Origin of the sequence: Microbacterium awajiense, from assembly GCF_039536545.1 — a bacterium.
Classification (GTDB): Bacteria; Actinomycetota; Actinomycetes; order Actinomycetales; family Microbacteriaceae; genus Microbacterium; species Microbacterium awajiense.
Genome location: NZ_BAAAYU010000005.1, coordinates 404,714 through 462,384 on the forward strand (window position 1 = coordinate 404,714; position 57,671 = coordinate 462,384).

General features: G+C 68.1%; 45 protein-coding genes (2 of these 45 running past the window's edge). 15 read left to right on the forward strand and 30 right to left on the reverse strand.

Translation table 11 applies throughout. The annotated features are described in order from the left end of the window. The 4 genes in view from ABD663_RS08650 to gad (ABD663_RS08665) are tightly spaced (at most 26 nt apart) and all read right to left on the reverse strand, a layout consistent with a single transcriptional unit that may run on beyond the window. A protein-coding gene (locus tag ABD663_RS08650; protein WP_344737579.1) for a hypothetical protein crosses the window boundary here: on the reverse strand, positions 1-260 show its 5' portion. 2,908 nt of this gene lie to the left of the window's left edge; the window shows 260 of its 3,168 coding nt (coding positions 1-260); it begins with the start codon at positions 258-260; the stop codon falls past the left edge of the window. 3 nt (positions 261-263) lie between these two features. Next, positions 264-1,592 (reverse strand): hypothetical protein, encoded by a 1,329-nt coding sequence (locus tag ABD663_RS08655; RefSeq protein WP_344737580.1) that lies wholly within the window; start codon positions 1,590-1,592, stop codon positions 264-266. Then, on the reverse strand, positions 1,585-3,132 hold the full coding sequence (gadC, locus tag ABD663_RS08660) for a glutamine/gamma-aminobutyrate antiporter GadC (RefSeq protein ID WP_344737581.1): 1,548 nt from the start codon (positions 3,130-3,132) through the stop codon (positions 1,585-1,587). The genes ABD663_RS08655 and gadC overlap by 8 nt, the downstream gene beginning before the upstream one ends. A gap of 26 nt (positions 3,133-3,158) precedes the next feature. Then, positions 3,159-4,529: a glutamate decarboxylase gene (gene gad / locus ABD663_RS08665; protein WP_344737582.1), complete on the reverse strand. Its 1,371-nt coding sequence runs from the start codon at positions 4,527-4,529 to the stop codon at positions 3,159-3,161. A 144-nt stretch (positions 4,530-4,673) separates the two neighbouring features. Between gad (ABD663_RS08665) and ABD663_RS08670 the strand changes: the two genes are divergently transcribed. Then, complete coding sequence (locus ABD663_RS08670) at positions 4,674-5,399, forward strand: potassium channel family protein (RefSeq protein ID WP_344737583.1); 726 nt, start codon at positions 4,674-4,676, stop codon at positions 5,397-5,399. Here the strand turns inward: ABD663_RS08670 and ABD663_RS08675 are convergent. Continuing rightward, on the reverse strand, positions 5,372-7,285 hold the full coding sequence (locus ABD663_RS08675; protein ID WP_344737584.1) for an FUSC family protein: 1,914 nt from the start codon (positions 7,283-7,285) through the stop codon (positions 5,372-5,374). The two genes, ABD663_RS08670 and ABD663_RS08675, sit on opposite strands and share 28 nt — an antisense overlap. Before the next feature lie 234 nt (positions 7,286-7,519). On the opposite strand from ABD663_RS08675, the gene ABD663_RS08680 reads away from it, so the two are divergent. Both ABD663_RS08680 and ABD663_RS08685 read left to right on the forward strand, forming a co-directional pair. Further along, positions 7,520-8,386, forward strand: coding sequence for an AraC family transcriptional regulator (locus ABD663_RS08680; protein ID WP_344737585.1), 867 nt, complete (start codon positions 7,520-7,522; stop codon positions 8,384-8,386). Positions 8,387-8,398: 12 nt separating this feature from the next. After that, on the forward strand, positions 8,399-9,472 hold the full coding sequence (locus ABD663_RS08685) for a thiamine pyrophosphate-binding protein (RefSeq protein ID WP_344737586.1): 1,074 nt from the start codon (positions 8,399-8,401) through the stop codon (positions 9,470-9,472). Here the strand turns inward: ABD663_RS08685 and ABD663_RS08690 are convergent. Together ABD663_RS08690 and ABD663_RS08695 are read right to left on the reverse strand one after the other, a co-directional pair. Next, on the reverse strand, positions 9,464-11,068 hold the full coding sequence (locus tag ABD663_RS08690; protein ID WP_344737587.1) for a helix-turn-helix transcriptional regulator: 1,605 nt from the start codon (positions 11,066-11,068) through the stop codon (positions 9,464-9,466). The two genes, ABD663_RS08685 and ABD663_RS08690, sit on opposite strands and share 9 nt — an antisense overlap. A gap of 97 nt (positions 11,069-11,165) precedes the next feature. Continuing rightward, entirely contained in the window at positions 11,166-12,143 is a 978-nt protein-coding gene (locus ABD663_RS08695; protein WP_344737588.1) for a helix-turn-helix domain-containing protein, read from the reverse strand. Between the two features lie 168 nt (positions 12,144-12,311). Between ABD663_RS08695 and ABD663_RS08700 the strand changes: the two genes are divergently transcribed. From ABD663_RS08700 to ABD663_RS08715, 4 genes are all read left to right on the forward strand, one after another. Then, a complete protein-coding gene (locus ABD663_RS08700) occupies positions 12,312-14,087 on the forward strand; it encodes an oleate hydratase (protein ID WP_344737589.1) in 1,776 nt (591 codons plus the stop codon). A gap of 181 nt (positions 14,088-14,268) precedes the next feature. Continuing rightward, complete coding sequence (locus ABD663_RS08705) at positions 14,269-15,429, forward strand: cupin domain-containing protein (protein ID WP_344737590.1); 1,161 nt, start codon at positions 14,269-14,271, stop codon at positions 15,427-15,429. A gap of 7 nt (positions 15,430-15,436) precedes the next feature. Next, positions 15,437-16,261 carry a DUF1275 family protein gene (locus tag ABD663_RS08710; RefSeq protein WP_344737591.1) on the forward strand — a complete coding sequence of 275 codons (825 nt, stop codon included), beginning with the start codon at positions 15,437-15,439 and terminating at the stop codon, positions 16,259-16,261. Beyond that, entirely contained in the window at positions 16,258-16,701 is a 444-nt protein-coding gene (locus tag ABD663_RS08715) for a hypothetical protein (RefSeq protein ID WP_344737592.1), read from the forward strand. Before ABD663_RS08710 ends, ABD663_RS08715 begins: the two co-directional genes overlap by 4 nt. Positions 16,702-16,753: 52 nt before the next feature. Here the strand turns inward: ABD663_RS08715 and ABD663_RS08720 are convergent, their stop codons facing one another. Then, positions 16,754-18,016 carry a hypothetical protein gene (locus tag ABD663_RS08720; RefSeq protein WP_344737593.1) on the reverse strand — a complete coding sequence of 421 codons (1,263 nt, stop codon included), beginning with the start codon at positions 18,014-18,016 and terminating at the stop codon, positions 16,754-16,756. Between the two features lie 25 nt (positions 18,017-18,041). Between ABD663_RS08720 and ABD663_RS08725 the strand changes: the two genes are divergently transcribed. Continuing rightward, on the forward strand, positions 18,042-19,115 hold the full coding sequence (locus tag ABD663_RS08725) for an NADH:flavin oxidoreductase/NADH oxidase (RefSeq protein ID WP_344737594.1): 1,074 nt from the start codon (positions 18,042-18,044) through the stop codon (positions 19,113-19,115). A gap of 12 nt (positions 19,116-19,127) precedes the next feature. Here the strand turns inward: ABD663_RS08725 and mgtE are convergent, their stop codons facing one another. Next, entirely contained in the window at positions 19,128-20,477 is a 1,350-nt protein-coding gene (gene mgtE, locus ABD663_RS08730; RefSeq protein ID WP_344737595.1) for a magnesium transporter, read from the reverse strand. Between the two features lie 130 nt (positions 20,478-20,607). Here mgtE and ABD663_RS08735 point away from each other — a divergent pair, with 130 nt between their 5' ends. Then, positions 20,608-21,393, forward strand: coding sequence for a tyrosine-protein phosphatase (locus ABD663_RS08735; protein ID WP_344737596.1), 786 nt, complete (start codon positions 20,608-20,610; stop codon positions 21,391-21,393). A gap of 15 nt (positions 21,394-21,408) precedes the next feature. On the opposite strand, the gene ABD663_RS08740 is transcribed toward ABD663_RS08735, so the two are convergent. From ABD663_RS08740 to ABD663_RS08750, 3 genes are read right to left on the reverse strand one after another with little or no spacing between them, the layout of a single operon-like run. Then, complete coding sequence (locus ABD663_RS08740) at positions 21,409-21,744, reverse strand: SHOCT domain-containing protein (RefSeq protein WP_344737597.1); 336 nt, start codon at positions 21,742-21,744, stop codon at positions 21,409-21,411. Positions 21,745-21,766: 22 nt separating this feature from the next. Beyond that, complete coding sequence (locus tag ABD663_RS08745; protein WP_344737598.1) at positions 21,767-22,201, reverse strand: DUF6325 family protein; 435 nt, start codon at positions 22,199-22,201, stop codon at positions 21,767-21,769. A 12-nt stretch (positions 22,202-22,213) separates the two neighbouring features. Then, positions 22,214-22,594 carry an SHOCT domain-containing protein gene (locus ABD663_RS08750; protein ID WP_344737599.1) on the reverse strand — a complete coding sequence of 127 codons (381 nt, stop codon included), beginning with the start codon at positions 22,592-22,594 and terminating at the stop codon, positions 22,214-22,216. A 200-nt stretch (positions 22,595-22,794) separates the two neighbouring features. Between ABD663_RS08750 and ABD663_RS08755 the strand changes: the two genes are divergently transcribed. Beyond that, on the forward strand, positions 22,795-23,121 hold the full coding sequence (locus ABD663_RS08755; protein ID WP_344737600.1) for a carboxymuconolactone decarboxylase family protein: 327 nt from the start codon (positions 22,795-22,797) through the stop codon (positions 23,119-23,121). A gap of 7 nt (positions 23,122-23,128) precedes the next feature. Here the strand turns inward: ABD663_RS08755 and ABD663_RS08760 are convergent, their stop codons facing one another. The 3 genes from ABD663_RS08760 to gad (ABD663_RS08770) are packed head-to-tail and all read right to left on the reverse strand — an operon-like array spanning position 23,129 to position 27,681. Next, positions 23,129-25,372: a winged helix-turn-helix domain-containing protein gene (locus ABD663_RS08760; protein ID WP_344737601.1), complete on the reverse strand. Its 2,244-nt coding sequence runs from the start codon at positions 25,370-25,372 to the stop codon at positions 23,129-23,131. A 10-nt stretch (positions 25,373-25,382) separates the two neighbouring features. Further along, complete coding sequence (locus ABD663_RS08765) at positions 25,383-26,219, reverse strand: hypothetical protein (RefSeq protein WP_344737602.1); 837 nt, start codon at positions 26,217-26,219, stop codon at positions 25,383-25,385. 49 nt (positions 26,220-26,268) lie between these two features. Then, positions 26,269-27,681, reverse strand: coding sequence for a glutamate decarboxylase (gad, locus tag ABD663_RS08770; RefSeq protein WP_344737603.1), 1,413 nt, complete (start codon positions 27,679-27,681; stop codon positions 26,269-26,271). 147 nt (positions 27,682-27,828) lie between these two features. Between gad (ABD663_RS08770) and ABD663_RS08775 the strand changes: the two genes are divergently transcribed. Next, on the forward strand, positions 27,829-30,195 hold the full coding sequence (locus ABD663_RS08775) for an arylsulfatase (protein ID WP_344737604.1): 2,367 nt from the start codon (positions 27,829-27,831) through the stop codon (positions 30,193-30,195). A 22-nt stretch (positions 30,196-30,217) separates the two neighbouring features. Here ABD663_RS08775 and ABD663_RS08780 read toward each other — a convergent pair whose 3' ends face one another. The 9 genes from ABD663_RS08780 to ABD663_RS08820 all read right to left on the reverse strand — a co-directional run bounded on the left by ABD663_RS08780 (position 30,218) and on the right by ABD663_RS08820 (position 47,843). Next, on the reverse strand, positions 30,218-31,048 hold the full coding sequence (locus tag ABD663_RS08780) for an amidohydrolase family protein (RefSeq protein WP_344737605.1): 831 nt from the start codon (positions 31,046-31,048) through the stop codon (positions 30,218-30,220). Positions 31,049-31,061: 13 nt separating this feature from the next. Continuing rightward, complete coding sequence (locus ABD663_RS08785) at positions 31,062-31,391, reverse strand: L-rhamnose mutarotase (RefSeq protein ID WP_344737606.1); 330 nt, start codon at positions 31,389-31,391, stop codon at positions 31,062-31,064. Next, positions 31,388-32,134, reverse strand: a complete 747-nt coding sequence (locus ABD663_RS08790) for a FadR/GntR family transcriptional regulator (protein WP_344737607.1) — start codon at positions 32,132-32,134, stop codon at positions 31,388-31,390. Before ABD663_RS08790 ends, ABD663_RS08785 begins: the two co-directional genes overlap by 4 nt. A 145-nt stretch (positions 32,135-32,279) precedes the next feature. After that, on the reverse strand, positions 32,280-33,272 hold the full coding sequence (locus tag ABD663_RS08795; RefSeq protein WP_344737608.1) for an ABC transporter substrate-binding protein: 993 nt from the start codon (positions 33,270-33,272) through the stop codon (positions 32,280-32,282). Positions 33,273-33,316: 44 nt separating this feature from the next. After that, complete coding sequence (locus ABD663_RS08800; RefSeq protein ID WP_344737609.1) at positions 33,317-34,342, reverse strand: ABC transporter permease; 1,026 nt, start codon at positions 34,340-34,342, stop codon at positions 33,317-33,319. Continuing rightward, positions 34,339-35,880 (reverse strand): sugar ABC transporter ATP-binding protein, encoded by a 1,542-nt coding sequence (locus ABD663_RS08805; protein ID WP_344737610.1) that lies wholly within the window; start codon positions 35,878-35,880, stop codon positions 34,339-34,341. The genes ABD663_RS08800 and ABD663_RS08805 overlap by 4 nt, the downstream gene beginning before the upstream one ends. Positions 35,881-36,138: 258 nt before the next feature. Further along, positions 36,139-39,906, reverse strand: a complete 3,768-nt coding sequence (locus ABD663_RS08810) for a glycosyl hydrolase family 95 catalytic domain-containing protein (RefSeq protein WP_344737611.1) — start codon at positions 39,904-39,906, stop codon at positions 36,139-36,141. Between the two features lie 459 nt (positions 39,907-40,365). Next, positions 40,366-43,941, reverse strand: coding sequence for a PDZ domain-containing protein (locus ABD663_RS08815; protein WP_344737612.1), 3,576 nt, complete (start codon positions 43,939-43,941; stop codon positions 40,366-40,368). 131 nt (positions 43,942-44,072) lie between these two features. Then, complete coding sequence (locus tag ABD663_RS08820) at positions 44,073-47,843, reverse strand: glycosyl hydrolase family 95 catalytic domain-containing protein (protein WP_344737613.1); 3,771 nt, start codon at positions 47,841-47,843, stop codon at positions 44,073-44,075. Between the two features lie 244 nt (positions 47,844-48,087). On the opposite strand from ABD663_RS08820, the gene ABD663_RS08825 reads away from it, so the two are divergent. Further along, positions 48,088-48,744: a ThuA domain-containing protein gene (locus ABD663_RS08825; RefSeq protein ID WP_344737614.1), complete on the forward strand. Its 657-nt coding sequence runs from the start codon at positions 48,088-48,090 to the stop codon at positions 48,742-48,744. Positions 48,745-48,829: 85 nt separating this feature from the next. Further along, positions 48,830-49,852 (forward strand): LacI family DNA-binding transcriptional regulator, encoded by a 1,023-nt coding sequence (locus tag ABD663_RS08830; RefSeq protein ID WP_344737615.1) that lies wholly within the window; start codon positions 48,830-48,832, stop codon positions 49,850-49,852. A gap of 1 nt (position 49,853) precedes the next feature. On the opposite strand, the gene ABD663_RS08835 is transcribed toward ABD663_RS08830, so the two are convergent. The 4 genes from ABD663_RS08835 to ABD663_RS08850 all read right to left on the reverse strand — a co-directional run bounded on the left by ABD663_RS08835 (position 49,854) and on the right by ABD663_RS08850 (position 54,129). After that, positions 49,854-50,906: a hydroxyacid dehydrogenase gene (locus ABD663_RS08835; protein ID WP_344737616.1), complete on the reverse strand. Its 1,053-nt coding sequence runs from the start codon at positions 50,904-50,906 to the stop codon at positions 49,854-49,856. Further along, positions 50,903-51,808 (reverse strand): carbohydrate ABC transporter permease, encoded by a 906-nt coding sequence (locus ABD663_RS08840; RefSeq protein WP_344737617.1) that lies wholly within the window; start codon positions 51,806-51,808, stop codon positions 50,903-50,905. Before ABD663_RS08840 ends, ABD663_RS08835 begins: the two co-directional genes overlap by 4 nt. Continuing rightward, complete coding sequence (locus ABD663_RS08845; RefSeq protein ID WP_344737618.1) at positions 51,798-52,667, reverse strand: carbohydrate ABC transporter permease; 870 nt, start codon at positions 52,665-52,667, stop codon at positions 51,798-51,800. The genes ABD663_RS08840 and ABD663_RS08845 overlap by 11 nt, the downstream gene beginning before the upstream one ends. Before the next feature lie 181 nt (positions 52,668-52,848). Then, positions 52,849-54,129 (reverse strand): extracellular solute-binding protein, encoded by a 1,281-nt coding sequence (locus ABD663_RS08850; RefSeq protein WP_344737619.1) that lies wholly within the window; start codon positions 54,127-54,129, stop codon positions 52,849-52,851. Between the two features lie 125 nt (positions 54,130-54,254). Between ABD663_RS08850 and ABD663_RS08855 the strand changes: the two genes are divergently transcribed. Together ABD663_RS08855 and ABD663_RS08860 are read left to right on the forward strand one after the other, a co-directional pair. Beyond that, complete coding sequence (locus tag ABD663_RS08855; protein ID WP_344737620.1) at positions 54,255-54,866, forward strand: hypothetical protein; 612 nt, start codon at positions 54,255-54,257, stop codon at positions 54,864-54,866. Between the two features lie 112 nt (positions 54,867-54,978). After that, the gene (locus ABD663_RS08860) at positions 54,979-56,346 is read left to right on the forward strand and encodes a sulfatase-like hydrolase/transferase (RefSeq protein ID WP_344737621.1); all 1,368 of its coding nucleotides are present in this window, start codon (positions 54,979-54,981) and stop codon (positions 56,344-56,346) included. Positions 56,347-56,354: 8 nt separating this feature from the next. On the opposite strand, the gene ABD663_RS08865 is transcribed toward ABD663_RS08860, so the two are convergent. Both ABD663_RS08865 and ABD663_RS08870 read right to left on the reverse strand, forming a co-directional pair. Continuing rightward, on the reverse strand, positions 56,355-57,104 hold the full coding sequence (locus ABD663_RS08865) for an SDR family NAD(P)-dependent oxidoreductase (protein ID WP_344737623.1): 750 nt from the start codon (positions 57,102-57,104) through the stop codon (positions 56,355-56,357). Next, positions 57,101-57,671 carry the 3' portion of a fumarylacetoacetate hydrolase family protein gene (locus ABD663_RS08870; protein WP_344737624.1) on the reverse strand. 272 nt of this gene lie beyond the right edge of the window, so the window shows 571 of its 843 coding nt (coding positions 273-843); its start codon lies beyond the right edge, outside the window; the stop codon is at positions 57,101-57,103. The genes ABD663_RS08865 and ABD663_RS08870 overlap by 4 nt, the downstream gene beginning before the upstream one ends.

The following is a 57,671-nucleotide window of genomic DNA, read 5'->3' on the forward strand; positions in this document are numbered from 1 at the left end:
GAGAACCCGAAGATGATGCCCGCGAGCCAGGTGAGGATGATCGTGATCGTGATGATGCCGGTGACCTGACGCAGTGCGAGGGGCCGGAATCTCCGCGGCAGCGAGCGGGTGATCGCGCGCATCGCCAGCCACTGGACCCGCGCGACACGATTGACGACGAGGCCGACCTCGTTGTAGTTGATGACGGCGAGGAACGTGTCGAGTGCCGTGATCGCGAGGATGACGACGCCGAGCGTGATCCAGAGGGCTTCGACACCCACAGCTCAGCCGGACAGGACGATCGGCGAGCGCAGTCCGTAGATGTGGAGCGCGCCCGGACCGCCCGCGAAGACGGCGTCGAAGTCGTCGGCCTGCGCGACGGGGAACACGCCGACGTCGACGTCGGTGGGCGCCTCGAGCACCGCGTCGTGGGCACCCGGGGCCGCGTCGTCGCCGCGGACCGCCGCCCGCTCGACTCGGGTCAGCTGGCTGTGGGCGCCGAACGACGCTCCCGCCGGATCGCGGTAGTCGACGAAGGCGCACGGCACGCCGGCGATCACCGCGTGCTGCGCGGTGCCGGCGTCGCTCTCGCTTCCGAGCCGGTACTGCCCGTCGCAGTTGAAGACCCAGCCCCCGGCACGGGCGCCGATCGACGCCTGGTGCAGCTGCATGCCGGAGGACGGGATGAGCTGAAGATCCAGACCGTCCGCACGCTCGGGCCACGGGTTCCGGTCGATCCCCTTGCGCAGGCGGCGGTCGGAGTGATCGAGACAGATCTCCACGCCCACCGAGCGCGGGTGCTCGCCCCCGATCCGGAAGACGGACAACGGATCCCGCGCGTCGGCCTTGAAGTCGCCGCCCGTGAGGTCCAGGACGGGGTACGCCGTCATCTGCTCGGTGACGACGTCCTTCCCGGTGACGTCCCACAGCAGGAAGTCCTCGTTCGAGTCGAAGTTCTTCTCGGTCGTCACCGCATGCGCGCCGATCGGTTCGAGGATGCCGTCGATCGGGTGGGCGCTGAGGATCAACGAACGGTTCCGCACCTCGACATCGGGGTAGGCGTGGCAGTTCTTGATGAAGTTGATGAGCGCGTCGGCGACGACCGTCTGCATCGGACCGGTGACCGAATTCCAGGCCTCGCCCAGCGCCCGCACGACGTCGTTGCGCACCCTGGTGGACTGGGAGGCGAAGACCGAGTCGATGTCGGCGACCTTCGTGGTGATGACGGTGCCCAGCACCATCAGGAATCCGGGGTACTCATCGGGGGGAAGTGCCGCGGTGAGGCGATCCAGAATGACGTCCGCGGGATCCGGATCCGCCGGCCCGTGCACATACGGCCCGTGCACGCCGTGCCAGAAGAACTCGGGAGCGACGAACACGTTCAGAACGTCGGGCTCGTCCGCGGGAAGCACCTCGCGTGCGCGATCGACCGCCGCCTTGATCACCGCCACCCGGGCGTCGATGTCGGCGTCGCGATCACCCAGCGCCCGGTAGGTGCCTGCGAGGGAGCCCGTGTCGTCGGGGTCTCCGACCGCAACCACGTCGGCGGGGGTGGTGGGCACCGCGTAGCCGATGAACCGGACGCGCTTGACGACCGGCGCGACCTTACGCATGTCCCGTGCCTTCTCCGGTCCCGGTGCCCTCCGGCGCCGCCTTCGCGACCGCGGGCGCCTCGGCCTTCTGCTCCCAGGTGAAGGGCGCATAGTCGGGATCCTGCGACTTCCAGCTCGGCTTGCGGAAGTGGTAGATCACATTGGGGATCGCGTAGACCACGAGCACCGACACGATGAGCAGCAGGGTGTACACCACCGGGCTGCCGACGTCGATCTGCGCCGGCGGGATGAACTCGATGACGAACACGAAGGCCGAGACCACGAAGCCGCATCCGGCGACGATCCACATCAGACCGTTGCCCTTCTTGCCCAGGCGGAAGGGGCGCGGCCGATCGGGCTGGGAGTAGCGCAGCCGGATCGCCGCCGAGAACATCAGGAGGTACACCGTGATGTAGAGGATCGTCGCCAGCTGCTCGAGGATCTGGTAGGCCGCCTGCACGGAGGGAAGGACGACGAACAGGATCGCGAGGATGATGATCAGCCCCGCCTGGATGAGCAGGATCGTCGTCGGTGCGCCGTGTTTGTTGGTCTTCTGCCATGACGGAGGCAGGAAGCCCGACTTGGCGCCCGCCAGCAGCCCGGTCGACGGGCCGGCCACCCATGTCGTCACCGTCACGAGCACTCCGACGGCGAGCATGATGGCCGCCACCGAACCGCCCCACGGGATGCCCATCCACTCGAAGATGTCGTAGTAGGTCACGAGGATCGCCTGGGTGAGGTTGATGTCCTTGGCCGGCACGACCCATGCGATCGCGAGCGCGCCGAAGACGAAGATCGCCACCGTCACTCCCGCCGAGAGGAAGATCGCGAGCGGGTAGCTGCGGGTCGGGTTCTTGACCTCCTTGACGTGGACCGCGTTCATCTCCATCCCCGCGTACATCTGCGTGATGCCCGCGGCGAGGACGATCGTGCCGAAGCCCGCGAAGTCGGGGAGGACCTCTCCCCAGCCGACGTCCATCTGGGGAGCGTTCCCGCCGATGGCGTAGGCGGTCGCACCGACGATCAGGACGGCCATCGGGATGAACACGCCGATGACGCCGCCCCACTTCGCCATGGTCGCGAAGCCCTTGGAGCCGAGGAAGGTGATGATGGTCGCGATCAGGTAGACCGCCAGGACGACGACGATCACGAACCAGTTGTCGCCGCTGATCGCGAGCGCTTCCTTCTCGTTCGGGTCGATGAACGCGAGCGAGACCGCACCGAACGTGAGGGCGGTCGGGATGAACACGCAGACCTCGATCCAGGCGATGAACATCACCATGAACCCGATCCGGCCGCGGAAAGCCTCGCCGACCCAGCGGAACATGCCGCCCTTCTCCGACCATCCGGTCGCGAGCTCCGCGGCGACCAGCGCGATCGGGATCAGGTAGAACACGGCGGCGAACACGAAGTAGAACGCCGAGCTCAGACCGTACTCGGCCTCAGCGGGGAGGTTGTTCAGCGCGACGACGGCTGTGATGTTCAGCAGCGCGAGGCCGAAGATGCTGATCTTGCCGGCGTTGCCGGTCGTGCTTCCGGTCTTGGTGGTGGACGTGGTCACGTCGATCCTTTCGCGGCGGGCCGGGCTCAGTGGTGGAATCCGGCGTGCTGACCCTCGACGGGCATGGGGGATTCGAGTTGGTCGAGGAATGCCGTCTCGGTGCGGATGTCGTCGAGCAGTTCGGCCGCGATGTCCATGCTGAGTCCGTTGCGCACCACGATCCGCTGAACGGTGAGGTCGGTCAGGTCGTCGGGCATCGGGTAGGCGGGAACCAGCCAGCCCTTCATACGAAGGCGGTCCGACAGGTGATACAGCGTCCAATTGGCCGTGTGTCCGGGCTTGAGCTGCCACGCGAACACGGGGATGTCGGAGCCGTCGTTCCACAGGTCGAAGGCACCGATCTCGGCGATGCCCTTGGAGAGGAAGAGCGCGACGTCCTGCGCCTCCTGCTGCATCTGCGTGTAACCCTCGGAACCGAGGCGGAGGAACAGGTAGTACTGCAGCAGGATCTGCGCGCCCGGTCGCGAGAAGTTCAACGCGAACGTGGGCATCTCGCCGCCGAGGTAGCTGACCTTGAAGACGAGATCGTCCGGCAGCCACTTCGCCTCACGCCAGACGACCCAGCCCACGCCGGGGTACACCCCGCCGTACTTGTGACCCGACGTCGAGATCGAGTGCACCCGCTCGAGCCGGAAGTCCCAGACGAGATCCTTCTGCAGGAACGGCGCGATCATCGCACCGGAGGCGCCGTCGACGTGGATCGGCACGTCGAGCCCGGTCGACTCCTGGATCGCATCGAGCGCTCTCGCGATCTCGGCGACCGGCTCGTACATCCCCGTGTAGGTCACACCCATGATCGCCACGACGCCGATGGTGTTCTCGTCGATGTACGAGGCGAGATCGTGCCCGTCGAGCACCTTGTGATCGTCGCTGATGGGCACGTAGCGCGGCTCGACGTCCCAGTAGTTGCAGAACTTCTCCCAGCACACCTGGACCGCCGAGCTCATGACGAGGTTCGGCTTGTCAATCGACTTGCCCGCCGCCTTGCGCGCGTTCTGCCAATTGCGCTTGAGGGCGAGACCGCCGAGCATGCACGCCTCAGACGAGCCCGTCGTCGATGTGCCGACCGCGTCGGCCACGCTCGGCGCGTGCCACAGGTCCGCGAGCATGCGCCAGCAGTTGTCTTCGATCGCGGCCGTGCGCGGGTACTCGTCCTTGTCGATCATGTTCTTGTCGTACGACTCGGCGTAGAGCCGGTCGGCGTGATCGTCCATCCACGTGCCGACGAAGGTCGCGAGGTTGAGCCGGGCGTTGCCGTCGAGCATCGTCTCGTCGTGAACGATCTGGTACGCCGTCTCGGGAAGCATCTCGTGCACCGGGAAGGCGTCGTGGCGGGTCACGCTCGCCTCTCCCGCGCGCTCGAACACCGGGGCGAGTTCGTCGTTCTCTTCGGTCATGACACTCCTCGAATCACGGGTCGACGGGCCCGTGGAGGCGCGGGCCGTCAGCGACGCTAGTGAGCGCCGGCGCGTCATCGTGAGAGCCATCCGTGCCCAGACGGGGCGGGAATCGTGACAACGCGGGGCGCCTATGGTGTGGGCATGGAAAACGACAGCACTGCACACCCCCGGGACGACCGAGCCGCCGACCTCGACGCGGTGACCGTCTGGGAGGACCGCTGGGCGTGGCCGCTGTTCGCCGGAGCGATCCTCATGTTCGCCTGCACCACCTGGCTCCTCGTCGAGGAGACGCCCGGCGCCGTCGGGTTGACGATCGCGTCGCTTGCGATCGTCGTGCTGTGGGCGCTGTTCATCGTCGACTACCTGATCCGACTGCGGCTCGCGGGGCCCGCTCGTCGACGGTTCGTACGGACGAGGGCGTTCGACGCGGCGACCCTCGTTCTGCCTTTCCTGCGCCCGTTCCTGATCATCGTCTACGTCTGGCGGCTGCCGTACTTCCGGTACGGCTCATCGGCCGTGCAGCGCGGGCTGTTCCTCGCCACGACGGTCGTCTTCGTGATCCTCTTCGTGTACACGGCCGCGTGGGGCGTCTGGCTGGTCGAGCGGACCGCGAGCGGCTCCAGCATCCGCTCGTTCGGCGATGCGCTGTTCTGGGGCTTCACGACGATCACGACCGTCGGCTATGGCGACATGGTGCCCGTGACGCTGCTCGGGCGCGTCCTCGCTGTCGGACTCATGCTGGGCGGGGTCGCCGTGATCGGCGTCACCAGCGCCACGATCGTCTCAGCGCTGAACGACCGGATCCACCGCGTCGCCGAGGCTGCGCGAGCCCGCGCCACTCAGGGGGAGCCACCCGAAGAACGCTGATCGAGCAGGGGCGCGAGGCTCGCGACATCGTCGGCGAGCGCGGCGAGCAGCGGGTCCGTCGTCTCGGCTCCGGCGGGGATCGCGGCGGGCGGACGCCCCTGGGAACGATCGGCCGAGGGAGCGAAGTGCGCGATCCGGTCGGCGATCGCCGCGAGCTGGGCGGATTCCGAAGGCCCGCGCGGGCTGCGCCGGCCCGACACGTCGGTCAATCGGTCGGCGATGCGCTCGGCAGTGCTCACGGCGGGGAACCACGCCCATGCCTCAGGGCCGGCGGGCGGGGGTTCGGCGAGCGTGCGCTGCAGACGCACCCTCACGTCGGACAGCCGACGGTACGCAGCCCGTCGATCGTCCTGGACTTCGGTGTCGGTCGCCTCCGACGCCACCCCGGCTGCATAGGTCGCGAGGGCCGACACGGCCCCGGCGAAGGCGGGGGCGATCGCGGGATGCCGCGATGCCGGCCAGATGAGATAGCCCGCGACGATCGCGATGACGCCGCCGAGCAGGGTCGTGACGATCCGATCCACCGTGAGATCCGCCGCCGACACATCCGTCGCGACGAGCCCGATGAGCAGCATGATGAGCGGGGTGAGCACCAGCGCCTGGTGCGCGTACGAGCGGCCCACCGCCCACGGCAGCACCGCCGCGAGCAGCAGGACGGCGATGCTCTCGGCGAGGTCGACGGTGGCGACCGCGGCGATGGCGACCGCGACGAGCGCACCGGCCACCGTGCCGACACTGCGCAGCACTGCGCGCCCGAACACCGACCCGAGATCGGGCTTCACCACGAGCGCGACGGTGAGCGGGATCCAGTACCCGTGTGCGAGGGGAAGGGTCAGGAATGCCAGGTACGCGAGTCCGGTGCACGCCGCCAGCCGCGCGGCCGAGCCGATCAGGTCGGCGCCGGGCACGAAGCGGAGGTGGCGCGCGGGACGACGGTCCGCCGTCGGCGTGCCGAGCGGCAGATCGCCCCAGATGGCGGCCTCGAGCAGTGACAGACGCACGAGTGTGCCGTGCGCCGCGGTCCACGGCGGCCGGGGCCGACCGTGATCCACCGCCTCGGCGACCACGCGCAGACGGGCCGCGGTCTTCTCGCACAGCTCGACATCGGCGTCCTGGGCGACCAGCCGGGCGAACAGATGGTCGGCGGCCCGCGAGATCGCCGAGGCCCGATCGGCCTCGCGGGAGGGGCCCATGGCCCGCCCACGGATGCCGAGCACCATCGCATCGAGGGCGTCCACGGCCGCGTTGAAGCGAGAGCGCACGTGAGCGGTCCGCGCGTCGCCGTCGACGCGGTCGTCCGCGGCGGCGGCGAGCGCGAGCACGACGTCAACGACAGCGGTGCGCCACGGTCGCCGCCGGGCGAAGACCGCCTCGATCATCAGCAGCGCGGAGTACCAGAGCGCACCGACGAGGAAGAGCGCGGCGGCGGGCCAGTACGGCGCCGCCGAGGGCACGCCGACCGCGATGGCGGAGATGAGCAGTGCCTGCATCGTGCCGATCGACAGCGCGTTCGAGATGCCGCTCACGATCCCCGCCGCGAAGGCGACCGCGGTCATCACCGCAACGACGACCGGCCACGCGAGATCGGCCAGCAGCCCGCACGCGAATCCCGCGGCGGCCAGCGGTGCGGTGACCGCGATCTGTCGGAACCTCGCGGCGTACGTGCCCGTCCGCTCGCCGACCGCCAGCAGGAGCGCGCCCATGGAGACCCACATCCCCCACGCGACGTTCCCGGTCAGCACTGCGATGAGCAGGGGTGCGCCCACGCCGAGCGCTGCTCTGATGGCACGGCTCCACGACCATGTGCCGCGTTTGACGCCGGTCAGCGCACGCATCCACACCGCCGGACGCCATCGCGTCGCGTCGGCCGCTTCCCGTGGTCGCATCGTTCGGCTCCCCGCACTCGTCTCATCCAGACCAGCACCGAACCGGCCTCCACGGCCACCGGCGGCGCGATCACGGCACAGATCGACCGCGCATTCGCACGCCGCGTCAGGGTGATGCCCGGGGTGAGACCCGGGGTGAACGATCCCTCGAGGCACGATCCCTCGACGGACCCCCGCCTACCGTCGCCCGCGAGAAGACGGGCGGGGAACCCGCTCTCAGTCAGGGGAATCCGGATGTCTCAGCTGCAGCCGCTCGATGCGTCACCACCCGCCCACTTCGCGGCCCGCCGTCACGGCGACCTCCGCCTCACGGTCACCCGGTTCGGCTCCACCGTGCTCACAGCCGGGCGGGCGGGCGAAGTCCTCAACGTCGTGCGGTCGGCACGGCCCACGGAACCGCATGTGCTCATCCTGCACGCACGGGGCAAGGGCGGTGACCCCGACCGCGCGCAGCCGTCGCCACACCCCACCGACTTCGTGCTCACCGACGACCTCGACGCCGCACTGCCGGTGAGCGGTGATCACATCGTGGTGGCCTCGATGCCCCGAGCGCGGGTGACGACCCACCTGCTGGCGCCGATGACCCCGCTGGCCCCGACCGCCCTGGTGCGCGCCTCGCGCGCGCTGCTGTCGACCCTTGTGCGCGACCTCGACGAGCCGGACGAGCCGACGGCGCGAGCGGCCGAGGACCTCGTGATCGGCGCAGTGCGCGCGGTGATCGCCGAGCATCCCGAGACCTCGCCGCCCAGTTCGCGGCGCGCGCCGCTCGCACTTCGTCTCGCGGCGCTGATCGACGCGCGCCACACCGATCCCGATCTCGACGTGGATCAGATCGCGCGCGAGCTCTACGCGAGCCGTCGACAGCTGTACAGGCACGCGTCGTCGTCAGGTGTCGCCGGGATGTTGACCGAGCGCCGGGTCTGCACCGCCCAGGAACTGCTCGACCGCGAGCCCGATCTGTCGATCGCCGAGATCGCACATCGCGCGGGCTTCACCAATCCCGCGCGGATGCGCGTGCAGTTCGTGCGGACGCACGGGGTGACCCCCGCCGCCTATCGAGACTCGATTCACGCCGTCGGTCGTCGGCGACCGTCGTCCTGACCCCGCCCGACCGTGACCGTCACCGTCCGTGACTCTGCGTTCCGGCTGCTCCGCGACCTCGGACTGCGCACCGTGTTCGCGGGCCCCGCGCCGACCGCGTCGATGTTCCACGACGTGCCCGACGACTTCCGCCGCGTGGATCACGCTCACGACTGGATGGCGGTCGTGGTGGCAGCCGGATACGCCCAGACCTCGCACCGTCCTGCCCTCGTGCACGCGTCGGGCGAGTTCGGCGTCGTCTCGGCTGTGGGCCACCTGCTGGCCGCCCGCGCTGACCGGACGCCGCTCATCGTGCTCGCGGCGGCGACCGACGACGATCCCACCCGAGGGGGGCCGTGGTCGCAGATCCCGAGCGCCCCGGTGACCACCCTGGTCGCCGAGACGCGGCGACGGATACCCCGACGACTGGTCGAGGCGCATGCGACGGTCGTCGAGCGGTCGGATGGCCCCGTCGTGGTGCTGACCCCTCATGGATCGGGCCACCAGTCGGTCGGCCGACATCAGTCGCACACGCTGTCGGTTCCGGCCCGTCCGGTCGTCGACCGGGCGACCGGACCGGCCGTCGACCTGCCGAGGGTGGTGCGCGGCGATCCCGGCGATCGCCTCCGCAACGTCGCCGACATCATCCGGGTACTCCGTGGCGCGGCCCCGGCCGACACGGTGCTCGTCGACGACGGCCGATCCGTCGGCACGCGCGCCGCTTCGGGCTGGGCCTCGACGCCGAGAGCGCTCCGCTACAGCTCGGCGCAGCGGCTCGCGGGGTGGGAGATCCCCTTCGCCCTCGGGGTTGCGCTGGCACAACGCGACCTCGGGCGAAATCGGTCGGTGCTCGTCGTGACGACGGCCATGTCGCTGCAGGCGTCGGTGCAGGCACTGGCCACCGCTCTGGTTCTCGCGCTGCCGCTCGTCGTCGTCGTGCTGGACGGCGCGGGATGCGGGCCACTGGCACGGGCCTTCGGCGCGGCCGTCGAGACCGCTTCGACGCGCGCGGCGCTCGGCGAGGCCGTGGCGTCGGCGTGGTGGCGCGAGCGACCGACGATCATCGGCATCACCCCCGCAGGAGCCGTGGATGCGAGCTCAGGCTGAGACCCGTTCGGAGATCTCGGCCGGATCGACCAACCCCCACCGTACGGCGGCGCCGATCGCCTGAGTTCGGCTGTGAACACCGAGCTTGCGGTACAGCGAACGCAGCTGGGTCTTGACCGTGTTCGGCGAGACGAACAACGCGTCGGCGATCTCGGTCGTCGAGGCCCGATGAACCAGCACAGCGAGAACGCGGACCTCGCCGGGTGACAGCCGCGGCGCCGCCGGGATGTCGGACACGTCGGGGACGGGGTCGAGGCATCGCAGCAGGGCGGCACGCCGGTCGGAGTCCAGGTGCACCGCGACCGCCTCGATCACGCACGGCGACAGGTTCGACGAGAGCTGCCGACGACGCGTCGTGGCCGCCGCCAATCTCGCGATCCCGTTCGCCTCGGCGGCGTCGACGCCGCCGGTGAGCTGGACGGAGATGTACGCGCGGGCGAGCTGGAGCTCTTCGCGCTGTGCGGGCGAAAGCGCGGTCGAGCGGCTCAGACGCGACGCGGCCGCGAGCGCGCCGACGCCGTCGCCGGTGTGGATGCGGAGGCGGAGGAGCGCCAGCGACGTCATCGGACCGGGAGAGCCCGCGACCACGACGCTGCGCGCTGCGGCGAGATCGCCCATCGCCACGTGCGCCTCGATGGCGCCGGCGCTGCGGATGTCGGCCGCCAAGCCCGAGGACGCCATTCGCGGCGGCACGAGCCGGTCCAGGACGTCGAGCGCCTCAGCCGGCACGCCGCGCACCACGGCGTGCCGGCTGCCGGCGAGCGCCGCAACGGCGACGATCTCGCTCGGAAGGCGCTCGTCGTACGCGGCGGCGACGACCGCCCCCGCCGCCGGATCGAGCGCATCGACCGCGACGATGGCGCGCGCGACGGACTCGAGGGCCGCGCACCACGAGGCGAACCACCGGGACCCGGGTGGTGATCCGGCGGCGGCGTCGAGTGCGGCGCGAGCTTCTGCGAGTCCACCCCTGAGCGCGTGCGCCAGCGCGAGCAGCGCGAACGCGAAACGACGAACGGGACTCGACGCGTCGGCATCCGCCATCTGCCGTGCCGTCGTCGCGGCACGGATCGCAGCGAGGACGTCGCCGGCGAGCAGCCGTGTGACCGCCACCTGCGCGAAGTAGAACGGAAGGGGCCCCGTGGCGTCGGACAGTGACGGCACCCGCAAGTCCGTCAGCAGTTCGACGAGGCGGTCGGCGACACCGGCCGCCGTGGCGACATCACCGGACCGGCGCAGCGCCACCATCCGCGAGACGAGTGCGCGCAGACGACCGGCGTCGTCGACATCCCCCGCGGGGTCTGCGGCGCTCGCCGCCGGAGACCCCGCCATCGACGAGGCCATCGGATGCACGTGGACGAGCAGCGGATGCCGCTCCAGCACGTCAGAAGGAAGGGCCCGCAGCAGATCGTCGAGTTCGGCCGGACGCGTGCGAAGCAACGGCCAGAAGTGGCGCTCGGCAGCCCGGGCGAGCTGACGCACCCCGCCGCCGCGGTGCGCTTCCGCGAGCGCGGCGAACGCCGCAGCGACGTCGGACCCGACCGCGCTCGTCCGCGGATCGGCCAACCAGTGGCCCACCTCTCGAGCGGTCTGCGCCATGCGTGTTCCCCGAAACACCCCTGCATGGCGGATCCACCATGCCGATTCGAGCCAATCGGAGCGCCATGCGCGCGTCTATCGTCAACGCGCGGGCCTGCTAGCGGATTCGCGAAGAGCGGGCGTGAGAGGGCAGCACGCCGAATCTGTCGCGGAACCGCGCCGCGAACTCCCCCAGGTGCGCGAAGCCGCACGACGCGGCGATCTCGGCGATCGTGAGGTCGGCTCCCGAGGAGGTGAGAAGCTGTCGCGCACGATCGAGGCGCCGGTCGCGCAGCCACTCGGTCGGCGATGCGTCGACCTCGGCTCGGAACGCGGCCTGCAACGCGCGGGGACTGACGTGCGCGCTCTCGGCGATGCGCGCGACCGTGAGCGGCTCCGCGAGGTGATCGAGCATGAACTGCATCGCCGCGCGCACGCGCGCCGATCCGGCATCCCGATGTCGAGGCAGGTATGCCTCGAACTGGGGGATGCCCAGGAGCAGGCTCTCCAGGGCGACGTCGCCGAGGCGCTCGGCCAGCGCCGCCTCGTGCGCGTCTGCGCTGGACGACGACGCAACCGCTTCGAGCGCGCGCACCGTCGCTCGACGGGGAGCGAAGCTGGTCGCGTCGAGGTCGAGGGTGTCGTGCGCTCCGGCAGTCAGCCTCGCGACCGCCGCCTCGACCCGCAGCCGATCGACGGCGAGGATCACCTGCTCGTACGCGGCGTCGATCTCTGAGCGGAACTCTCGATACGGCGGGATGAGCGCACCATCCCGCGCGGTGACGGGTACGGTCGCGCGACCGTAGGTCAGGCGCGCTTCGCCCGCGAAGCTCAGGGGGAAGAGGTAGGTGTCGGGATCGACCTCGCCGGGTGTCACGACGATGGCACCGCCGTAACGCAGTCTCGTGAATGCGAGTCCGCCGGACGCGAGCACATCCGCCCGCGCGTCCAGGCCCCCTCCCCGGGCGTCGGGCACGATCCGGTGCGGCCGTGTGAGTCGCGTCATGACCTCGGCGAGCTCGTCCGCGTCGCGCACGCCGTCCACCACACGTGCCCCGTTGCCCTTCACCACCGCCGCGAGTGAACGAACGACCATCGGATCCCCACTTCCGTTGCGGACGATTCTCGCCGCATCCGGGGGCGTTCGCAATCGGCGGGCGAGGATCTGTGCCGACCCGTCGAGCTGACCGTGCCTGGCGGGCCCGGGCGCCCGAAGCGATCGGTAGCGTCCTCCACGGTGACACCCCGACGAGAGGAGCGGTCGATGTATCGGTCGAACGGCAACTTCGAGGCTTTCGCACGCCCGCAGCGTCCCGCCGGCGTCGAAGGGCGGCGAGCCCATCTGGTCGGCTCCGGCCTCGCCTCCCTCGCGGCGGCGGCGTTCCTCGTGCGCGACGCCGGGATGCCCGGAGAGGACATCACCGTCTACGAGGAGTTGGCGCTTCCCGGCGGCAGCATGGACGGCATCCTCGACGAGCACAAGGGATTCATCATCCGCGGGGGGCGCGAGATGGAGGCCCACTTCGAGACACTGTGGGATCTGTTCAGATCGGTGCCGTCGCTCGAGACGGCAGACGCCTCGGTGCTCGACGAGATGTACTGGCTGCACAAGAGCGACCCCTCGTCGAACCCGACGCGCGCGATCCACGAGCGCGGCAGCCGGATCGACGACATGTCCGAGCTGACGCTCACCCCGAAGGCGATCGAGGAGATCCTCACCCTCGCCCTCACGCGCGAGGAAGACCTCGACGACAAGCGGATCGACGAGTTCTTCGGCGACGAGTTCTTCGCGTCGAACTTCTGGCTCTACTGGGCGACGATGTTCGCCTTCGAGCCGTGGGCGAGCGCGATGGAGATGCGCCGCTACCTGCTGCGCTTCATCCACCACATCGCGAGCCTCGCCGACCTCACGTCGCTGCGGTTCACCCGCTACAACCAGTACGAGTCGCTCATCAAGCCGCTCGTGGCCTACCTCGAGGGCCACGGAGTGACCTTCGTCTACGACACGCAGGTGCTCGACGTGCGCATCGCGGATGCCGACGGCGAGAAGACGGCGACCGAGATCCGGCTGGTGCAGGGCGGCGTCGAGTCGTCGGTCCAACTCTCGCCGACCGACCTCGTGTTCATCACGAACGGCTCGATCACCGAGAGCTCGACGTTCGGCGACAACGACACCCCAGCTCCGATCGTGACCGACCGGGGCGGCGCGTGGAAGCTGTGGAAGACGATGGCCGAGCGCGACCGCGCATTCGGCCACCCCGAGAAGTTCAGCGAGGGCATCCCCGACGCGAACTGGACGATCTCGGCGACGGTGACTCTCCTCGATGACAGGATTTGGCCCTACCTCGAGAAGATCACCGGCCGCGACCCCCGCGACGGCCGCATCGTCACGGGCGGACCCTGCAACATCAAGGACTCGAGCTGGATGTACGGGTTCACGATGAGCCGGCAGCCGCACTTCGCCGTGCAGGACCCGCAGAAAGAGCTCGTCGTCTGGCTGTACGGGCTGTACTCGGATCGACCGGGCGACTACATCGAGAAGCCGATCCGCGAGTGCACCGGCGCGCAGCTGTGCGCCGAGTGGCTCTACCACCTGGGCGTGCCCGTCGACCAGATCGACGACCTGGCGCACAACGCCGCCCGGACGATCCCGTGCAACATGCCGTACATCACGTCGTACTTCATGCCGCGCGCCGTCGGCGACCGTCCGCTGGTCGTGCCCGAGGGCTCGCGCAACCTCGCCTTCATCGGCAATTTCGCCGAGACCGAGCGCGACACCGTCTTCACGACCGAGTACTCGGTGCGCACGGCGATGGAGGCGGTCTACACCCTGCTCGACGTCGACCGTGGTGTGCCCGAGGTCTTCGCGTCATCGTTCGACGTGCGGATGCTGCTCAACGCCCTCTACTACCTGAACGACAGGAAACCGCTGAACGAGATCAGGCTTCCGTTCGGTGCGCGCATGATCGAGAAGGCGGCGCTCTCGAAGGTCAAGGGCACCTACATCGAGGAGCTTCTGGTCGACGCCAAGCTTCTGTGATCCGGAAAGGTCCGGATCGTGCCGATGCAGGCCGCGAACGTGACCGACATCGACTGTGGGCGCATTCGGCCACCGAACGGCGAGAGCGGCTCGCTACCGTCGCACCCGAACGTTCGTCGCGGCCCCACCAGGAGGCCGGTACACGACGATCGGTGACACACGGGAGCTGGAAATGACCGACATGCCTCAGCCAATCCGCGCCACCGACGGGAAGGGATGGCTCGACCTCGGTCCGCGCGACATCTGGCGCGACCGTGAGAATCCCGACATCCTCACTCCCCCGCCCACAGACGGCGGAACGGTTGCGAATCTGAAGTACAGCTTCTCGGACTCGCACCAGCGGCTGCAGCCCGGTGGCTGGGCGCGCGAGGTCACCAACCGCGACCTGCCCTCGTCGCAAGATGTCGCCGGCGTGAACATGGCCCTCGAGCCCGGCGCCTACCGAGAGCTGCACTGGCACAAGGAGGCCGAGTGGGGCCTCATGCTCACGGGGAACGTGCGGGTGACGTCGGTGGACGAGAGCGGCCGCTACTTCATCGATGATCTCGTCGCCGGCGACCTGTGGAACTTCGAGGCCGGCCTGCCCCATTCGATCCAGGCGCTCGATCAGGGGTGCGAGTTCCTGCTCGTGTTCAGCGAGCCCGACTTCTCGGAGAACAACACTTTCCTGCTGTCGGACTGGTTCATGCACACGCCGCAGGACGTCGTCGCGGCGAACTTCCGCAAGACCGAGGCCGAGATCTCGCAATTCCCCCAGGAGGAGCTCTACATCTTCAAGGCGAACGTGCCCGGACCGATCGCGGACGTCGAGCGGCCGACGCCGGCCGGGAAGGTCCCCTCGCCGTTCTCCTTCCACATGGAGGACGCACCGGTCATCGAGTCCGAAGCGGGCCGCGTCCGCATCGTCGATGTCAACAACTTCCCCGCCGCGAAGACCATCTCTGCGGCCTTCATCGAGATCGAGCCCGGCGGGATGCGGGAATTGCACTGGCACCCCAAGGCCGCGGAATGGCAGTACTACATCCAGGGCACAGCCAAGATGACCGTCTTCCTCTCGGGCGGCGTCGCGCGCACGTTCGACTTCCATGCAGGTGACGTGGGCATCGTGCCGCTCGTCGCCGGGCACTACGTGCAGAACACCGGCGACGAGAAGCTGATCTTCGTCGAGATCTTCAAGCACCCGGAGTACTCCGACATCTCGGCACGCAAGTGGCTCGCCTCCAACCCGGTGCAGGTCGTCGCCGATCACCTGTTGTCGACGGATGCCTTCGTCGAGTCGCTGCCGTTGGACGACGAGCCGGCACCGGTCATCTGGTATGACCAGTCAAAGATCCACGGGTGAGGTCAGCATGTCCGCGCACGCCACTCCGCCGTCGTCACCGGCGTACGCCGTCATCCAGGACCACCCCGAGCGGATCCGCTTCCCGCTCATGGAGCAGCCGTTCGTGGGGTTCCTGCTCGCCTTCATCGCCGGCACGCTCAACGCCTGGACCCTCGCGAACGCCTCGACGTTCTCGACGGTCCAGTCCGGTAACGTCCTCTCCAGCGGTTACTGGCTCATCCAGGGCGATTGGGAGAAGTTCCAGTTCCCGTTCATCTCGGTCATAGCCTTCGGGGTGGGCTCCGCGCTGGCGGGTGTGCTCATGACGGCGTTCCTGCGCAGCGGGCGGACGTTCACCGTCGGCATCCTGTCGGCGCAGGTCGCGCTGCTGGTGATCCTCGGCACCGCCGCGATGACACTCATCGGAACCACTCCGGTGCCCTACGGCGGCGCGCTCGACCTCACCGCCCTCCCGGAGGAGCACGCGCAGTACATCGCGTACGCGATCAGCTTCGTCGCGGGGGCGCAGGGCAACGCGTTCCACAAGAACCACGGCATGCTCTACGGCGCTGTCGCGGTCACGTTCGTGGTCCAGATGGCGTTCAACTTCCTGGTGCAGGCGGCGTTCTCGAAGGAGGGCATCAACAAGACCCCCAACCTCAAGTGGGCGGGGATCTTCTTCCTCACCCTCCTCGGGTTCGCCGGTGGCGGTGGCATCGGCTTCCTCGCCGACCACCTGGTCAACGGTCTGTCGATCTTCCTCGCTGCCGCGGTTGCGCTCTGCGTGCTGATCGCGGCGCTCGCGATGAAGCGCAAGAACGTCGACCCGACCGCGGGCGGCACGTTCGCATGACGACCGGGGCCGCAGCAGGACTCGACGTCGGCCTCACGACGTGGTCGTCGCCGAACCCGTTCGGGGAGCCGACGGCATACGTGCTCGTCCACCCGTTGACACGTCGCGACGACGGCTCTCTCGCGGAGGCGATCTCGGGGATGGGCCTGAAGCGCCTCGACGCGGACGGCGACATCCTCCCGCTCGGCACGGAGATCCTGTACGCGTCGCTGCGCGCCCGCCGGGTCGAACTGTGCACCACCGCAGGGGTGTGGCTCGATCAGCCGGTGACCGACGATTGGACCGCGAACGCGATCGGCCGCCGCTATGTAGTACTCGTCGCCGGAACCGAGCCGCTGGCCGACGACGCCGACGCCGACGCACTGAGCTCGTACCTCGCCGATCGCGCGCACATCCATACCGCGCTGGTGAAGATCCGGGTCCGCGTCGAGAACCCGTGATCGGCGGCCGGTGACCGGCGGCGTGAGACTCAGTGCCGGTGGCGACTCCCGGTCACGCCGAGCGGGTCGCGAGGACCGATGCTCCCACGGCGAGCGCGGCCGCCAGGGAACCGAGCAGATCTCGCGGCGGCGCGCCCTGTGCGCGCTGCGCGCGCGGCTCGGGCAGAGCGCTGTGCCGTACCGGACGTCCGATGAGGTCCGTCAGGTCGCGCGCGGTGATGAAGTAGTCCAGACCGTTGCCGGGGCGGTACGTGCGCGTCGCGCGAACGGTGTCGCTCCCGTCGAGGACGTCGATGCCGAATGCCACGATCCGCTGCTCGCCGCCCTCGTAGACCTCTTCGGACTCGTGGCTCCAGTGACGCATGACGGACGTGGGCGGGGTGAGACCGGCCAGTCCCGGCACGGCCTCGGTCGGCGCGGCGCGCGAGTCGCCGGGCTCGAGCGCCGCCTCGAACTGAGCAAGCGCCGTGCCGGGTTTGTTCGCCGCGCCGAGCGCGACGCGGGCGCGGAGGCGCTGTGCGGTGCGATTCGTGAGCTCGAGCGTCGTGTCGGTGAGGCGCACGTGGACGACATCGGAGGCGAGGATCGGCGGCAGATCGCGCGCGCGGTCATCGGACGGCGGCACGGGTTCGCGGTCGACGGGCACGTCTTCGCCCCCGGTCTCCTCCGGCACGACCCGTTCGGGCTGCGCCCCGACGCTGAAGGCGAGCTCGACCATCGAGCCGATCTGCTCGGCCACAGCGCCTCCGAACCGCGCGAGGGCGCGGTCGACGACGAGCACGACGTCGGCATCCGGATGATGGGCCACGAGCTGTGCGACGGATCGGGCCCCCGCAGTGACGGGGAAGACGATCACCGCCGGTCGATACTCGACCCTGCGCAGAGCCCGCGCGGGATGGGCCTCGGGGATCTCGCGCCACTCCGTCACGGCGGAGCGGGCGAGCATCCGCCCAGCGATCCCGGAGTGGACCGCCGAGCCGCGCGAGCCGCGCCCATTCAAATGGATGACGCGGCGTCCCGACGCAGCCGCCATCGCCGCGCCGAGGTACAGCTCGTACGACGACACCGACTCGGCCGGCGAGAGCACGACGACAGGTCCGGGCAAGGGCTCGGACGTGGCGGGGACCACGATGACCTCGAGCGGCGAGAACGGGTCGGCCGAAGCGACCGCGGGGTCGGTGTGACCGAGTATCTCTCCCACGTTCGCCCGGTCGACACCCGTCCGCGCGATGAGGTCGAACCCGCCGTCGCTCAGCCTCTTCACGGCAGTCGGATCCAGGCGCGTCGAAGTCGCGATCACGGCGGACAGTCCCATCCCCACACTCTATGAGGCCACTCGCATGACGATTCTCTTCTCGCCCCTCACCATCCGCACCGCACAGATGCGCAACCGGCTGTGGGTCGCTCCGCTGTGTCAGTACAGCGCGATCGACGGGCTGCCGCAGGAGTGGCATCACACCCACCTCGCGCAGTTCGCGTCGGGCGGCGCAGGTCTGGTGATGACCGAGGCGGTCGCGGTGTCGCCTGAGGGCCGGATCACGCCGGACGACGCCGGCATGTGGAGCGACGCGCACCGCGATGCCTGGAGGCCGATCGTCGCCGCCGTGCGCGCACGCGGGGCGACAGCAGGCATCCAGCTCGCGCACGCCGGGCGCAAGGGCTCGACCTGGTCGCCTCTGATCGCAGGCCGGTACGGCTCAGTGCGGGAGTCGCGAGGGGGCTGGACGACGGCCGCGCCGTCGGCGATCGCCTACGACGGGTATGCGGTGCCCGCACCGCTCGACGCGATCGGTCTGGATCGCGTGGTCGACGACTTCGCGTCCGCGGCGGCGCGCGCGTCGGAGGCCGGGTTCGAGGTCATCGAGATCCACGGGGGCCATGGCTATCTTCTCCACCAGTTCCTGTCCCAGCTGTCGAACGACCGCACCGACGACTACGGCGGATCGCTCGAGAACCGTGCACGTCTGCTTCTGCGCGTCGTCGAAGCCGTGCGGTCGGTGGCGCCGCAGGCGGCCCTGTTCGTCCGCCTCTCGGGCACCGACTGGGCTGCTGGAGGCTGGACGATCGACGAGACCGTCGAGGTGGCGACGTGCGCAGCCGCCCGCGGCGCCGACTTCTTCGACATCTCCAGCGGCGGCGCCGTTCCCCGCGAGAGGATCCCCGTGTCGCCCGGCTACCAGGTACCGCTCGCGGCGCGCGTACGCCGCGACGCCGCGGTGCCCGTGAGCGCCGTCGGACTCATCGACAACGGGGCGCAGGCCGAAGGGATCCTGCAGGCGGGAGACGCCGACGCCGTCTTCGCCGGCCGCGAGTGGATGCGCGATCCGCACTTCGCCCTCCGCGCCTCCGTCGAACTCGGCGTGCAGATCCCGTACTGGCCACGGCAGTACGCGCGCGCCCGCCGCACCCGGTGATCAGTCGGTCGATCAGAGCTGCAGGATCCACGTTGCGACGACGAAGTAGATGATGAGGCTCGTCGCATCGCAGAACGTCGCGATGAACGGCGTCGAGAACACAGCCGGGTCGGCACCGACCGCGCGCGCCAGCATCGGCATGGCACCGCCGACCACGGCGGCGATCGTGCAGATCGCGATGAGGGTGATGCCGATCACGCCGCCCAGCGCCCATCCGAAGACGAGACCCCCGACGGCGAACCCGAGCAGCCCCAGCAGACCACCGAGGATCGACCCGACACGCACCTCGCGCCACATCACCACGAGCCAGTCCCGTTTGGTCACCTCGCCGAGGGCAAGGGCCCGCGTGACCGTCGTCGCCGCTTGCGACCCGGCGTTGCCGGCGGTGCCGGTCAGCAGCGGGATGAACAGCGCGAGCGTCGTCACCTCTTCGAGGGTGCCCTCGAAGAAGCCCAGCACCTGCACTGTCAACAGGGCCGAGACGGCCAGGACGAGCAGCCACACGACCCGCGCCCGCACGATGCCGAACACCGATGTCGTCAGGTACGGCCGCCCGAGCGGCTCGGCTGCGCCCTGACGTGCTGCGGTGCGGTCCTCGGCGTCTTCGAGGATGCGCGTCGCATCGTCGACCGTGAACACCCCCACCAGCCTCCCCTCGCCGTCGGCGACGGGAACGGCCAGAAGCCCGGCCTCGACCACGTCGCGCGCGGCCGTCTCGGCGTCGTCGGTCGCCGCGACGACGCGCGGCTCGACCATCGCAGCACCGATCTCGGAGTCCGGCCTGCCCAGCACGAGCTGTCGCAGGCCCACGACGCCGAGCACGTGGCGCTCGCGATCGGTGACCGGCAGCATATACACGGTCTCGGCGTCGCCTCCGCGATGACGCACGTGCGACAGCGCGTCGCCGGTCGTCAGGTGCGGCATCAGCCGGACGTACTCCGTGCTCATGTGCCGGCCGACGCTGCCCTTGGGGTATCCCAGCATCGGTGCGGTCAGCTCGCGCTCGCGCGGCGAGAGGCCTCGCATGAGCTTCTGCGCAACCCCCGCCGGCAGCTCGTCGACGAGCTGCGCGCGGTCGTCGGGATCGATCTCCTCGAAGAATCGCGCGACGTCCTCGGTGCGAAGCCCCTGCAGCAGCTCAGCGCGCATCCCGGCGTCCAGCAGCTCGAACACCTCCAGCGCCTTCTGGCGCTCGAGCAGCCGATACATCACGGCACGGTCGCGACCGTCCTCGCGTTCGAGCAGTCGCACCAGATCGGAGGCGTCGTGACGAGCCATCACCGCGCGCACCTGTGCCAGGTCGTGCTCACGCAGATGCACGGTCACGGTGTCGACGAGGTCGTCGTCGCTCGAATCTTCCATGGGGGCATGATCCCGCATGCCGATGTCGGCCGGGTGAACGTGCGCCACGTCGGCACGAATGCACGCCAGGCTCGCCGCGCGCGGGCGCATCCGTCGGCGGGCGCGCGAATCGGGCCGTAGCGTGGTCGTCATGACCGTGGTTCTCGAAGGCGCCCAGAACTTCCGCTCACTCGGCGGCCTGCCGCTGCGCGGCGGAGGAACGACCACCGACGGCGTGCTGTACCGCTCGGATGCGCTCAGCACTCTCACCGACGCCGGCCTGACCGCACTCGGTTCCAGCGATATCGGAGCGGTCGTGGATCTGCGCACCGACGCGGAACGGGCGATGGCGCCGGATCTGCTGCCCGATCGCCCGATGCGGACGGTCTCCCTCCCCCTGCTCGAGGGTGCGGCGCCCGGGCTGGCTCAGCAGATCCCCGCGGGAACGCAGATCTCGCCGGAGATGATCCGACAGGCGCTCGCCGCGATGCCGGCGCTCTCAGACCTCTACGTCTCCATGCTGCAGGGCGGAGGCACGTCGTTCGCGCACATCGCGCAACTGGTCGCGGGATCGGCGGGGTCGACCGAGCCCGCGGTGCTGATCCACTGCACCGCCGGCAAGGACCGCACGGGCGTGGCCGTCGCGCTCATCCTCGACGTCGCCGGCGTCGAGCGCGATGCGATCGTCGCCGACTACGCCGTCTCCGAGACCTACCTGGCGGGTCCCTTCGCAGACAGGATGCTCGGGATGCTCGAGGGCTACGGCGTCCCGCTCACTCCGCAGGTGCGCGAACTCGTCACCGGCACCCCGGCGTCCGCGATCGAGCACGCACTCGCCTGGATCGACGACAACGGCGGTTCGCGCGGCTATCTCGCCGGGGCCGGCGTCGGTGACGCGACCCTGGATGCGGTCGCCGAGCGTCTCACCGCCGGCTGACCCGACCGCCCCAGCTCAACCGAGCAGCTTGGCCTTCGCCGTTTCGAACTCGGCGTCGCTGAGGATGCCCTGCGCCTTGAGCTGCGCGAGCTGCTGGAGCTCGGCGACGAGATCGCCGCCGGGAGCGGGCGCAGTCGCCGCCGCGGGGGCGGCAGGCGGCGCGTATTGCGGCGGCGGCGCGCTCTGCGGAGCCATCGCGGCCGCTTCCTGCTGCACCTCGTACTCGTGCTGCTCGTACTTGTCCTGCGCTCGACGCTGCTGGCGCCGCGCGACGTTCCCCGATACCGCGGTCGCGGTGCCTGCGACCACGGCGGTACGAGCCGCCATTCCGAGCAGACCCGGTCGTCCCATGCGTCCCATCAGAGGCATCTCACTACCCCACCTTTCCGACGGCCGCCGCCTCGGCGACGACCGCGTTGACCGCCGGGGCGGGGATCCGCACCCAGTCGACGACGAAACCGCCCGCCTGCGCGAGGCGCGAGGCGAGATCCTTCGCCCACAGGAACTCGACGACCAGCAGCAGCGCCGACGTGCCCGGCGGCAGCGATCCACCGAGCTCCTGCACGTCCTCGTGCGACGCGAGCCCTGCGCCGGCGAGCTCGAGCGGCCCGAGGTCGATGCCCGACTCGTCCAGTTCGAGGTACGTCACCCGCCCGTCCTCATCGCGCGCGATGTGGAGCAGATCGATCAGTCGCACGGTGCCCGCTTCGACCAGCGCCGCGATGGCATCCAGCACCCCGCGATCGGGCTCGTCATCGGGAAGCGCGGCGAGCACCAGCTCGACCGGACCGAACTCCAGATCTTCCATGATCGTCACCCCTCAGCTCGCGAGCGCCTTGGCCTTGAGCGCGTCGAACTCGCTCTGGCTGATCGCACCGGAGGCCAGCAGCCGCTGCGCGGACTCGATCTCAGCCGTCGGTGACGGTGCTGCGGCCACGCTTCGGATGTAGTCCGCGTTCGCCTGCGCTGCCGCCTGTGTCTCCTGCATCCGCCGCTCGGTCATCGACCGGCCGCGGGCGATGAGGTAGATGATGGCCCCGAGGAAGGGCAGCACGATCAGCAGGATCACCCACCCCGCCTTGCCCCACCCGCTGAGGGTGTGATCCCGGAAGATGTCGATGAAGATCCAGATGAAGATCCAGACGCAGGTGATCACCAGATAGATCCACAGAATCCACAGCAGGAAATCCCAGAAGGACATGGCGTTCCTCTCCCCGGGCGCTCTCGGCGGCGCACATCGTCGGTTGCTTCGACGTTAGGGGCGGCGCGGCGACGTGGGCATCATGCGATTCGCGTGATTCAGCGCCGCCAGGCGAAGTTCATACAGACTGCGTGGTGCGCTCCGGCGCGAGGCGGAGTCCACTGGTTCGGTGACCGACCTGACGGAGCACGGACGAGCCGATGGATGAGATCACGCACCTGCGTCGGCTCTGCGTGAACGATCCTCTGCTGGCGACCGATGCGGGCGAACTCTGGACCATCGCGGTCGACAGCCGCACGCGCGCGTTGATCACGCTCGGCGCCCTGGTGTCGGTGGGCGCACCCGACCCGTCGCTGCGCGCCGCGGTCGATGACGCGATCACCGCCGGTGCCTCGTCGGCGCAGATCGTGGCGGTGCTCGACGGGCTCATCTCGGTGGTCGGCCTCCCCCGCGTCGTCGCCGCAGCGCCGATGCTCGCCGCGGCGCTCGGACACGGCGAGGACATCACGCTCGACCTGCCCTGGTGATCCGCGGTCAGTCGCCCAGCATCCCCAATTCGGTCGCACGGTCGACGGCGCCGCCGCGGGAGGTCACGCCGAGCTTGCGGTAGATCGAGCTCACCTCGGAGCTCACCGTGTTGCGCGAGACGAAGAGGCGTTCACCGATCTCGCCGATGGTCAGGTAGGTCTGCAGATACGGCAGCAGGCGCAGCTCGGCCGGTGTCAGTGGGGTCGCGCCACCCGCGAACGCGTCGCCGTCGAGCGAGCGACGGAACGCCTCCACCTGTTCGACGAGCGTGCCCAGATCGGGCCGTTTGGCGAACACATCGTCGATCTCGTGGATGAGGTGCCGGGCGGCCGCATGGTCGCCCATCGAGGCGTGCGCCTTCGCGAGCTGAAGGCGCGTGCGCACAGACAGGAACGGAAGCAGGTACGTACTGTCGACGCGTGCACGCATGGCCCGCGCGAGGCGCTGCCGCGCGCGGTCGGGTCGCTCGTCGCGCAGCGCCATGCGTGCACCCACCGCGAGCGCGAGACCCGTCACGGGGTAGCCGATCATGGTGCTCGACTCCACCAGAGCGACGCCGCGCTCGGCGTGTGCGCGCGCGTCGGCGACACGATTCGCCCGCATCGCGAGCAGGGCGAGCTCGGGCTCGCTGAGGATCGCGGGGTCGACGATGCCCGTCGCCTCCGACAGGTCGACGGCGTCGAGGAAGGCGTCGCGCGCGGCATCCTCGTCACCGACGAGCAGCTGCGCCGACCCGACGAGGTGCTGCGCGACCGCACGCCAGGGACTCCACAGCGGTTGGCGCGAGACACCGCACAACGCGTCGTCGAGGGCGCGCTTGGCGCCGTACCTGCACATCGCCGCCCGCAGCATGGCGCGCGCGGCCGCCACGTCGGCGCCCTCCTCGCCGGCGCACGCGTGGTCGGTCTCGATGCCCTCGAGCACATGCGCCCAGCGCTCGCCCTCGGCGATGTCGCCTGACAACGCTCCGGCCCACCCCGCGATGACCGCCGCAGGCGGGTGCCGCCGGATCTCATCGGGGCCGATCGCGCCGAGCCAGCGACGGATGGTGAGCATCCGGCCGCGGTCGTACAGCGACAGCGCGACGTCGGCGGTGACGACTGCGGCTCTGTCGAGGTCACCGGCGAGCAGCAGGTGTTCGACCGCGGCCTCCGCCAACCCCTGATCGCCCAGCCACGCGGCCGCTCGGCGGTGCAGCGCTTGTACGGCCGCGGCGCCCTCTTCGCGTTCGAGCTCGGCGAGGAGGTACTCGCGGAACAGCGCGTGATAGCGGTACCACCCCCGCTCGCGGTCGAGCGGGATCAGGAACAGGTTCGCGGTGTCGATCTCGTGGATCATCTCCCGCGCGCGGTCCTCGTCGGCGACGTCGACGCAGGCATCCGCACTGAATTTCGTCAGCACCGCGGTGCGACGCAGGAACCGCTGCACGTCCGGCGGCAGGCGCGCGATGCACTCCCGGTACAGGTAGTCGGCGAGGTAGCGATGGTCGCCCGAGATCCCGGCTGTATCGCCGTCGGCGCGGACGATCTGCGCGCACAGGAACAGTCCCGCCGGCCAGCCTTCCGACTTCGCGACGATGCTGTCGAGTTCGTCGTCGGCGATCGACGCGCCCACGCGGGCGAACAGCGCGCGAGCGTCGTCGGATGCGAGGCTCAGGTCGGATGCCGCCACCTCGGCGGCGACGCCGGCGGTGCGCATCCGCGCGATCAGCGGCGTCTCGCGCCGACTCGCGAGGATGACCTGGGATCCCGCCGGCACACCGGCGACCGCCACTTCCAGGACGTCTTGGCATCCGGGCGAATCGGCGAAGTGCAGGTCGTCGACGAACAGCACGAACGGCTCGGGGCTCGCCGCAAGGACCGCCGACAGCAGCGGCGCCGCACGCGCGAGCGGCGCCACCCCGACGCCGCGCATCTGGGCGATCGCGCTCTCGGCGAGCGGCGAGAACGCCGCGCAGGCGGATGCGAGCAGTGTGAGCAGCGCCGTGGGGTCGTCGTCGCCGGCATCCAGCGACACCCACGCGATCTCACGCTCCTCGAGCTGTGCCCACTCGGCCAGGAGTGTCGTCTTGCCGAAGCCGGCGGGGGCCGAAACGGCGATCACGCGGGCATCGGACCGCGCGGCCCTGCCGATGACCGCCCGTCGGCTCACGCTTCCGGGCGGGAGGGACGGAACCGCGAGCTTGCTCTCGAGGAGCACCGCCGCCAGGTCCACGCCCGTCGCGACTTCCCCGCTCGTCGTGGTCGACACGGTGGGCAGTCTAGCGACGGGATGCGTCGCGGGCACCCGCCGATTCGATCGGGAGCAGCGCGGCTCCGATCAGGAAGCACAGCGCGCCAGCGAACGTGCCGAGGTTCACGAGCGCGATGTTCGCCGGCTCACCCGTGGTCGGCAGGTACCGCGCGCCGACCGCTGCGAGACCGAACGCGACCGAGCCGAGCAGGTTGAGTGCGGCGATGTTCCATCCGACGTCTCCCCGCGGCCGGCGCCAGATGTGCGGCGACACCTCGGCGTACGCGAGTGCGCTCGCGATGAGGAAGCACGCCGATCCCCATACGTCGGGCACCCAGATGAGATGCACCTGCTGGTCGAGGTCGAGGTCGGCGCGGGTCGCGGCGAAGGTGCTGACATTGAAGAACACCGTGCCCACCAGCTGGATCGCCGTCGCGTACCAGCCGATGCTGCGTGCACGCAGCCCGATCAGCCCGTGCACCCCGTGGCGGCGCGGCGCGGCCGGATCGATGGTGTCGGGCGCGGCGACGCACTCTCGGAACTGCAGGTAGGCCGCCGAGGTGAACAGGACCGATCCGACGAAGAACACCCAGGCGACGACATCCGCGCGGATGTGATCGAAGAACAGCGGGAGCGAGCCGAGCGCGAAGCAGAACGCCCCGGTCGCGAACAGACCGCCCATCCACCAACTCGACCGGCTGGCGCCACGGGCACGGTCGCGGAAGCGTCGAAGCGGGCGCTGCGCGAGCGGTGCCGGCGCGAGCCCCTTGCGGTGTCGTCGCGCGCTCCAGTCGATCTCGCTGCCGTCGGGTCGCGTCACCGTCGCGCGCGTCGCGAACAGCGAGCGGCCCTGGACATTCCTCACCCGCCACCCCGGGGGGACGCGCAGTCCCGTCAGCGGGGGGTGCAGGGTCTCAGTCACGGCGCTGGCCGGTGCGCGCCTTCTGGTGCGCGGCCAGCAGGGCGGGTGCCGTCCACAGATCGGGGCTCGGGCCGACGCGGTCGCCGGGCTGTTCCTTTGCGAGATGCGTGCACGCGTCCAGCATGTCACGCAGCAGCACATCGACCAGCTGGCGGCTGAGATCGAGCCGCACGACCACGCGAAGCAGGTGCACGTCCTCCGCATCGGGGGGCAGGCTGTAGGCCGGCACGATCCACCCGTGCTCGCGAAGACGTGCCGACAGGTGGTAAACCGTGAATCCCGGGTCCCCCTTCAGCCGGAACGTCACCACGGGCTCCGACAGTCCCGGGTTGAGGATCTCGAACCAGCCGCTGTCTTCGAGCTTCTCGTTGAGGTGCCGCGCATTCAGCATCATCGTCTCGACGATCGATGCGTAGCCCGACCGCCCGAGGCGCAGGAAGTTGTACAGCTGCGCCTGGATCATCGCCGAGCCGCGGGAGAAGTTGAAGGTGTACGTGGGTTGGGCGCCGCCGAGGTAGTTGACGCTGAAGACGAGGTCCTCGGGCAGCGTGGAGCGGTCCCGCATCACCAGCCATCCGACTCCGGGGTACACCAGGCCGTACTTGTGACCGGAGACGTTGATCGACGCGACCTGCTCGAGACGGAAGTCGAAGGCGAAGTCGGGATGTGCGAACGGGGCGATGAAGCCGCCGCTCGCGCCGTCGACGTGGATCGGGATGTCCCACCCCTTCTCGGCCTTGATCTTCAGCAGCCGCTCGTTGATCTCGGGGATCGGGTCGGACTCGCCGATGTGGGTCGTTCCGAGCACCACGCCCACGGCGATCGTGTTCTCATCGACATGCGCCTCGACATCGTCGGCGTCGATGACGAACCGGTCGGGCTTCATCGGGATCTTGCGCATCTCGACGTCGAAGTAGTTGGCGAACTTGTCCCACACCACATGCGTCTCGGCGCCGAACACCACGTTCGGGCGATCGGTGGGCAGCCCGGACGAGCGCCGCCGGTCGCGCCAGCTGCGCTTGTGCGCCAGAAGGCCCAGCATGATCGCCTCGGACGAGCCGATCGTGGCGACGCCGACGACCTCCGCGGGGTCGGGGGCGTGGAAGAGGTCGCCGAGCATGTGCACGCACGCCTCCTCCATGAGCGACGCGGCCGGATACTCCTCATGGTCGATGTGGTTCTTGCGCAGCGAATCGTGGATGAGCTTCTCCGCCTGTGGCTCCATCCACGTGGTCACGAAGGAGGCGAGGTTGAGGGTCTCGCGCCCGTCGAGCATGAGCCCGGTGTGGATGAGCTCGTACGCGTCATCCGCCGGCATCGACGCTTCCGGGAAGGTGAACGGATCGATGTGGGTGCGGAATGCCCGCCCGCCGTGGATCGGCCCGATCGGATCGTACGTCGACATGTCGTCCTCGATTCTCGGTGTCGCCCGCCGTGCGACCTCTCCAGGATCGCGTTCCCCTCGAGGGCACAGCATCATGCAGATCGTGTGATGATCCGCCGTCGGCACCACCCTACGGTTTCCCTGGAGACCCGCGACCGAGGAGATGCCATGAGCGCCGACCGCCACGCCCGAACGATGCTGCCGATCCCGGACCGGCCAGGTCACGGGCTCACGACGTTCGATGCGAGGGATCCCGACACGTCCTACCCGCCGATCAAGCCCCTGCTGCCGCCGGAGTCGGCGCCGAACGTGCTGATCGTGCTGCTCGACGACGTCGGTTTCGGCGCATCGAGCGCGTTCGGCGGACCGTGCGCCACCCCCAACGCCGAGAAGCTCGCCGCGGGCGGCCTGCGGTACACGCGCTTCCACACGACTGCGCTGTGCGCCCCGACACGGGCCGCCCTGCTGAGCGGACGCAACCACCATTCCGTCGGCATGGGCAGCATCACCGAGACGGCGACGTCGGCGCCGGGGAACAGCTCGCTGCGGCCGAACACGAAGGCGCCGCTCGCGATGACGCTCAAGCTCAACGGCTACTCGACGGCGCAGTTCGGCAAGTGCCACGAGGTCCCCGTCTGGCAGTCCTCGCCGATGGGGCCGTTCGACTCGTGGCCGTCCGCCGGCGGCGGGTTCGAGACGTTCTACGGCTTCATCGGGGGTGAGAACAACCAATGGGACCCGGCCCTCTATGACGGCACGACGCCCGTCGAGCCGCCCGCGACGCCCGAGGAGGGGTACCACCTCACCGAGGATCTCGCCGACCGCGCGATCACGTGGATCCGCACCCAGAAGTCGCTCATGCCCGACCGGCCCTTCTTCGCGTACTTCGCCCCCGGCGCGACCCACGCGCCGCACCACGTGCCCCAGGAATGGGCGGACAAGTACAAGGGACGCTTCCGCGACGGCTGGGATGTGCAGCGCGAGCGCACGTTCGCACGTCAGAAAGAGATGGGGATCGTGCCCGCGGACGCCGAGCTCACTCCGCGCAGCGACGAGATGCCGGCGTGGGACGACATGCCCGATGATCTCAAGCCCGTCCTGGAGCGCCAGATGGAGGTCTACGCGGGCTTCCTCGAGCACACCGACCATCACGTCGGTCGGATCATCGATGCGATCGACGACCTGGAAGTGCTCGACAACACGCTCGTGTACTACATCGTCGGCGACAACGGCGCGTCGGCCGAGGGCACGTTCAACGGCGCCTTCAACGAAATGGCCAACTTCAACGGCATGGCCGCTCTCGAGACCGTCGACTTCATGCGCTCGAAGATGGACGAGTTCGGCTCTCCGACGTCGTACAACCACTACGCGGTCGGCTGGGCGTGGGCGATGAACTCGCCGCTGCAGTGGACGAAGCAGGTGGCCTCCCACTGGGGAGGCACCCGCAACGGCACCATCGTGCACTGGCCCGCGGGCATCGACGACAAGGGCGGCACCCGTACGCAGTTCACGCACTGCATCGACGTGGCCCCGACGATCCTCGAGGCGGCGGGACTGCCCGAGCCGACCATGGTCAACGGGGTCATGCAGTCGCCCATGGAGGGCACGAGCATGCTGTACAGCTTCAATGACGCGGATGCCCCCGAACGCCACGACCTGCAGTACTTCGAGATGTTCGGCAACCGGGGGATCTACCACAAGGGCTGGAGCGCGGTCACCAAGCACCGCACGCCGTGGCAGCTGGTCGGTGCGGGGACCGTGGCGCTGGACGACGACGTGTGGGAGCTCTACGACGGCTCGGTCGACTGGAGTCAGGCGAACGACCTGTCGGCGGAGCATCCCGACAAGCTCCGCGAACTGCAGCGGCTGTGGCTGATCGAAGCGGTGAAGTACAACGTGCTGCCGGTCGACGACCGCACCGGCGACCGGGTCAATCCCGATCTCGCCGGAAGACCGCAGCTGATCCGCGGGAACAGCCAACTGCTCTTCCCGGGCATGGGGCGCCTGTCCGAGAACAGCGTGGTCAACATCAAGAACAAGTCGTTCTCGGTGACCGCCGAGGTCGACGTCCCCGAGAGCGGTGCGAGCGGCGTCATCATCGCGCAGGGCGGCCGCTTCGGCGGATGGAGCCTGTACGCGTCCGAGGGCCGGGCGGCGTTCGCCTACAACGTGCTGGGGATCCAGTCGTTCACGACGAGCGCCGAGACCGCGATTCCATCCGGGGTGCACCAGGTGCGCATGGAGTTCGCGTACGACGGCGGTGGTCTCGGCAAGGGCGGAGACGTCACGCTGTACTACGACGGCGAGTCGGTCGGCAGCGGGCGGGTCGGTGCCACGCAGGCGATGATCTTCTCGGCGGATGAGACGACCGATGTCGGGTACGAGTCGGGCACGCCGGTGACGGATGCCTACACCGTGCAGACCAGTCGGTTCCGCGGCAAGATCCACTGGGTGCAGATCGACCTCGGCGACGACGATCACGATCACTTCATCGACCCCGACGAGCGGATGCGCATCGCGATCGCCCGCCAGTGAGAGCGCGAGCGGGTTCGTCGGGTCAGCGCAGCCGGTAGATGCGCCGCGCGCTGAGCGAGCTGATGTGCGCCCACTCCGCGTCGGACGGCGCGAGTGCGGCGCGGACGGTGTCGAACCATACGACGCGACCCGCCGAGCCGCGCGCCGAGACCGGGTAGTCGCTGCCGATCAGACAGCGTGTCGGCCCGAACAGGTCGACCGCGGCGCGCAGCCATGGTCCGACGAGATCGGCCTCGGGCTCGCGGGTCGTCTCGGCGGGCAGTCCCGACAGCTTCACGGCGACGTGCGGCAGAGCGGCGAGTCGCGCCAGGCCCGCCCGCCAGTGGGCGAACGCGTCAGTGTCCGGGTCGTCCAGCGGCGGCTTCCCGAGGTGATCGAGCACGATCGGCACCTCGTCGTGCCGCTCTGAGAGCTCTGCGACGGCGTCGAGCTGGGTCCAGCGGACGCACGCATCGAACGACCATCCGTGTCGGGCGAGTGCCGCGAGCCCGGCGTCGAGCGCGGGACCGCGGACGAACGCGTCTTCCTCGTCCTGCAGCAGGCGCCGGACACCGATGACCGAGTCCAGTGAGGAAAGTTCAGCCAGCGCAGCGGCGGCATCCGCCCGCTCGAGCGGCGCGAAGGCGACGATGCCGACGAGGTCGGGCGCGTCCAGACCGGCGACCCAGCGTGCTTCGGCGAGACCCTGCTCGGGAACGCAGTCGGCCTGGACGAAGACGAAGCCGGTGGGCTCGCGGTCGCCTTCGCGCAGCTGGGCGGGCAGGAACACCGGTGGCACCGGCACCTCTGGCCCGATCCACGGGTAGTCCAGCACGGCCGTGTCCCACACGTGGGCATGCGCATCGATCAGCACGGTCTTTCCCCGCTCAGTCGAGATGGAACACCTCGGGCAGGGTTTTCCACCATTCGCCCTCGGCACGATCGGACAGCGGACGCTGCATCGGCTCCATCACACTCCACCATCGCTGCGTGATCGGGTCGGCGGCGATGCCGGCCATGTCCGCGTCGTAGTCGTCTCCGACGTACTCCATGTACGAGAACAGCAGATCGCCATGCCGGAAGATCGAGTAATTGCGTACCCCATGACGTCGGAGGGCATCGAGCACACCCGGCCAGGCGTCGGCATGATACCGGTCGTACTCCTCGACGTACTCGGCCGGGAGCCCGATGACCGACGCGATGCGTCGAACGGTCACGATGACTCCTCGGGCAGATGCCGGGTGTCGCCCCCGTCGAGCGGTGCGTCGGCACCATCGTCGCCGACGAGACTCGCCGCGCTCTTGAGCCAGTTCTCGACCCCGGCCACGTGCGCGGTCATCAGCGCCGCCGCCAGCTCGGCGTCGCCGGCCCGGATCGCCTCGATGATGGCGGCGTGTTCCGAGACGGTGCGGTCCACGGCCCCCACCTGTGACAGCCCGCGCCAGACGCGGGCGCGCACGGTGCTGCTCGACAGCGTCTCGAGGATGCCGGAGAGATAGCGGTTGCCCGCCGCGGTGGCCAGCTCACGGTGGAAGTCGGTGTCGAGCCGGACGAGGTCGTCGATGGACTGCGTCAGTGCCGACTCGTCGGCGATCTCGGTCAGCCTGCCGAGCAGGTCGGGCGTGGGCGAGGACGCCGCGGCGCGCGCCGAGGCGGCTTCGAGGATGCGACGGACTCCGAACATCTCGATCAGGGTGGCGTCGTCGTGGATGTCGACGATGAAGGAGATTCCCTCGAGGAGCAGACTCGGGTCGAGGCTCGTGACGTACGTGCCGTCGCCGCGCCGCACGTCGAGAACGCGGATCGCCTCGAGAGACTTGACCGCCTCGCGGAGCGAGTTCCGCGACACCCCCAGCGCCTCGCCGAGCTCGCGTTCGGGAGGCAGCCGGTCACCCGGCTTCACCTCGCCGTTCTCGATCATCCGCTTCACTGCGGCGATCGCATTGTCTGTCTGCGACATGTGTGTGCTCCCTACGCTCGCGTGAGTCAGACCGGATCAGCAGTCTCGGGTGCTCGGGCGGCGCAGCACCAGGGTAGTGCAGGCGCAGGCGCGGGTCCGTGGGAACCCGCGCCTGCGCGTCAGCATGCTGACAAGAGCGGGTGGATCACTCGTACAGGACGGCCTGGATCTCCGGGTCGTCGATGTTCTCCGACGTGTACCAGTAGAAGCCGGTGTCGATGGTCTCGGGCAGCGTCTCTCCGTTGATCGCCTCGACGGCGGCCTTCACGGTCTCGTAGCCGATGCCGACCGGGTTCTGCGTGATCGCGCCGAGCATCGTGCCCGTCGTGATCGCGTCGATCTGCGCCGCGCCGGAGTCGAATCCGACGATGGTCAGCGAGCCGTCCTCGAGGCCGAGCTCGTCCACAGCCTGCACGACGCCGATCGCCGAGCCCTCGTTCGAGCCGTAGATGCCCGCGAGGTCGGGGTTCGCCGAGATCATGGCCTTGGCGAGGTCGGCGGACTGAGCGGGGTCGCCGCCACCGTACTGGATGTCGACGATCTCGATGCCGGGCTCGTTCTCCTCCATGTAGTCGACGAAGCCGTCACGGCGCTGCTGGCCGGTGAGCGAGGTCTGATCGTGGACGACCATCGCGACCTTGCCTTCGCCGCCGATCGCCTCGGCCATCTGCGCCGCTGCTTCCGCGGCCGCCGCGAGGTTGTCGGTCGCCGCGGTGGTGACCGGGATGTCGCTGTCGACACCGGAGTCGAACGCGATGACGGGGATGTCCTGCGACTGAGCCTGGTCGAGCAGCGGGCCGACGGCCTGGCTGTCGAGGGCGGCGATGCCGATCGCATCCGGGCTCTTGTCGAGCGCCGTCTGCAGCATCTGCACCTGCTGGTCGACGTCGGCTTCGGTGTCGGGGCCCTCGAAGGTCACCTCCACGTCGAACTCCTCGGCCGCCTGCTCGGCGCCGGCCTTGACCGCCTGCCAGAACTGGTGCTGGAAGCCCTTCGAGATGAGGGCGACGTACGGCCGTTCCCCGCTGTCGGGCTCGGTCGTGCTGCCACCTGCCGTCGAGTCACCGGCGCATCCGGTGAAGACGAGGGCTGCGGCCGCGATTCCCACCGCTGCGGTGAGGGCTCGCTTGTTCCACATGATTTCACTCCTTCGTGTGATTGTTGGTGCGATTGGATGTAACGTCAGGTCGCTGCGCGTCGGCGGAGCATGTCGAGGTAGACGGCCACCAGGATCACGATGCCGACGGCGATCGACTGCCACTCCTGCGGTACCGAGATGATGCGCAGTCCGTTCGTGAGCACGGCCATGATGAGCGCACCGATCACGGTTCCGACGATCGAGCCCTTGCCGCCGGCGAGCGAGGTGCCGCCGATGATGACCGCGGCGATCGCTTCGAGCTCGACGCCGAGGCCGCCGGTGGGTTGCGCGGAACTCAGCCGGGATGCCGACAGGACGCCGGCGAGTCCGACGAACAGACCCGACATCGTGTAGATGAGGATCTTCCACTTCTTGACGTTGACGCCCGACAGGGCGGTCGCGGCCTCGTTGCTGCCGATCGAGAACGCGTAGCGGCCGATGATCGTCTTCGAGAGCACGAACGCGGCGATCACGATCACGGCGAGGAAGATCGCCACCCCGAGCGGGAACCGGGTGCCCGGAATGATCGGCAGGTTCATGATGTCGCCGAACCCGGGGGTGTCGTTGAAGTAGATGGGGCTCGTGCCCGAGATCACCAGCGACAGGCCCGAGGCGATCAGCATCATGCCCAGCGTGGCGATGAAGGGCGGGATGCCGAGGATCGACACGTTGACGCCGTTCACAAGCCCGATGACGGCGCCGAACGCGATCGCACCGAGGACGCCGGCCCACAGCGGCCAGCCCCAGTAGGTGAGGAAGACGCCCGTCATCACGCCGCACAGGATCATCCCCGTGCCGATCGACAGGTCGATGCCGCCGGTGATGATGACGAACGTGGTGCCCAGCGCGAGGATGCCGACGACGGTCGCGGCCACCAGGATGCTGATGATGTTGTTGACCGTGAAGAAGTGCGGACTCAGGAACGAGAACACCACGACGATCACGATGAGGCTCGCGAAGGCGAGCATCTGCTGCAGCGATCCGCGCAGCCGGTCGCGCAGACCGCCGCCGGACTGTGCGACGAGCGTGCCGGTGGGCAGCTGCGTGGGAGTGGACTGGGTGTCGGTCACGAGATCACCTCAGTCGTGGTGTGGGTGGCGTACTCCATGAGGTTCTCCTGTGTTGCTTCGTCGTTCGGGATGACCGCGGTGAGACGTCCTTCGCACATGACGGCGATCCGGTGCGAGACCCGCAGCACCTCGGGCAGGTCGGACGAGATCACGATGATCGCCTTGCCCTGACCGGCCAGCCGGTTGAGCAGACCGTAGATCTCCTCTTTGGCACCGACGTCGATCCCTCGGGTGGGCTCATCGAAGATGAGGATGTCGCAGTCGCGTTCCAGCCACTTGGCGATGCCGACCTTCTGCTGGTTTCCTCCGGAGAGGTTCCGCACCTCCTGCGTGGTGGAGGGGGTCTTGATGCGCAGGGCGATGATGTAGTCGCGGGCGACCTGATCCATGCGCTTGACGTCGACGATCGGGCCCTTGAGGAACGATGGCAGCGACGGCAGGGCGATGTTCTCTCGTACGTCGCGGTCGACGAGCACGCCCAGCTTCTTGCGGTCCTCGGAGAGGTAGCCGATCCCGCGCCGCGCGGCGAGTGCGGGAGAGGTCACCTTCTCGACGGTTCCGTGGATCTCGACGGTCCCGCCGCTGATCGGGTCGGCGCCGATGATCGCACGCGCCAGCTCCGTGCGCCCGGCGCCCATGAGACCGGCGAACCCGAGGATCTCGCCCGCGCGCGCCTCGAAGGACACGTCCCGCAGCAGGTGCGTCGTGCTGAGGTTCTTCACCGACAGGAGCGCCTTGCCCGGGTCCGCGGGCTGCGGCCGCTGCTCCACCGAGATCGTGCGGCCGACCATGAGCGAGATGATCTCGCGATCGTTCGTCTCCGCCATGACACGGTCTCCCGCGTTCGCGCCGTCGCGCAGCACGGTGACCGCGTCGGCGATCTGGGCGAGCTCCTGCATCCGGTGGGAGATGTAGATGACGCCGGTCTGCGGGGTCACGAACCGGCGGATCAGGGTGAACAGCGTCTCGACCTCGGCCTCGTTCAGCGCCGCGGTCGGCTCGTCCATGATGAGCACGCGTGCGTTGTAGCTGAGGGCCTTCGCGATCTCGACCATCTGCTGCCGCGCAACGGAGAGGTCGCCGACGATCGCGTCGGGGCGAAGCCGCAACTCGAGCCGGTCGAGCAGCTCCTGAGTGTTGCGCCGCAGCTTGCGGTCCGAGAGCACACCGAATCGCCGGGGCTCTCGTCCGATGAAGATGTTCTGCGCGACGGTGAGGTCGGGCATCAGGTTGAGTTCCTGGTGGATGATGCTGATGCCGAGTTCCTGGGCGTGCTTGGGCGACTCTGGACGGAACGGCTTGCCCTCGAGGACGAACTCGCCGGCGTCAGGCGCGTAGATGCCCGAGAGCAGTTTCATCAGCGTCGACTTGCCGGCGCCGTTCTCTCCCACAAGGGCGAGGACCTCGCCGTAGCCGAGATCGAGGTCGACGTCGCTCAGCGCTTGGACGCCCGGAAACCCCTTCTCGGCACCGCGTATGCTCAGCAGCGGCGTCGCAGGTGCGACGGCAGGAGCGTTCGCGCCGGTGTCGACGTCCATCCATACTCCTCTTCGAGTGACGTAGTACCAATTGCGGGACCTTGGTAGAAACGGTATGAGATGGGATGCCCACTGTCAAGCTATTGGTGGGATGTCTACGCAGCTTGAAGATGCTGAGTTCGGCAGAACGCGGCATTCTCGCTTGAAACATGGGACCCGTGCGCTCCCGGCGGCAGGGGGCGGACGGTCAGAGGTGGGATCGCCGGACGCAGGTGTGCCCGGCGCATCGCGCGCCGGGCACACCTGCTGCGGGTCGGATCAGCGGAACCTGTCCACCAGCGCCTCCAGAGCCTCGACCAGCCCGGCGCTCGCGTCCGCCTTTCGGATCGCATTGTCGAGTTGCGCGATGATCGCGTTGTTCGACGCCGACCCGCCCGACAGGTGCTGCGCCTGCGTGATGTGCTTGCGCACCTGCTTCGCAGCGTTGGCACCGAGGTCGCCGGCTTGCTCGGCGACGTCGACCAACCACAGTGCCGTGGAGAAGCCGACCCCGGCAGCGATCCGGTAGGTCTCACCCGCTTGTGCATCGAACTGGATCGTGTGTCCGTCGAGGTCGCCATCGTAGTCCGCGACCACCGAGAACGGCACCTCGTTCCCGGCCGAGTCGGTGACGACCCTGTGAGCGAGATCGGTGGCGCGCAGGGTCAGCGTCTGCGACGCGCCCGGTGTCAGCACCGCCTCCGTCACCTGGCCGTCGACCCATGCGATGTCGACGCCGACATCACCGCGCGCACGAAGCCCCGTCACCGAGCCGTCGCTCCACACGCCCGGCAGGGCGGGCAGCAGCTCTATGGCGTCGCCCTGCGTCTGCAGGATCATCTCGGTGGCGCCGGCGGTGCCGCCGAAGTTGCCGTCGATCTGGAACGGCGGATGGGCATCCCACAGGTTGTTGTACGTTCCCCGCTTGAGAAGGTTGCTGTAGAGCGTGTGAGCGCGATCGCCGTCCCGCACGCGTGACCAGAAGTTGAGCTTCCAGGCCATCGACCACCCCGTGGAGGCATCGCCGCGGGTGTTCAGCGTCACTTTCATCGCCTCGATCAGCGCGTCTTCCTCAGCGCTGCGGCCCGCCACGACCTGGTCGCCCGGATGGAGCGAGTACAGGTGATTCGTGTGGCGATGACTGTTGTCGCCGGTGAAGTCGATCGCGATCGCATGCTGCCACTCTTGAAGCTGTCCACCGGGGTAGGTGTTGCCGTTGGTGTGCGTGTACTTACCCTCAGGTGCGATCTGCAGACCCAGCATCCCGGCATTGGCCGTTGCGATCTCCTGAATGTATGCGTCTTCGGACGCGCGCCCCGTGAGACCGTGGTCAGCGTCCGCGGCGTCGAGTCGGTCACCCAGCGCCGCATGAGCCTCGATGACGTCCTCGAACAGGCCGCTGACGACCGCCTGCGGCTGAGTCGCTCCCAGGGAGTACGGACCATGCTCGGGCGAGTACGACGGGCTGACGACGAGCTTGTTGCTGCTCGTGTCGAGGACGAGGTTGTCGACCCAGAAGAGGGCTGCATCCCGCATCATGCCGTAGTGCTCGGCGAGGAAGTCGGTGTCGAGTGTGTACCGGTAGTGCTCCCACACATGCTGGACCAGCCACGCACCGTCCTCCGGGCTGTAGAACGCGCCCGACACCGCCGGGGCGGTGTTGCCCCAGATGTTGTTCTCGTGCCACGTGGTCCAGCCGCGGGTGGCTTCGCCGAACATGCGCTGGGCGCCGACCGTACCGCGCGGGACCAGGCTGTCGATGTAGCTCAGGAGCGGTTCCGTGAGCTCTGAGAGGTTCGTCTGCTCGGCGAGCCAGTAGTTCATCTGCAGGTTGATGTTCGCGTGATAGTCGCCGTTCCACGGTGCTGTCGGTCCGTACGCCCAGATGCCCTGCAGGTTCGCCGGCAGAGTGCCTTCTCGTGACGATGAGATCAGCAGGTAGCGGCCGAACTGGTAGTACAGCGTCTCGAGGTACCGGTTCTCGTCCTCGGTGTTCGTCCCGCTGCGGTAACCGGCGAGCAGGTCGGTCGTCGTTTTGTGCGTGGCGGCCGGGACGTTGCCCAGGTTCAACTGCACACGATCGAACAGCTCGGAGTAGTCCGCGTGGTGCCTCTCGTACAGCTCGTCGAAACTGCGCGCCGCGGCTGCGTCGATCCGTTGCTCGACGTCGGTGAGCGGATCCCGACCGTCGAAGAAGTTGTTCAGCGGATCCTCGCCATCGTAGAGTTCGTCGGCCGTGATGTCCTGCTGATAGTTCGTATCGGTCGTGGTGAGCAGCACCACCGCGTCGGCGTTGTTCACCACGATGGAGCCGCCCGAGGCGTACATCTCGACCGCGTCCCCCACCGGAATCACTTTGAGCTGCTGCGCGTAGTGCAGCGCGTCGTTGAACCTGTTGACGTCATCCGCTGCCTGATCGTGGCCGCCGACCCAGCCGGTCGCCGTGACGGTGTCGCCCTCGGCGACGATCTCCCGCGGGTCAGTCGGAACGATCGAGAACACCTTCGATATGCCGCCAGGCTGGTCGGAGGTGAGCCGGATGGCCATCACGTTGTCGGGGTTGGAGACGAAGTACTCGCGCTCGTAGCCGACTCCGCCCTGCGTGTACGACACCGATGCCTTCGCCGCATCGAGATCGAGCTCGCGACGGTAGTCGGTGATCTCCTCGGCGGGCTCGGTCGGGATCGGAATCTCGATCTCGGACATCTGCGGACTCTGGCTCGCAGACGACAGGCCGGTCACCACCATCTTGAACGCGTCGTAGGTTCCGGGCTGGTCTGTCTCGAAGTCCTTGTACGCCTTGCGTGCGGATCCGAAGGCGGCGTCGTCGACCGTGTCCACCAGCATCCAGCTGCCGGCGCCGGACTTCGCATAGAGCTTCCAGGACTTGAAGTCGCGTCCTGGCTGATCGTTGCCCGTCGCCAGCCGGTAGGTCGTGACCTCGACCGGCTCGGTGTACGACCACTCGACCTCGTAGGGATTGGACGTGGTGATCGCACCGGACTGGTAGGCGAACATCTTGGTGCCGGTGTCACCATCGAACATCGCGCCTGACCGCTCCGCGGCGTTGGTCGGGTGCTCCTTGTTCGCCGAAACGCCCAGGATGCGCGGGCCCTCGTCGCCGGACGCTGTGACCTCGACCTCTGACATCTGCGGGTTTCCGCCGCCGTGCGTCGCGGTGACGACGATCCGATAGGCGTCATAGGTGCCGGGCACGTCGAGATCGAAGGAGTGGTAGGCCCGACGCGCCGAGCCGAGGGCCGCACCCGCGACCGTGTCGACAAGAGTCCAGGCGCCGTCGCCCTGCTTCGCGAACAGCTCCCACGACGCGAAGTCGCGCGACTGCTGGTCGTTCCCCGTCGCCACGCGATACGACGAAGCGGCGAACTCGCGCGAGTACGACCACTCCACCTCGTACGGGCGTTGCGCGGTGGGTGCGCCGAACTCGTCCGCGTACATCTTCGTCGACGTGTCACGGTCGAACAGCGCACTCGCCCGCTCGGCGGGATTGTTCGGGTTCTCGTAGTTCGCGGAGGCACCGGTCACACGGATGACCTCGTCGGATCCGATGACGACGGTGCTCAGCTGCCGGTAGCTGCCGAAGTTGGCCTTGGTCCCTTTGAGCTGGTTGATCAGGCTCGTCACCTGCGACAGCGTGGCCGGGTCGGGCGTGGTCGCCGGCGTGATGTTCCCGTCCGCGTCGACACTCGCGGGAGTCGTCCCGTCCCATGCCTCCTGCAGCATCTGCTGCGCTTGCGCCAGTATCGCCTCGTTCTCGGCCGCGGTCTTGGAGCTGAACCCGCCGTCGTAGTCCGGGTTCTGCCCCGGCCCGCCCGTCCAGTACGTGTGGTCGTTGATGATGATCTCGTCGACCTCGACGCCGCCGAGTATTCCTGCGCCCATATGACCGTTGCCCAGGGGAATGCTCTCCTTCTCCCAGGCCTGTGCCGGATCGTTCGCGGGCCCGGCCGGAGTCGAGTACCAGGCTTTGAGGTCGGGCTGCTGACCGAACCCGCCGGGTTCCTCGGCGCCTGCCGGCGCGGTCACCGCCGCCATCCCGCCGACGCAGAGCACGGCGACGAGCGATCCGGAGACCCATCTCCTCGCCTGACGTGGTGAATCGAATTCATCAGGCACCTCCGTGCCGTGTCGGCGGGGCTTTGCCACTAGTCCGTCTCCTTTGATCGGGGTGTTCCAAGGGCTCGTCTGGACGCGCAACCCGGCGAAGCCGGAGGCCGCGCCGGATCGAACTCGTCATTCGGTCATATCGACGAGGTGAGCCGAACAATCATCCCACGTTTGCTGAATCTTGAACAGAGCGGATCGCCGCGTTCTTGAGAACGTCCGGCGGGTGAATCAGTGCGGGATGCCTAGACATCCCATCAGTCGGGGCGCTCGACGGCTCGTTTCGCGTTGCCGGATGACGGCCGACGAGAGCGCGGCGCCGGGCTGCCCTCCGATCGCAGATCGGAGGGCAGCCCCATCGCCCACGTCAGGCGCGCTCGATCACCCGAGGGTGAACTCCACCGTCGAGACGTTGCCGGCCACGTCGACCACTTTCATGACGTTGGCACCCTGCACCGCACCGAACTTCCCCGGAGCAACGAAGTTCACATCGGACCACTTGTTGTCCGTCAGGTCCTTCACCACTCCGTTGATCTCGACTCGGTCGATCTTGCCCGCGTCGAACAGCTTGAAGCTGACGAGGTCATACGGGTCCTCGCCGACCGTGAACTGCGCGCCGCTCTTGACCGTCACCGTCGGAGCAGTGGCATCGATCGTGAATGCGAACGATCCAGTCCTGGCGATGTTCCCGGCAAGATCCTCCGCGTTGTACTTCACGTAGTACTCGCCATCGGGAAGACGCACCGTTGCAGTGTGCGTCGCCGCGGTCGCACCGTCGGCCACGGCCGACTGCGTCGACTTCACCAACGTCGCGCCCTGATAGACGTTCGCCACGATCCGCTTCAGCCCGCGATCGTCCGTCGCGTCGACCCTGAGATCGAGCTGCGGGAACGGACCCGACTCGGAAGGAGCGACCAGAGTCGCCACCGGACGCTCCGCATCCGGCTCCGGCTCCGTGTCTTCCGCGGGGTGGGTGAGGAAGGCGTCGACGATCATGTAGCTGCCGGTCTTCTTCGTCCCGGTGATGGTGTGCACGCCCGCAGCCAGGCCACTGATCGACAGCACGGTCTGCTGATGCATGCGCGTGGGATTGTGGAACGACTGCGTCGTGTAGGGCTCTCCATCGATCGCGATGTCCACGTCGCCGAGGTCCCGGTTGATCTGCGAGATCACGTCGATTCCGGTTCCGTGGAAGGTCAGCTCCCAGGTGTCGCCCTGATTCTTTGTGGCGTCGATGTCCTGGAGGTGCGCTCCGTTGCCGCCGCGCGTGACGTCTCGCCAGAGCCAGCTCTCAGCCGTGGCTGGGGCTGCGGTGCGATAGATCACGCCGGAGGTGTTGTTCAGCAGCTCGGGAGCGGTCGGCTTCGTCAACGAGATGGCCACATTGGTGGAGCCTCGCCGCACGTCCAGCGTGATCGCGGCGCCCGCTGGCAGTGCGTTGTAGACCTGCCAGAACGAGTTGCGATCCGCGGAGAGCTGCTCTCCATTGATGGCGCGCATCAGGTCGTCGGGCTCGAGACCCGCCGCCGCGGCGGTGCTGTCGCTCGGCACCGACACGAACCTGACACCCTTCGAGTCGTTGATCGCGTACGCCGACTGCTCGGCGGGTGTCGTGATGTTGTCGATCTGCCCACCCCACAGCTGCTCGACGAACCTCCGCCGTTCGACCTCGATGGGGACCTCACCGCCCGAGTCCGGCAGCAGGACCGCCGGCGGGGGCAGCGGGGCACCGGGTGCACCGAAGCCCGACATGGGGATGTTGGCATAGCCGAGTGCGACAGCGGGCGAGTCGGCGCCGACCGTGAAGTCGTACTCGCCGGCCGGGTCCGAGCTCGTGAAGCCGGGAGCGGCCACACGGGAGTTGCGATCCATCCCTGCGGCGTACCACTGGGTCGCCGTGTTCAGCGTGCTCCCGTCGGCCGAGAGCTGCTCGTTCACACCGGGCTTGGTTCTCATGCCGATCGGATCGCCGGCATTCCAGAACAGGTTCTCGTCGATGTCGTACGCGGCGAGCGCCGGCTCGTTGTTGGTGTTGAAGTACGGATTGTCCCCCAACGTGATGTTGTGTCGGATCACATCGCCGTTCGGCATGTAGCTCACCTGCTCGAATGTCGATCCGTCCAGGATGAGGTTGTTGGTCACCGTGCGATCGAAGCCGTCCCGCAGCTTGATGCCGCCCTTGAGCAGGACGTTGTTCGTCATGATGAACTGCGACGACCCGTCATCGAGGTCGATCGCCCAATCGCCGTCGTGCCAGAACCGGTTGTGATCGATGAGAATGGGTCGGATCGTGTCGAGCTTCGCCATCTCGCGCGCCTGCTCCGGAGTCAGCTCGCCGCCGGTGTTGCCCATGAAGGTCACCCCGTCCGCGAGGCTCGCGAACGCGTCCCTGCGCGCACCCGTCTCCCAGAACCGACTACGACCCCAGGCGTTGATCGACCCATTGTCACCCGTCTCGTTGACGCAGTCGAAGATGTCGTTGTCCTGGATCAGGTGACCACCCCACGTCGTGTCGGAGAAGTTGAGGCACGCGCGGGGGCTGTTCGACATCGTGTTGCCGCGAACAGTGACATCGAGCGCAATCGAGATGTTGACCGAAGAGGTCTGCTTCTCGTAACGGCCGTGATTGCTCATGATGTTTCCCTCGATGAGCACGTCGCGCGGGTAGTCCTCGGTCTTCGGCCCGGCACCCAGGTCGGTGATGTCCGGCGTTGTGAAGTAGTTGCCCGCGTAGTCGCGCACTGACGACGGCGAGCCGACCACGTGCACGTCGGTCGCGCCGTTGTTCTCGAAGACGCTCGTCACGATCTCGGTGCCCTCGTTGTAGCCGTCGAGGAAGACCGCGTTCCCGCCGAGGTCGGTGAAGGCGGAGTCGACGATGGAGACATCGCGCGTGTTTCGGATCGTCATTGCGCCCTTGCGCACGACCGACCAGTCACCCCGCGAGAGGCCCTCGAAGGTGCTGTTGAACAGGGTGCGGTGCGTCCGACCGAACTCGATGCCCTCGAACGTGATGTCGTGGAGCGGGTCCGCCGCCGATGTTCCTTCGAGGATGACGAGCTCATCGAGTTCGCCCACCTCGACCGTCGCGTTGTCGAGGTCGACACCGGGACCCGGCTTGAGGTAGAGCTTGCCCGCATCCCGGTCGAGGAACCATTCGAAGGGCGCGTCGAGCTCTTCGCGCACGTTCTCCACCATGACCGCATTCGCGCTGAGAGGACGTTCCTCGTTGCAATTCTGCGGGCGGTTGTTGTCGCCGACGAAGTCGAGGAGCAGCTCGCCGTCTTCCCGACCCTCGATGGTGAACGAGACGCTCCCCCAGTCTCGGCAGTGCATGGCACGGACGTATCCGGTGGTGGGATCCGCCCACTGGGCCGAGCGCGCGTTCAGGGTCGCGAGGGTCGTCGTCCCTTCGAGACGCGGCGCGTTCTCGTCGTAGTCGGGATACCGGGCCATCACCTGGCGGACGTCGTCGATGAAGAGCTCATCGAAGTCGATGCCGACGGGCACGTCGGTCACCAAGACGCTCGGGTCGTTCGCAGTAGGCGTCCACGAACCGGTGAGCACTCGGCCACCCTTGATTCTGGTGCCCTCCTCCGAACCCACCCACCGGACGGGTGCGCCGTCGGCTCCCGAGTCGGCGTTGGTGAACAGCAGAGTCTCATCGAGGTAGTAGTCCCCCGCCGCGAGGGCGACGGTGATGGACTCCGCATCCGGGGTCGCCTCACGTACCAGCTCCTGAGCCCGCGGAAGGGTTCGAACCGGTGCCGTCGGCGAAGCGCCGTCCGCGGCATCGTCGCCGTTCGGCGCGACGTAGACCGTGATCGGGTCTGCCGCGTGTGCAGGTACGGCGACGAGTGTCGACAGTGCGAGCGCCGCGAGACCGACGCCGGCTGCGATGCGCGATCCGGTGCCGCCGCGTGGGGCGCGCAACCGCGTGGACTCTATCTCTGACATGTCATGAACTCCTCTGTTCATCGGTTGGTGTGGGTGTGCTGGGTCGCGTTTCGCAGAGAATGCTCGGATAGAGGCTCAGGCAGTCAGGTCACATGCACCCGCCCTCGTCGTCGGATGTCGGGGTCGGCTGCTCAGTGGGCCCCGACCGGCAACCCCACGCCTGGCGGCTCCACGAGGGTGAACTCGACGAGGGTCACGTTGCCGGCGATGTCGAAGACCTTCAGCTGATTCGGGCCGAGCACGCCGCCGAAGGTTCCGACCACGACATGGTTGAGGTCCGACCACACGTTGTCGTTGAGATCCTTGGCCGTGCCGTTGAGCTCGACACGATCGATCTTGCCCGGGTCGTGCAGTTTGAAGCTGACCTTCGCGTAGCCATCGCCATCGGCAACCGTGAACTCGCTGCCGTCTTTGACGCTGACCGTCGGCGGCGTCGAGTCGATCGTGAACGGCACCTGCCCGGTGCGCGAGATGTTCCCGGCGAGATCCTGCGCATTGAACTTCACCGTGTAGTCGCCGTCGGGCAGATCCACCGTCGCCGTGTGGGTACCGGATGCGGCCCCATCGGGCACGGCCGACTGCGTCGACCGGACCAGGGTCGATCCCTGGTAGATGTTCGCGACGATCCGCCGCAACCCGACGTCGTCGGTCGCGTCGAGCTGAACGACGAGCTGCGGGAACGGTCCCCCGGTGGACGGCGAAACAAGAAGCGCCTCTGGTCTCACCACGTCCGGCTCCTCGGCGGGCTCCTCAGGTCCGAAGATCTGCACCTCTGCGAGGTGGAGGGCGACGGAGGTTCCCGAGTTGATGCCGGTCAGCTGCACGCGGACGAACCTGCCGGTGCGGTCGATGTCGAACGCGGCCGACGGCATGGGCACGGCCTCGTGATAGAAGGCGGCCACTCCCGGTTGCGCGAGGACCTCGTCCAGCGAGCCTGAGACGAACGGAGCGTCGGACACCAGTACGTAGAACTCCTTCGTGCGCTGCGCGGGAACCGGATTGGTGCGGTTCCAGATCACGATCTCGTCGATGTCACGGATCTCCCCCAGGTCGACCTCCCACCAGGGTTGATCCTCGAAGTCCGTGTGACTGTGGGAGTCCACCTCGTCGGTGTTCCCATCGATCGCGCGCTCGGGGACTCCGCCGAATCGTGTCGAGGACTGGGAGGCCGTACCGGTGTAGACAGGGCGATCGTCGGTCGCGCTCTCGTCTGGAAGGAGGCGCACGATCGTCGCTCCATCACTTTCGCGGCCGTCCGACGAGACCGCGGTCACTCGAAGGGTCATCTGCTCGATCTGATCGAGATCATCGGCCCGGTAGGTGAACACCGCGTCCTCGACGTCCGACGCCACCAGTTCGTACGCCGGCGCACTGCCGACCGCCCGGTACAGCCGATAGGACGTGGCATCCGTCGACGCGTTCCATGCCAGCTCGACCTCATCGCGCTGATCCTCGATGATCTCGAGATCTGCGGGTGCCATGAGCGGATCGACCGCAGGGATGCCGGTGATGAGGATCGACTGACCCTCGGTCGTCTCGATCGCAACGAGGTCCCGACCGTCCGGCACCGCATCGACCGGTTCGCCGTCCACAGTCACCACCGCGTCGGCGATGTTCGGGTAGCTGAGCTTGGCAGTCCCCCCCGACTTCGCGAGCACGCTGATGCGATCCGCGTGACCGTTCGACCACGCGGCGGACACTTCGAAGTTCCCCCGTGCGAGCATCCCCTCGAAGCTGCCGTCAGCCCATTCATCGGGGAGGGCCGGCAGGGGGGAGATGATGTCGTGGTGGCTCTGCAGCAGCATGTCGGCCACCCCCGCCGTTGCGCCGTAGTTGCCGTCCGCCTGGAACAGGACGCCGGTCAGCCGATGGTTGTTGAACAGGTTGTGCATGAGGTGGTTCTGCAACAGGTCCTGGTAGTAGGAATAGGCCTGGGCGCCGTCGTGCACCTTTGCCCACAGGCTGATGCGCTTGGCCTGCGCCCAGCCGATGCCGCTCTCGCCGCCACGTCCTTCGAGGGTGACCTCTGCGGCATCCAGCCAGGCAGGAGTCAGCGTCGAGATCAGCTGTCCGGGCGACATGCCCAGAAGATGGGAGATGTGGCGGTGTCCCGGCTCACCGAGCTCGCCGTAGTACTCCTCCTGGCGGAACTCCTTGATCTGGCCCGACGCGCCCACCTGGATCGGATCGAGGAGGGGGAGCTGACTCTCGAGCGTCGAGAGCCGCGGGTCGGAGCGTCCGAGTATCTCGGCCGCCTTCAGCGTGTTGAGATGGGTCTCGTAGATCATCTGCTGATCGAAAGTGGTGCCGACCGTGTTGCGAGGCACCTGCTCGGGAGATGACGAGGGGTTCGCAAGGAGCAGACCGTCCTGCTCTTGCACGAAGCGCGAGAGGAAGTTCGCCTGCCCGTAGATCGCCGGGTAGACGACATCTTCGAGCAGCCCTTCGTCACGCGTGTAGTCGAAGTAGTCCCAGAACATGAGGCCGATCCAGCCGCCGGTCCCGAAGCCGGCAACGGCCGACTTGCCGGGGATGTCGTAGGGAGCGGTCCAGAACGGTCCCGACCAGCCGTTGTCACCGTCGGGGTCGAGCTCGGCCGGGTTGTACAGATCGATGTACTCGGTCGCGTACGCCTGTTGACGCGGCACGAACGCCTCGAAGAAGTCGGTGTACGACTGGAAGAGCTCGGGCATGTTCGTGGGGAACGCCGGCGAGTACGCCATCTGGAGGTTGAGGTCGTGCAGGTAGCGCGAGCCCCACGGCGGGTTCTCATAGACGTTCCAGATTCCCTGCAGGGTGGGTGGCAGAGTGCCCGCGCGTGAGGACGAGATCAGCATGTACCGCCCGAACTGGAACGCGAGCTCTTCCAGGTAGGGGCTGGGCGTGCCCGAACGGTAGGCGTCGATGAGGTCGTCGGTCGGGACGGTCGGCTCTTCGCCGCCGATGTCGAAGCTCATCCGCTCGTACAGCTCGAGGTAGTCGGCCTGGTGCGCGGCGAGCAGCTCGTCGTAGGTCTTCGCGGACGCCTCGGCGAGAGACGCGGTCACCTCGTCATGCGGATGTGGGAATCCGGCGAGCTTGGCGAGCCGATCCTCGGTCAGCACGACCTGGGGATCGAACTCGTAGTTGGTACCGAGGGTGAAGAGGATCGTCGCGCTGTCGGCGTTCGAGACGGTGATCGTCCCGTTGCCGTCGTCATTGTGGGCCTCGAGTGTGCCCCCTTGCGGGATCACCTTGAACTGACCCTCGAACTCGATCCCGTACCACTCCATCGTCCCGGACATCGTGATGGTGTCGTCGACAGCGACCACCGTACCGCTCTTTCCGCGGCCGTCTCCCGGGCTGTCGCGGTACTCACGAAGGAACGGAATGGTGGGGCGAAGCGTGAACGAGAGTTCGCCCGCTTCGGATACGCCCAGACGCATGGCCAGCACTTTGTCGGGATAGCTGGTGAAGTACTCCCTCGTGAACTCGCTGCCCCCGTGGACGTACCTCACCCGGGCAACCCCCTCGTCCAGGACGAGTTCCCGCATGTAGTCGGTCACGCCGGCGTGTCCGAAGTCGAGGTTGATCTCGGCGAAGCTGTTGAGCCCTCCGGGACGCTGCCCGCCCCCCTCGATGGAGTCGTAGAGACTGTTCTCGGTGACCTGGAGTCTCTCGGTCTCGGTCCCGCCGAACACATTGACACCCATGTAGCCGTTGCCGAGCGCCAAAGAGCGATCGGCCCAGCCCCCGTTGTCATCCGGAGCCGGTTCGTCGTACCAGAGGCGGTGCTGCGGGGCACCTTGCGCCACAGCCTCCTGGGAACTCTCGGCCGATACCGCGGGCACGGCGATGAGAGCCGTCCCGATCAGAGACAGCGCGGTGCCGACGGATACCAGAGTGCGGATGCCTGCTCGCACAGTTCCTCCTTGAGCTGTGGGAAAGGTCGGATGTTTGGTACAGATACATCCGATGTTCGGCATCATTAGAGCGTTAATCGATGCTCACGTCAACCTATGGGCTCGCCTACATCCCATGTCTGATGGAACCTATGGGCTGTTCTCGCCGGAGCATCGACGTCGCAGGGTCATGGGGGGCCACCCGATGCAGGAGCGGGTTGGAGAGCGCTATCCAACCCCGTACGATGAGAGGGGAAGGACACACATGCGCGCTCTCATCGCCAGCGGGACCGGTCGCTACGCGGACCCCTGGCATCCGTTCGCGCAGACGTCGCCGCTGCTCGCCGAGATTCTGCACGGCGAGGGATTCTCGGTGGTCATCGACGACGACGTCGACACTGCCATGCGTCGCCTCGATGGAATCGACCTGCTCGTCGTCAACGCCGGCGACCCCTGGCGCGGCGACGATCGAACGACCGGGGCGCCGGCCGACTCGATCGCCGGCCTCGACGCTGCGCTCGACGGCGGAATGGGCGTGCTCGCGATCCACGCGGCGGTCGCGTCGTTGCGCGACTATCCCGCGTGGGCCCCGGCGATCGGCGGAATGTGGATCCCCTCCGGCTCATTCCATCCCCCGGCAGGGCCCGCGACCGTCAGCGCGGGCGCACTGCCGGATGGCACCGCGCTGAGCGGATTCGAGGTCGTCGACGAACGGTACTGCCGGCTTCAGCAGCTCGGTGAGCGACACGTGGTCGCCGAACACTCCGGGCCCGCAGGCGCCGAGCCGACGGCGTGGGTGCGCACGGCCGGTTCCTCCCGTGTCGCCGTCGACGTCCTGGGGCACGACGAGGCGTCGTACGAGTCGGTGGGGCACGTGCGCCTCATCGCGGCTCTCGCGCGCTGGGCATGCCCGACGCCGTGAGAGGGAGCGCACCCTGTGGACCACGGGGCGGCGAGCGCTTCCAATACAGTGACCAGAAGCGTGCACGAAGCGAGGGGGAGACGCAATGCAGCATCGTCCGGCCAGACTGACCGACGTCGCGCTTCGCGCCGGGGTCTCTCCCGCGACCGCGTCACGGGTGCTCAACCCGAGCAATCGCGGTGTGAAGGATGCCAATCGCGCGCGCGTACTCGCCGCGGCCGAGGAACTCGGCTACACGACGAACATCGCCGCCCAGGCGGTGGCCCGCGGTCGCACCACCGGCGTGACGCTGCTGCTTCGCGTCATGCCCGATGACTACGCGAATCCGATCGTCGCCGGCGTGGTCGACGCCGTCCGCAACGAGGGACTTCCGATCTCGCTGGTGGTCGCCGGACCGCAGACCAAGGACATCATCGACGCCGTCCACATCGCCCGGGGTCAGCGCACGCAGATCCTCATGACCACGGGTGGTCGGCGCACGGACGACAAGGACCTTCCCGCTCTCGTCGACGCGCTCCAGCGGTACGAGGCCGAGGGGGGTCGCGTCGTCCTGATCTCTCAAGAGGGGCTGCCGTTCGACACGGTGACGTACGCCAACAAGCAGGGCGCACACGACCTCGCGGTCTCCCTCGTCGAGCTCGGCTACCGTGACTTCGCGATCCTGGCCGGTTTCGCCAACGGCATGACCCAGCGCGATCGCACGCAGGGGTTCCTCGAGGGTCTCGGCGAGTCGGGCGTGTCACTGTCGGCCGACCGGATCGTGACGGGCGAATTCGACCGCGATGCCGCGTATGCCGCCACCGGAGACCTGCTGCGGCGCGGCATCCCGATCGACGCGATCTTCGCCGTCAACGACGCGATGGCCCTGGGCGCGCTCACCTTTCTGCGGGATGCCGGAGCACGTGGCACGGGCATCGGCGTGGCCGGGTTCGACGACATCAAGTCGCTTCGCGACGTCACTCCCGCGCTGACGACTGTGCACCTGCCGTGGGATGACGTCGCGGCCGAGGCCCTGGACCTGGCGCTGTCGGAGCGCGTGGACGGACCCCGCCTGCGCGTGGTCCACGGTCATGTCGTGATCCGCGAGAGCACGCCCCGCCGCGGGTGAGTCAGCCGTCGTGAGGCTCGGGAGCCACGAACGGCTCCCCGTTGAGCGCCCGGCGCAGCTCGCCGGCGACGTGATCACCCATGCGCCGCAGCTCGGTGCCCATCGAACCGGCGACATGCGGAGTGATCAGCACGTTCGGCAGGTCCCACAGTCGCGAGTCGGACGGCAACGGCTCGAGCGGATCCGTCACGTCGAGTACGGCGTCGATCCGTCCGGAGACGAGCTCCGTCTCGAGCGCAGCCATGTCGACCACGCCGCCGCGCGCCGTGTTGATGAGCGTTGCCCCGTCCTTCATGGCAGCCAGCTCACGCGCGGCCACCATGTGGCGGGTCTCGTCATTGAGGGGTGCATGCAGTGACACGACGTCACTGCGCTGCATGAGCTCCTCGAGGTCGACGAGCTCGACTCCGAGTCGGCGTGCGGAGGCATGATCGAGCTGGGGATCGTGGACGACGATGTGAAGATCGAAGGGACGCAGGAGGGCGATCACCCGCCGTCCGATGCGGGACGCCCCGACGATCCCCACGGTCTGGCCGAAGTTGCCGGCCGTCTGGAAGCTCTGCTCGCGATCGATCGCCTCCCGGCGCCGCCGGTAGGTCCTCGCCGCGCGGAAGACCTGCTTGCAGGCGAGCAGGATCATCGCCAGCGTGTACTCGGCGACCGGAACGGCGTTCACATCACCGGCGGTGGACAGTGCCAGGCGCGAACGCACCTCGGATTCGACCAGTGCCTGCGTTCCGCCGCCGGCGTGGACCACCGCGCGCAGTCTCGGCAGCGCCTCCAGCACCCTCGCCGTGATCTTCGGAGCGCCCCACCCGGTGACGAGCACCTCGACGTCGCCGAGGCGATCGAGCGTCGCCGGGTCGAACGTCTGGATGACCGGGTGGATGCCACGCGCGGGGATGTCCGTCAGCGCCTCCAGGTCGGCCCCGAACAGCATGCGCGCGAGGTGCTCGTCCGCCATCGCGAGGGCGTATGTGCCCAGACTCTCGCTCGCATCCGCGGAGTCCGGCTCGTGGCGCGCAGCACGAGCGGCGGTGTCGAGGCGGTTCATCCCTTGAGCCCCGAGCTGGCCAGCCCCTGGACGAAGTACTTCTGCGCGGCGATGAAGAGGATGATCATGGGAACCGTCGCGAGCGTGGCACCGGCCATCAGGTAGTTCCACTGCACGTTCAATTCGTCCTGCGCGAAGATGGCCAATCCGAGTTGCAGCGGGCGCAGGTCGGGCGAACTGGTGACGATCAGCGGCCAGAGGAAGCTGTTCCACGCCGCCTCGAGCTGGAACACGGTGATGGTGACCAGCGCCGGCTTGACCAGCGGCATCATGATGCGGAAGAAGATGCCGTACTCGCTGACGCCGTCGATGCGCGCAGCCTCGGCGAGCTCATCGGGCAGCGAGGTGAAGAACTGCCGCGAGAGGAAGATGAACAGCGGCCCCATCGAGAGCGGGATGATCAGACCCCACCAGCTGTCCAGCCATCCGCTTCCGCCCTGGCCGAAGATGTCGTTGCCGCCGAACAGCGGTATCTGCTTGACCACGAGGAACAGCGGGACGATCACGACCTGGAACGGAACCATCAGCATCGCGATGATGTACCACATCAGGTACTGGCGTCCGGGGATCGGCAGCTTGGCGAGCGCATATCCCGCCGCGGTCGCGAACACCACGGTGAGCAGCGTGGACGAGATGGCGAGGATGAAGCTGTTGCGGAAGTAGTCCAGGAACGGAGCCGCCGTCATCGCGGTGACGTAGTTCTCCCAGTGGAGTTCGCTGGGGAACCACGTGAAGGAGTTGACTTCAGCAGGCGTCTTCAACGATGTCAGGACCATCCAGATGAACGGCACGACCATCGCGAACGCCGCGATCGACAGGACGATGTAGAACAGCGTCCAGCGGATCTTCGACCCGAGCGACTTCTTCTTGGTACTCGGATAGCGGATGAGCTCAGTTGTCATCGGACTTGCTCCTCTGCAGCCACAGCCCACCTGCGATGAAGACCGCGATGAGTGCGAACATGAACACGGACTCGGCCGAGGCGTAGCCCAACTGCAGGCGCGAGAACGCGTTCTGGTAGATGTCGTAGACGAGCACCCTCGTGGAGTTCGCGGGCCCGCCCTGCGTCGTGACGTAGACCAGGTCGAACACCTGGAACGACGCGATGATCGATGTGACGAAGACGAAGAAGTGCGCCGGCCCGAGCGACGGCCAGGTCACGTTCCAGAACACCTGCCACCGGTTGGCCCCGTCCAGCCGAGCCGCCTCGACCAGCGCCGGATCGACGCCCTGAAGTGCAGCCAGGTAGATCACCATCTTCGTACCGAGGCCCTGCCAGATGCCGATCATCGCCAGGCTCATGAGGGCCGTGTCGGGGTCGGTGAGCCACCGCGACGGTGGGAGCCCGAACAGAGCGAGGATCTCGTTGGCCAGACCGAAGGTGGGGTTGAGGATCCACAGCCACACCGTCGCGACCGACACGGTCGCGGTGACGACCGGCACGTAGAACATCACGCGATAGGTCGCACGGGCGCGGATCGGCATGTTCAGTGCCAGCGCGACGATGAGGGCGATGCCCATGGCGACCGGGACGACCATCAGCGTGTAGATGATCGTGTTCCACACCGAGATCTGGAAGTCCGGATCCGCGAACATCTCGGCGTAGTTGGCGAAGCCGATGAACTCCGGGTCGGCGAAGAAGCCGTAGTCGGTGAAGCTGAGCGCGAAGGCCAGCACCAACGGCAGTCCGAGGAAGATCGAGACGTTCAGCAGGGCGGGAGCGAGCAGGACGTACCCGGCGCGGCGCTGAGCGCGCACCATCCCGGAGTGCCTGCGCTTGCGGACAGGCGGCCGGTCGGTAGCGGAGCGATCCGGTGCTGCCTGTCGCCGTTCGGTGCTCATCGTCATCGCGAGCCTCCTTCGATCAGTGCGGGTCGAGCGGGGTGGAGCGGGGTCGGGCGGTCGGGCCACCCGACCCCGCTCTGTCAGCAGTCGCCGACGCTTACTCGGACTCCGCCGCGAGATAGGCGAGCACGTCCGCAGTGCTGGATTCCTCGAGAAGCGCCTTCTCGAGTTCCGTGTTGAACGTGTCGCGCAGGTCCAGCCAGTTGGCCGCGCCGCCCTCGAACACGACCTTGTCCAGGTTCGCGTACACGAACGTGCTGGCGGGGTTGTTGGTCACGGCATCCGCGTTCTCAGAGCCTGCCACCGCCGGCACAGCGAAGTTCATCGATGCCATGGCCGCCTCGGCCTCGGGAGTCGACATCGCCTCGATGAAGGCCCATGCGGCTTCGGGCAGATCGGTGCCGGCACCGATGGATGCCAGCTGGCCGCCCGTGAACATGACCTCGCGGTCGTCCTTCAGGTTGAAGAAGACCAGGTCGTCGCAGACCTCCTGGCCGACCTCTTCGCAGTTGATGTATCCGCCGACCATTCCCATGGCCGCCTCGCCCGAGTACAGCAGCGGTGCGCCGGAGGCCGACTGCAGGCCGAAGTCGGTGATCTTCGTGCCGTTCACCGCTTCAACCATCCAGTCGAGCGCTTCGGCACCTTCAGGGCCGTCGAAGCCGGGCGCGCCGTTCTCGTAGAGGTCAGGGCCGGTCGCGGCGAGCAGGGCCGTGAACGGGTGGCGGTAGCCGATGCCCCAGAAGTCGAATCCGGCGCGGACCAGCTTGCCGGAGTCGTCGCGGATCGTGAGCTGCTCGGCGAGATCCATGAGCTCGTCGAGCGACTCGGGCGGCGAGTTCGGGTCCAGGCCCGCCTCTTCGAACGCCGACTTGCTGAGGGCCACCGGCTTGGCGCCCATCACGAGGGGCCACGCGTAGACGGTCTCGTCGTACGTGACGGCGGGGACGACGGCCGGCGTGGTCTCTTCCGAGACGGTGTCGACGTCGACGCCGAACTCGGCGAGGTCGAGGAACGCGCCCTGCGACGCGAACGGAGGAACCCAGCCGATGCCGGTGACGAGCACGTCGTAGGGCTGACCGCTGGCCAGCGATGTCGAGATCTTCTCGTTGAGCGTGCCGAATGTCGCGAAGTCGGGCTCGATCTCGACGTTCGGATAGACCTCGTTGAACGCCGCGACGACCTCATCGAATGCGGCCTGGCCCTCGGTGCTGGCGGGATAGCTGGGCGTCAGCACCCGAAGGGTGCCGGTGACCTCGGTCGGATCCTCCGACGCCTGTCCGCCGCTGTCGTTGCTCGATCCTGAGCAGGCGGTGACGGTCAATGCCGCGACGCCGAGTGCTGCGATGGCCGCGAGTGCTTTGGTGCGCCTTTCCACGGAAACCTCCTTGTGACTGCGTGGTGTCGATCGTGAACCCCTATGGAACGCGATTTCCTTCACCTTACGGAAAGCGCATACCAAAGGTCAACCCCGTAACCGATTCGTGATGGAAGACTAGGTGCATGTCGCTTCATGATCCACCTCCGCGCGGGCGCCGGAAGCCCACGCTTCTGGGCGTGCTCACCGTCGCGGGGGACGTGATCATGATCTCACTCGCCCTGTTCGTCCTGTGGCTCGGAATCGTCACCGCCGCGCCGGCGTCGGCCGCCGCGATGCGCGCCCGCAGTCTCGTGGGCCCAGACGGCCCGTCGGCTCCCGTGCGAACGATTCTGTCGGGAACCCGGACGCACTTCCGCACGCTTTGGCTGGTCGGCCCGATTGTTGTTTTGATCGGCATTTTCCTGTGGATCGGTGTGGCGTTCTGGCTCACTGTCCCCGCCCCGCTGGGCGTGGTGATGCTCGCCGTCCTGCTGTGCATCGGCGCCATCATCCTGCTCGTCTCCCTGACCGTGCCCACCGCTGCGCACAGGGTGCAGGGCTTCCGCGCGGTCGTGGTCGAGTCCGCACGGCTCGTGGTCGCCCGCCCGCTGGTCAGCGTCGTCGCCCTTGCCGCCGCCGGTGCCGCCGTCGTCATCGCGGGGTGGCTTCCGACGCTCGCCATCGTGGGCCTCGGCGCCGCGCTCGTCGAGGTCTGCTGGCGCGCGTGGGGCAAGCGCTTCCTGCCGGACGCGTGAACGGCATGGAACGGCATGCGCTTTCCATCTGCGGTTTCCGTCCTGCTCTACGATGGCACCCGCGGTCGCCCCCAGCCCGTCTTCGACCCGCAACAACGCAGAAAGGGCCCCTATGCGCAGCCCGAACGTCATCCAGATCGTCGTCGACGACATGGGAAACGGCGATCTCTCCTGCAACAACGGCGGAGCCTCCTCGACACCTGTCTTGGACCAGCTCGCCCGAGAGGGTGTGACGGCCTCCCAGTGCTATTCGGGGTCGCCGGTGTGCGCCCCCGCGCGCGCCGCCCTCCTGACCGGTCGATATCCGCACCGCACCGGGGCCATCGACACCATGGAAGCGCGCGGGCTCGACCGGTTGCATCCGCGCGAGCGCACCGTCGCCGATGACCTCAAGACGGCGGGATACGCCACCGGTCTCGTGGGCAAGTGGCACACCGGGGCCTTCGACATGGCCTACCACCCGACGCATCGCGGTTTCGACGAGTTCGTCGGGTTCCAGGGCGGATGGCAGGACTACTGGGATTGGCGTATCGAGCGCGGGGGTGCGCCGCTGCGCGCGGATGGACGACACCTCACAGACGTGTTCACGGCCGAGGCCCTCGACTTCGTGCGTCGACACGCGGACGAACCGTTCTTCCTGCACCTCGCCTACTCGGCGCCGCACTATCCGCTCCAGGCCCCCGAGGCCCTCATCGAGAGATTCCTCGACGGCCGGCGCACGCGGGCCGTCGCGACGATCTACGCCATGATGGCGATGGTCGACTCGGGTGTCGGTTCGATCCTCGAACTCCTCGAGGATCTCGGCATCGCACAGGACACGATCGTGATGTTCACGAGCGACAACGGCCCCGACCAACGCGGTGTGGGCGAGGAGTCGACCCACCGTCCGAACCTCGGGCTGCGGGGCTCGAAGACGCTCGTCTATGAAGGCGGCATCCGAGTGCCGCTCATCGTCCGATGGCCCGCGGGCCTCGGCGCCGGCGAGCAGACGAACGCGCTGGTCCACTTCACCGATCTGCTGCCGACGATCCTCGACGCCGCGGGCGCCCGGCCCTCGGCGCCCGTGCTCGACGGGGCGAGCGCGCTCGACGTCCTGCGCGGCGAACCGGGCGGGCAGCGGACGAGGTTCTGGCAGTGGACGCGCTACACCCCGCTCCTCGAATCCAACGCCGCCGCGCGCGACGGCGACTGGAAACTCGTGTGGCCGGCCTGGCCCGGCTCGCTCGATGCGTCCGCGGCGGACATGGCACGCGACGTCGAGATCAAGGCCCTCGACGCCCTCCCGCGCATCGACGACGACCCCGCGCCCGTCTTCGTGCGGCCCTCGAATGCGCGCCCCCTGCTCTTCGACCTCAGAACCGACCCTCTCGAGACCACCGACCTCGCCGCCGAGCATCCCGCGCGTGTGCGCGCACTCCACAGCGCCTTGGAGAACTGGTTCGACGACGTCGAGCGCAGCCGCGCCGACGCGTCAGCGTGAGGGATCGCTCACTGCGGCCTCACGCGCAGGTGGGTCACACCCCCGTCGACGTCGAGCGCCGAACCGGCGATCGATCGTGACGAGGGACCGGCGAGGAACACGATCGCATCGGCCACCTCTTCGGGGGTGACCATGCGGCCGGTCGCCTGACGCGCATCCAGTGCGGCGCGCTCGGCGACCGGGTCGGGGAACTTCTGCAGCATGCGCTCGACGAACGGCGAGGACACCGTCGCGGGATTGACGCAGTTGACGCGGATTCCCTCGCGGACGTGGTCGGTCGCCATCGCGAACGTGAGCGCCATGACCGCACCCTTCGAGGCCGCGTAGAGGGCGCGCTGCGGCAGTCCGTTGAGGGCGGCGATCGAGCAGAGGTTCACGACCGACGCCGCATCGGACCTGCGCAGCCAGGGCAGCGCCGCCGAGGTGACGCGCGCCATGCCGACGACGTTCACGTCGAGCACACGCAGCCATTCGGCGTCGTCGTTCTCCTCGACCGTGCCGACGGCGCTGATTCCCGCGTTGTTGACGACGATGTCGATGCCGCCGAACTCCTCGACCACCGCCGCGATCGCCGCGTTCACGGAGTCACGGTCGGTGACATCTGCAACCGCGCCGAACAGCCGGTCGTCGAGACCATCCACCGTGACATCGAGCACGGCGACGTTCGCGCCCTGCGCCTGCAGCGCGAGCGCCGTCGCGTTGCCGATGCCCGATGATCCGCCCGTCACGACGGCGGTGAGCCCTTCGAATCCGCTCATGCCTGCTCCATCCTCTGTCGGGCTCGACCGAGCCCATCGATCTCGAGTTCGACGACGTCACCCGCGCGCAGGTACGGTTTGGGGTCGGGCTGCCCGAGCGCCACCCCCGCGGGCGTGCCCGTATTGATGACGTCGCCGGGACGCAGCACCATGAACTGGCTCAGATAGTGGATGAGGAACGGGATGTCGAAGATCAGGTTCCTGGTGGAGCCGTTCTGCATGAGTGTTCCGTTGACCCACAGTCGCAGGCCCAGATCACCGGGATCTGCGACTTCGGATGCCGGGACGAACCACGGCCCCATGGGATTGAACGTCTCGCAGCTCTTGCCCTTGTCCCACTGCCCGGAACGCTCGAGCTGGAACTCGCGCTCCGACACGTCGTGGCAGATGACGTAACCGGCGACATGGGCCATCGCGTCCTCGGGCGAGGCGAGGTACCGCGCGGTCGTCCCGATCACGACGCCGAGCTCGACCTCCCAATCGGTCTTGACGGATCTGCGGGGGATCAGGACGTCGTCGAAGGGCCCGACGACCGTCGACGGGTCCTTCATGAAGAGCACGGGCTCA

Excerpts from the sequence above, each read along its gene's own strand:
- ABD663_RS08655 (WP_344737580.1), bottom strand. The coding sequence starts at position 1,592 with ATGCGTAAGGTCGCGCCGGTCGTCAAGCGCGTCCGGTTCATCGGCTAC.
- gad (WP_344737582.1), bottom strand. The coding sequence starts at position 4,529 with ATGACCGAAGAGAACGACGAACTCGCCCCGGTGTTCGAGCGCGCGGGA.
- ABD663_RS08670 (WP_344737583.1), top strand. The coding sequence starts at position 4,674 with ATGGAAAACGACAGCACTGCACACCCCCGGGACGACCGAGCCGCCGAC.
- ABD663_RS08675 (WP_344737584.1), bottom strand. The coding sequence starts at position 7,285 with ATGCGACCACGGGAAGCGGCCGACGCGACGCGATGGCGTCCGGCGGTG.
- ABD663_RS08680 (WP_344737585.1), top strand. The coding sequence starts at position 7,520 with ATGTCTCAGCTGCAGCCGCTCGATGCGTCACCACCCGCCCACTTCGCG.
- ABD663_RS08690 (WP_344737587.1), bottom strand. The coding sequence starts at position 11,068 with ATGGCGCAGACCGCTCGAGAGGTGGGCCACTGGTTGGCCGATCCGCGG.
- ABD663_RS08695 (WP_344737588.1), bottom strand. The coding sequence starts at position 12,143 with ATGGTCGTTCGTTCACTCGCGGCGGTGGTGAAGGGCAACGGGGCACGT.
- ABD663_RS08700 (WP_344737589.1), top strand. The coding sequence starts at position 12,312 with ATGTATCGGTCGAACGGCAACTTCGAGGCTTTCGCACGCCCGCAGCGT.
- ABD663_RS08705 (WP_344737590.1), top strand. The coding sequence starts at position 14,269 with ATGCCTCAGCCAATCCGCGCCACCGACGGGAAGGGATGGCTCGACCTC.
- ABD663_RS08710 (WP_344737591.1), top strand. The coding sequence starts at position 15,437 with ATGTCCGCGCACGCCACTCCGCCGTCGTCACCGGCGTACGCCGTCATC.
- ABD663_RS08715 (WP_344737592.1), top strand. The coding sequence starts at position 16,258 with ATGACGACCGGGGCCGCAGCAGGACTCGACGTCGGCCTCACGACGTGG.
- ABD663_RS08720 (WP_344737593.1), bottom strand. The coding sequence starts at position 18,016 with ATGGGACTGTCCGCCGTGATCGCGACTTCGACGCGCCTGGATCCGACT.
- ABD663_RS08725 (WP_344737594.1), top strand. The coding sequence starts at position 18,042 with ATGACGATTCTCTTCTCGCCCCTCACCATCCGCACCGCACAGATGCGC.
- mgtE (WP_344737595.1), bottom strand. The coding sequence starts at position 20,477 with ATGGAAGATTCGAGCGACGACGACCTCGTCGACACCGTGACCGTGCAT.
- ABD663_RS08735 (WP_344737596.1), top strand. The coding sequence starts at position 20,608 with ATGACCGTGGTTCTCGAAGGCGCCCAGAACTTCCGCTCACTCGGCGGC.
- ABD663_RS08740 (WP_344737597.1), bottom strand. The coding sequence starts at position 21,744 with ATGGGACGACCGGGTCTGCTCGGAATGGCGGCTCGTACCGCCGTGGTC.
- ABD663_RS08745 (WP_344737598.1), bottom strand. The coding sequence starts at position 22,201 with ATGGAAGATCTGGAGTTCGGTCCGGTCGAGCTGGTGCTCGCCGCGCTT.
- ABD663_RS08750 (WP_344737599.1), bottom strand. The coding sequence starts at position 22,594 with ATGTCCTTCTGGGATTTCCTGCTGTGGATTCTGTGGATCTATCTGGTG.
- ABD663_RS08755 (WP_344737600.1), top strand. The coding sequence starts at position 22,795 with ATGGATGAGATCACGCACCTGCGTCGGCTCTGCGTGAACGATCCTCTG.
- gad (WP_344737603.1), bottom strand. The coding sequence starts at position 27,681 with ATGTCGACGTACGATCCGATCGGGCCGATCCACGGCGGGCGGGCATTC.
- ABD663_RS08775 (WP_344737604.1), top strand. The coding sequence starts at position 27,829 with ATGAGCGCCGACCGCCACGCCCGAACGATGCTGCCGATCCCGGACCGG.
- ABD663_RS08790 (WP_344737607.1), bottom strand. The coding sequence starts at position 32,134 with ATGTCGCAGACAGACAATGCGATCGCCGCAGTGAAGCGGATGATCGAG.
- ABD663_RS08795 (WP_344737608.1), bottom strand. The coding sequence starts at position 33,272 with ATGTGGAACAAGCGAGCCCTCACCGCAGCGGTGGGAATCGCGGCCGCA.
- ABD663_RS08805 (WP_344737610.1), bottom strand. The coding sequence starts at position 35,880 with ATGGACGTCGACACCGGCGCGAACGCTCCTGCCGTCGCACCTGCGACG.
- ABD663_RS08815 (WP_344737612.1), bottom strand. The coding sequence starts at position 43,941 with ATGTCAGAGATAGAGTCCACGCGGTTGCGCGCCCCACGCGGCGGCACC.
- ABD663_RS08825 (WP_344737614.1), top strand. The coding sequence starts at position 48,088 with ATGCGCGCTCTCATCGCCAGCGGGACCGGTCGCTACGCGGACCCCTGG.
- ABD663_RS08830 (WP_344737615.1), top strand. The coding sequence starts at position 48,830 with ATGCAGCATCGTCCGGCCAGACTGACCGACGTCGCGCTTCGCGCCGGG.
- ABD663_RS08835 (WP_344737616.1), bottom strand. The coding sequence starts at position 50,906 with ATGAACCGCCTCGACACCGCCGCTCGTGCTGCGCGCCACGAGCCGGAC.
- ABD663_RS08840 (WP_344737617.1), bottom strand. The coding sequence starts at position 51,808 with ATGACAACTGAGCTCATCCGCTATCCGAGTACCAAGAAGAAGTCGCTC.
- ABD663_RS08845 (WP_344737618.1), bottom strand. The coding sequence starts at position 52,667 with ATGGTGCGCGCTCAGCGCCGCGCCGGGTACGTCCTGCTCGCTCCCGCC.
- ABD663_RS08855 (WP_344737620.1), top strand. The coding sequence starts at position 54,255 with ATGTCGCTTCATGATCCACCTCCGCGCGGGCGCCGGAAGCCCACGCTT.
- ABD663_RS08860 (WP_344737621.1), top strand. The coding sequence starts at position 54,979 with ATGCGCAGCCCGAACGTCATCCAGATCGTCGTCGACGACATGGGAAAC.
- ABD663_RS08865 (WP_344737623.1), bottom strand. The coding sequence starts at position 57,104 with ATGAGCGGATTCGAAGGGCTCACCGCCGTCGTGACGGGCGGATCATCG.